36 protein-coding genes and 2 pseudogenes (1 of these 38 running past the window's edge) are annotated in these 57,671 nt (G+C 59.1%); 15 read left to right on the forward strand and 23 right to left on the reverse strand.

Annotated features, from left to right (window positions below; translation table 11 throughout):
- The 4 genes from AC1DPX_RS30235 to cydB all read left to right on the forward strand — a co-directional run.
- Positions 1-514: redoxin domain-containing protein (locus AC1DPX_RS30235; protein WP_477241322.1), on the forward strand; the 514-nt coding region annotated here is incomplete at its 5' end.
- Positions 515-554: 40 nt separating this feature from the next.
- The gene (metB, locus tag AC1DPX_RS30240; protein ID WP_137935314.1) at positions 555-1,715 is read left to right on the forward strand and encodes a cystathionine gamma-synthase; all 1,161 of its coding nucleotides are present in this window, start codon (positions 555-557) and stop codon (positions 1,713-1,715) included.
- 169 nt (positions 1,716-1,884) lie between these two features.
- The gene (locus tag AC1DPX_RS30245) at positions 1,885-3,288 is read left to right on the forward strand and encodes a cytochrome ubiquinol oxidase subunit I (protein WP_137935313.1); all 1,404 of its coding nucleotides are present in this window, start codon (positions 1,885-1,887) and stop codon (positions 3,286-3,288) included.
- Complete coding sequence (gene cydB, locus AC1DPX_RS30250) at positions 3,285-4,295, forward strand: cytochrome d ubiquinol oxidase subunit II (RefSeq protein WP_137935312.1); 1,011 nt, start codon at positions 3,285-3,287, stop codon at positions 4,293-4,295. The genes AC1DPX_RS30245 and cydB overlap by 4 nt, the downstream gene beginning before the upstream one ends.
- 118 nt (positions 4,296-4,413) lie before the next feature.
- On the opposite strand, the gene AC1DPX_RS30255 is transcribed toward cydB, so the two are convergent.
- A complete protein-coding gene (locus AC1DPX_RS30255; protein WP_245469079.1) occupies positions 4,414-4,842 on the reverse strand; it encodes a MarR family winged helix-turn-helix transcriptional regulator in 429 nt (142 codons plus the stop codon).
- A gap of 150 nt (positions 4,843-4,992) precedes the next feature.
- On the opposite strand from AC1DPX_RS30255, the gene AC1DPX_RS30260 reads away from it, so the two are divergent.
- Complete coding sequence (locus tag AC1DPX_RS30260; protein WP_477241324.1) at positions 4,993-6,801, forward strand: chloride channel protein; 1,809 nt, start codon at positions 4,993-4,995, stop codon at positions 6,799-6,801.
- Between the two features lie 186 nt (positions 6,802-6,987).
- Here the strand turns inward: AC1DPX_RS30260 and AC1DPX_RS30265 are convergent, their stop codons facing one another.
- Complete coding sequence (locus AC1DPX_RS30265) at positions 6,988-7,233, reverse strand: DUF982 domain-containing protein (protein WP_127266269.1); 246 nt, start codon at positions 7,231-7,233, stop codon at positions 6,988-6,990.
- A 573-nt stretch (positions 7,234-7,806) separates the two neighbouring features.
- Here AC1DPX_RS30265 and AC1DPX_RS30270 point away from each other — a divergent pair.
- Positions 7,807-8,214, forward strand: coding sequence for a hypothetical protein (locus AC1DPX_RS30270; protein ID WP_477241326.1), 408 nt, complete (start codon positions 7,807-7,809; stop codon positions 8,212-8,214).
- A 79-nt stretch (positions 8,215-8,293) separates the two neighbouring features.
- Here the strand turns inward: AC1DPX_RS30270 and AC1DPX_RS30275 are convergent.
- From AC1DPX_RS30275 to AC1DPX_RS30290, 4 genes and pseudogenes are all read right to left on the reverse strand, one after another.
- Positions 8,294-8,409 (reverse strand): annotated as a pseudogene (locus tag AC1DPX_RS30275) (IS110 family transposase); the annotation flags it as partial.
- A gap of 3 nt (positions 8,410-8,412) precedes the next feature.
- A complete protein-coding gene (locus AC1DPX_RS30280) occupies positions 8,413-8,853 on the reverse strand; it encodes a CBS domain-containing protein (RefSeq protein ID WP_441940321.1) in 441 nt (146 codons plus the stop codon).
- Positions 8,854-8,944: 91 nt separating this feature from the next.
- Positions 8,945-10,672 (reverse strand): molybdopterin-dependent oxidoreductase, encoded by a 1,728-nt coding sequence (locus AC1DPX_RS30285; protein WP_477241328.1) that lies wholly within the window; start codon positions 10,670-10,672, stop codon positions 8,945-8,947.
- A gap of 46 nt (positions 10,673-10,718) precedes the next feature.
- Positions 10,719-10,934 carry a hypervirulence associated TUDOR domain-containing protein gene (locus tag AC1DPX_RS30290; protein ID WP_127266171.1) on the reverse strand — a complete coding sequence of 72 codons (216 nt, stop codon included), beginning with the start codon at positions 10,932-10,934 and terminating at the stop codon, positions 10,719-10,721.
- A gap of 197 nt (positions 10,935-11,131) precedes the next feature.
- Here AC1DPX_RS30290 and AC1DPX_RS30295 point away from each other — a divergent pair, with 197 nt between their 5' ends.
- On the forward strand, positions 11,132-11,701 hold the full coding sequence (locus AC1DPX_RS30295; protein ID WP_477241330.1) for a DUF488 domain-containing protein: 570 nt from the start codon (positions 11,132-11,134) through the stop codon (positions 11,699-11,701).
- Positions 11,702-11,731: 30 nt separating this feature from the next.
- On the opposite strand, the gene pgm is transcribed toward AC1DPX_RS30295, so the two are convergent.
- From pgm to AC1DPX_RS30320, 5 genes are all read right to left on the reverse strand, one after another.
- On the reverse strand, positions 11,732-13,393 hold the full coding sequence (pgm, locus tag AC1DPX_RS30300) for a phosphoglucomutase (alpha-D-glucose-1,6-bisphosphate-dependent) (protein WP_477241332.1): 1,662 nt from the start codon (positions 13,391-13,393) through the stop codon (positions 11,732-11,734).
- A gap of 10 nt (positions 13,394-13,403) precedes the next feature.
- Positions 13,404-15,515, reverse strand: a complete 2,112-nt coding sequence (gene tkt / locus AC1DPX_RS30305) for a transketolase (protein WP_477241334.1) — start codon at positions 15,513-15,515, stop codon at positions 13,404-13,406.
- Between the two features lie 105 nt (positions 15,516-15,620).
- Positions 15,621-17,249 (reverse strand): glucose-6-phosphate isomerase, encoded by a 1,629-nt coding sequence (pgi, locus tag AC1DPX_RS30310; protein WP_477241336.1) that lies wholly within the window; start codon positions 17,247-17,249, stop codon positions 15,621-15,623.
- 26 nt (positions 17,250-17,275) lie between these two features.
- Positions 17,276-18,373 carry a transaldolase gene (tal, locus tag AC1DPX_RS30315; RefSeq protein ID WP_477241338.1) on the reverse strand — a complete coding sequence of 366 codons (1,098 nt, stop codon included), beginning with the start codon at positions 18,371-18,373 and terminating at the stop codon, positions 17,276-17,278.
- A gap of 63 nt (positions 18,374-18,436) precedes the next feature.
- Positions 18,437-18,682: a DUF982 domain-containing protein gene (locus tag AC1DPX_RS30320; RefSeq protein WP_256753457.1), complete on the reverse strand. Its 246-nt coding sequence runs from the start codon at positions 18,680-18,682 to the stop codon at positions 18,437-18,439.
- Positions 18,683-19,515: 833 nt separating this feature from the next.
- Between AC1DPX_RS30320 and AC1DPX_RS30325 the strand changes: the two genes are divergently transcribed.
- From AC1DPX_RS30325 to AC1DPX_RS30335, 3 genes are all read left to right on the forward strand, one after another.
- The gene (locus AC1DPX_RS30325) at positions 19,516-20,118 is read left to right on the forward strand and encodes a carbonic anhydrase (protein ID WP_477241340.1); all 603 of its coding nucleotides are present in this window, start codon (positions 19,516-19,518) and stop codon (positions 20,116-20,118) included.
- A 398-nt stretch (positions 20,119-20,516) separates the two neighbouring features.
- Positions 20,517-23,063 carry a glucose/quinate/shikimate family membrane-bound PQQ-dependent dehydrogenase gene (locus AC1DPX_RS30330; RefSeq protein WP_477241342.1) on the forward strand — a complete coding sequence of 849 codons (2,547 nt, stop codon included), beginning with the start codon at positions 20,517-20,519 and terminating at the stop codon, positions 23,061-23,063.
- 657 nt (positions 23,064-23,720) lie between these two features.
- The gene (locus tag AC1DPX_RS30335; RefSeq protein WP_477241344.1) at positions 23,721-25,268 is read left to right on the forward strand and encodes a Do family serine endopeptidase; all 1,548 of its coding nucleotides are present in this window, start codon (positions 23,721-23,723) and stop codon (positions 25,266-25,268) included.
- Positions 25,269-25,594: 326 nt separating this feature from the next.
- Here AC1DPX_RS30335 and AC1DPX_RS30340 read toward each other — a convergent pair.
- The 10 genes and pseudogenes from AC1DPX_RS30340 to AC1DPX_RS30385 form a co-directional block, all read right to left on the reverse strand.
- A pseudogene (locus AC1DPX_RS30340) lies at positions 25,595-28,569 on the reverse strand (Tn3 family transposase).
- 554 nt (positions 28,570-29,123) lie between these two features.
- Positions 29,124-30,710 (reverse strand): hypothetical protein, encoded by a 1,587-nt coding sequence (locus AC1DPX_RS30345; RefSeq protein ID WP_477241346.1) that lies wholly within the window; start codon positions 30,708-30,710, stop codon positions 29,124-29,126.
- The gene (locus AC1DPX_RS30350) at positions 30,701-33,526 is read right to left on the reverse strand and encodes an AAA family ATPase (RefSeq protein WP_477241348.1); all 2,826 of its coding nucleotides are present in this window, start codon (positions 33,524-33,526) and stop codon (positions 30,701-30,703) included. The genes AC1DPX_RS30345 and AC1DPX_RS30350 overlap by 10 nt, the downstream gene beginning before the upstream one ends.
- A 465-nt stretch (positions 33,527-33,991) precedes the next feature.
- Positions 33,992-36,967 carry a TrlF family AAA-like ATPase gene (locus tag AC1DPX_RS30355; protein ID WP_477241350.1) on the reverse strand — a complete coding sequence of 992 codons (2,976 nt, stop codon included), beginning with the start codon at positions 36,965-36,967 and terminating at the stop codon, positions 33,992-33,994.
- A gap of 124 nt (positions 36,968-37,091) precedes the next feature.
- Entirely contained in the window at positions 37,092-38,120 is a 1,029-nt protein-coding gene (locus AC1DPX_RS30360) for a hypothetical protein (RefSeq protein WP_477241352.1), read from the reverse strand.
- Positions 38,121-38,316: 196 nt separating this feature from the next.
- Positions 38,317-39,366, reverse strand: a complete 1,050-nt coding sequence (locus AC1DPX_RS30365; RefSeq protein ID WP_477241354.1) for an ATP-binding protein — start codon at positions 39,364-39,366, stop codon at positions 38,317-38,319.
- Positions 39,297-41,789, reverse strand: a complete 2,493-nt coding sequence (locus AC1DPX_RS30370; RefSeq protein ID WP_477241356.1) for an AAA family ATPase — start codon at positions 41,787-41,789, stop codon at positions 39,297-39,299. The genes AC1DPX_RS30365 and AC1DPX_RS30370 overlap by 70 nt, the downstream gene beginning before the upstream one ends.
- Complete coding sequence (locus tag AC1DPX_RS30375) at positions 41,786-42,967, reverse strand: metallophosphoesterase family protein (protein ID WP_477241358.1); 1,182 nt, start codon at positions 42,965-42,967, stop codon at positions 41,786-41,788. The genes AC1DPX_RS30370 and AC1DPX_RS30375 overlap by 4 nt, the downstream gene beginning before the upstream one ends.
- A 60-nt stretch (positions 42,968-43,027) precedes the next feature.
- The gene (locus AC1DPX_RS30380; protein WP_477241360.1) at positions 43,028-46,003 is read right to left on the reverse strand and encodes a Tn3 family transposase; all 2,976 of its coding nucleotides are present in this window, start codon (positions 46,001-46,003) and stop codon (positions 43,028-43,030) included.
- Between the two features lie 344 nt (positions 46,004-46,347).
- Positions 46,348-47,481, reverse strand: a complete 1,134-nt coding sequence (locus AC1DPX_RS30385; protein WP_477241362.1) for a helix-turn-helix transcriptional regulator — start codon at positions 47,479-47,481, stop codon at positions 46,348-46,350.
- Between the two features lie 1,230 nt (positions 47,482-48,711).
- Here AC1DPX_RS30385 and AC1DPX_RS30390 point away from each other — a divergent pair.
- The 4 genes from AC1DPX_RS30390 (at position 48,712) to AC1DPX_RS30405 (ending at position 53,718) form a co-directional block, all read left to right on the forward strand.
- Positions 48,712-49,829, forward strand: a protein-coding gene (locus AC1DPX_RS30390; RefSeq protein ID WP_477241364.1) for an IS3 family transposase whose coding sequence is annotated in 2 segments (ribosomal slippage) — positions 48,712-48,964 and positions 48,964-49,829 — 1,119 coding nt in all. Because the reading frame shifts where the segments join, the coding sequence is not laid out codon by codon here.
- Positions 49,830-50,549: 720 nt separating this feature from the next.
- Positions 50,550-51,407: a tyrosine-type recombinase/integrase gene (locus AC1DPX_RS30395; RefSeq protein ID WP_477241366.1), complete on the forward strand. Its 858-nt coding sequence runs from the start codon at positions 50,550-50,552 to the stop codon at positions 51,405-51,407.
- Positions 51,408-51,454: 47 nt separating this feature from the next.
- Positions 51,455-52,198 (forward strand): antitoxin Xre/MbcA/ParS-like domain-containing protein, encoded by a 744-nt coding sequence (locus AC1DPX_RS30400; RefSeq protein ID WP_477241368.1) that lies wholly within the window; start codon positions 51,455-51,457, stop codon positions 52,196-52,198.
- Between the two features lie 320 nt (positions 52,199-52,518).
- Positions 52,519-53,718, forward strand: coding sequence for a porin (locus AC1DPX_RS30405; RefSeq protein ID WP_477241545.1), 1,200 nt, complete (start codon positions 52,519-52,521; stop codon positions 53,716-53,718).
- A 119-nt stretch (positions 53,719-53,837) separates the two neighbouring features.
- Here the strand turns inward: AC1DPX_RS30405 and AC1DPX_RS30410 are convergent, their stop codons facing one another.
- Positions 53,838-55,517: a sulfotransferase gene (locus AC1DPX_RS30410; protein ID WP_477241370.1), complete on the reverse strand. Its 1,680-nt coding sequence runs from the start codon at positions 55,515-55,517 to the stop codon at positions 53,838-53,840.
- A gap of 768 nt (positions 55,518-56,285) precedes the next feature.
- Between AC1DPX_RS30410 and AC1DPX_RS30415 the strand changes: the two genes are divergently transcribed.
- Positions 56,286-56,483 carry a MucR family transcriptional regulator gene (locus AC1DPX_RS30415; protein WP_477241372.1) on the forward strand — a complete coding sequence of 66 codons (198 nt, stop codon included), beginning with the start codon at positions 56,286-56,288 and terminating at the stop codon, positions 56,481-56,483.
- A 764-nt stretch (positions 56,484-57,247) separates the two neighbouring features.
- Here the strand turns inward: AC1DPX_RS30415 and AC1DPX_RS30420 are convergent.
- Positions 57,248-57,671, reverse strand: the 3' portion of a protein-coding gene (locus AC1DPX_RS30420; protein WP_477241374.1) for a hypothetical protein. Its footprint extends 29 nt past the window's final position; the window shows 424 of its 453 coding nt (coding positions 30-453); its start codon lies beyond the right edge, outside the window — the gene reads right to left on this strand; the stop codon is at positions 57,248-57,250.

A 57,671-nucleotide genomic window follows, 5' to 3' on the forward strand; every position in this document is an offset into this window, starting at 1 on the left:
AAGTCGCCCGTCTCAAGCCGGAATGGGACAAACAGTCGCCCGTCTCAAGCCGGAATGGGACAAACGTGGCGTCAAGCCGCTCGGCCTCTCGGTCGACGACGTGGAGGCACACAATCTTTGGGAGAAGGACATCGAGGAAACGCAAGGGCACGCACTCAATTTTCCGATGCTTGCCGACACCGACAAGAAGGTCGCCAACCTCTACGGCATGATCCACGCCGAGACTGATCCGAATGTGACGGTGCGTGCGGTGTATTTCATCGACCCAAATAAGAAGATCCGCCTCAGCCTGACCTATCCACCAAGTGCGGGCCGCAATTTTTCCGAAATCCTGCGCGCTATCGACAGTCTGCAGCTCACGGATACCCAGAAGGTCTCGACTCCGGTGAACTGGGAGCCGGGCCAGCCGGTGATCATTTCGCCAAGTCTCACCAACGAGCAGGCGAAGGAGCGATTCCCCCAGGGTTGGAAGGAGCTGCGGCCTTATCTGCGCATGGTCCAACTGCTGAACTGATTCCCGACCACCTTGGCTCGTCTAGTGCGAGATAGTCGTCATGACAAAGCCCAAAGATCCACGGACCATTGCAGCGGCAAACGGCATTGCTGCCGACCGTGGCTTCGGTGCGGTCACGCCGCCGGTTTATCTTTCGAGCACCTTCGCTTTTCCGGGCTATGACGAGGCGGGGCGCTACGAATATACGCGAGCCGGCAATCCGAGCCGCGACATGCTGGCCGACACGCTGGCCAGGCTCGAAGGTGGCGCCGGCGCAGTCGTCACCTCCTCCGGCATGGCGGCGGTCGACCTGCTGCTTGGGCAATTGGGACGAGACGAACTCATCGTTGCGCCGCACGATTGCTATGGCGGCACCTACCGTCTGCTCTCGTTGCGTCGCGACAAGGGGCATTTCGACGTCCTCTTTGTTGATCAGGGCGACGCAGCAGCGTTGTCCGCAACGTTGTCAAAGAAGCCAGCTCTCGTCCTCATCGAGACACCGAGCAACCCATTGATGCGCGTCGTCGATATCCGCTCGATCGCTTCTCAGGCAAAAGCCGTCGGCGCGAAGGTTGCCGTAGACAATACCTTCCTGTCGCCGGCTCTACAGCGGCCGATCGCGCTGGGTGCGGATTTCGTCGTCCATTCGACCACCAAATACCTGAATGGCCATTCCGATGTGGTAGGGGGCGCCATTGTCGCGGCGCAAGCGGGCGATGTGGACGCACTCGCCGAGTGGGCCAAGATCACCGGCGTGTCAGGTGCGCCTTTCGATGCCTACCTGACACTCAGAGGCCTTCGCACGCTGTTCCCGCGCATCGAGCGGCAGCAAACCAACACAGCGGCGGTCGCCGCATTCCTGCAAAGACAGGCACAAGTCAGCGCGGTCCATTATCCGGGTCTCGAATCCCATCCAGGCCATGCGATCGCCAAGGCTCAGCAAGCCGGGTTCGGAGCGATGCTGAGCTTCGAACTGGCTGGAGGCGTTGAGGCGGTTCGGCGCTTCGTCGAAGCGGTCGAAGTCATCACGCTGGCCGAGTCTCTCGGTGGCGTCGAAAGCCTTGTTGCCCATCCGGCTACCATGACCCATGCGGGAATGGGCGCCGAGGCCCGAAAGGTCGCCGGAATAAGCGACAGCCTGCTGAGGCTATCGGTCGGCCTCGAGGCGGAGACTGATCTGATCGCCGACCTTGAGCTAGCGCTTTCCAAAGCCGCTGGTTAGGAGGGGGCCGATCTGATGGGAGCAGAGGTGGTCAAAAAAACGGCGCTATCGACATCGTCGCTGGTTACTATAGCGTGACGACGGCCTGAAGACGAGCCCTGTCCACTGTCGTGGCTACGGCGCAGTTGGATTCATGAGGCAAGCTCGTTTTCGTTTGGAGAGACGAGTGATGGACCTCGATCCTGCATTCCTGTCGCGACTGCAATTCGCCTGGGTCATCGGCTGGCACATCCTGTTGCCGGCCATCACCGTGGGATTGGCCGCGTATATCGCGATGCTGGAAGGCCTCAATTTTTTCACCGGGAAGGACATCTATCTCCGCATCTCGACGTTCTGGATCAAGATATTCTCGATTGCTTTTGGCATGGGCGTCGTCACCGGGGTCGTCATGCCCTTCCAGTTCGGTACGAACTGGAGCCGCTTTTCCGACGCGACCGCCAATGTGCTTTCCCCGCTTTTCGCCTATGAGGGCCTGACGGCGTTTTTCCTGGAGGCGGCCTTCCTCGGCGTCCTTCTTTTCGGACGGCAACTGGTGCCGCGCTGGGCGCATTTCGTTGCAGCGCTAATGGTGGCGCTCGGCACTTTGCTGTCTTCCTTCTGGATCCTGTCAGCCAACAGCTGGATGCAGACGCCGGCCGGCTACGAGATCATCGATGGCCGTTTCTTCCCGACGGACTGGTTCAAGGTGGTCTTCAATCCTTCCTTTCCCTATCGGCTGGCGCATACCGTCGTCGCGTTCTTCGTCACGACAGGCTTCGTCGTCATGGGCGTCGGCGCCTATTTGATGCGTCGCGGGCGGTCCGTTGAGGAAGGCCGAACGATGCTGTCGATGACGCTCTGGCTGCTGACCGTGCTGGTCCCGCTGCAGATGTTCATCGGCGACCAGCACGGTCTGAATACCCGCGACCACCAGCCGGCCAAGCTAGCCGCGATTGAAGCGCGCTGGGAAACTGCCCGACAGGTGCCGCTTACCCTTTTCGCCATTCCGGATGACAAAGCCGAGCGCAACCTCTTTGCCATAGATCTTCCGTGGCTTGGCAGCCTCGTTCTCACCCATGAGCTTGACGGCGAGGTTAAGGGCCTCAAGGACTTTCCGGCCGATCAGCGTCCGCCCGTCGCGATCCCCTTCTTCGCCTTCCGGGCCATGGTCGGCTGCGGCATCGTTATGCTTGGCCTCGTCCTTGTCGGCGGATGGCTTCGCTGGCGCGGCCGGCTGGACGCCTCGCCGGCCTTTCTCGCGATCACCCAGATCGCGGCGCCCATCGGCTTCGTGGCGGTCATCGCAGGTTGGATCACCACCGAGGTCGGACGTCAGCCCTGGACAGTATACGGCCTTCTGCGCACGGCGGACTCAGTGACACCTTCATTGACGGGCTTTGATGTGATGCTCTCGCTGATCGGCTACGCAGCGGTCTATCTCATCATCTATCCTGCAGGCCTCTTTCTCATGCTGCGTATTGTGCGCAAAGGCCCGGCAATTGCTGCCGAGATAGATGTGGAGATCGAGGGAGGACGGCCCGGGGCGCCGGTCCGCGCCGGAGCCGTCGAACTTCGAGAGGGAGAAGTGCGATGAGCCAGGTCCTCGATTTCGTGCCAATCTGGACGCTGATCCTCGGCATGGCGGTGTTCTTCTACGTGCTGCTGGATGGCTTCGATCTTGGCGTCGGCATGCTTTACGGCTTCGCGCCCGACACTGCATCCCGCAACACGATCATGAACTCGATCGCGCCGATCTGGGACGGCAACGAAACCTGGCTGGTGCTGGGCGGCCTCGGGCTTCTGGCGGCGTTTCCGCTTGCCTTCGCCATCATCATCCCGGCGGTGTATTTTCCGGTCCTGGTCATGCTGCTGGCGCTGGTGTTCCGCGGCGTGGCGTTCGAGTTCCGGTTCCGCGACGCTGAGCACAAGACCTTCTGGGATCATGGTTTCTGCTATGGCTCGGCTGTCGCCACCTTTGCTCAAGGGGTCGTGCTTGGCGCCTTCATCCAGGGTTTTGAGGTCACTGGCAGACAGTTTTCCGGCGGTTCCTTCGATTTTCTGACGCCATTCTCGCTATTGACAGGTTTCGCCCTTTTGTTCGGCTATAGCCTTCTGGGCGCCGGCTGGCTGATCCTCAAGACCGAGGGGGAGGTGCAGGCGGCGGCGCGCCGCCACGGCCGCATGTGTCTTGTCGGCGTCCTCGTCGGTATTGGCGTGGTCAGCATCTGGACCCCGTTCATGAGCCAGGCCATCGCCGCGCGCTGGTTCGCCTGGCCCAACATTCTGTATTTGGCACCGGTACCTGTCGCGACAGCGGCCGTCGCCTTCTTCACCTGGCGGGTACTGGGCAGTGCAAGTGAGACGAAGCCTTTCGTCGGCGCCATCGGCCTCTTTGTGCTTTCCTATGTCGGGATCGCCATCAGCCTCTTCCCGATGATCGTTCCCTACCATTTCACGCTTTGGGAATCGGCCTCTTCAGAACGCACCCAGGCTTTCCTGCTCGTCGGCACTCTTGTGTTGTTGCCCGTGATCCTGATGTACACCGGCTGGTCGTATTGGGTGTTCCGCGGCAAAGTTCGCGCTGACGTTGGTTACCATTGAATAGGTTTTCGAACGCTGACCGACACAGTTGCTCTCATATTTACATGGTATCTAACTGGCTCGTGCAAGAAGCTGCGTGTCGCGACGAGCCAATGCCAATGAAGTCGACTTGTTCGGATCACTCGTCGCCACGACGCAGCAAGCGTCTCAGCATCGGTTCTATCCGCGAAAGCTCGTCGAGATGCGCAACCGAAAGGTCGGCCAGGTGGTCGTCGGCACGCACCGTTAACTGCAGCAGAACACGACGGTGGTCGTCCTTGTCCTGATCCCGTGCGACCAGCCCTGCCTCGCCAAGGCGATTGACCAATTCGACGGCGCTGTGGTGGCGGATGCGCAGGCGCTCCGCGAGGTCGCCGACAGTCACCGGTCCACCACCCGGATATCCCTTGATCGCAAGCAGCGCCTGATGCTGGCGTGGGGTCAGCCCGGCATCATGTGCCTGGACCTGGCTGAATTCGAGGAAGCGGCGGATCAGGTAACGAAACTCCGACAGCCGCTGGTAGTCGGCCTGGCTGATGGCGGGGCGTGGTTTTTGCGGATGCGTCATTTTTGACACTTGTTCAATTCCGATCGGTTTTAGCAAGAACGGCCTTGTCTATTTATATCGTATTCCGATACATAGCGAACCGACAAGCATGCCGTGTCCGCCGACACAGTTACCCGGCACATGCGATGCGTCCGCAGAATGAGAGCAGCAATGAAACCTGATCACGCCAGCCCCGACCATCTCCGAGATTTCACGACCGATGCCAGGGTGCTGCTGGTTGCCGCGATAGCGGTGGTGGTAGCGACGGCGGGGCTGTTTGCCGGCATTGCGCTTTTGAAACTGATCCGGCTGGCCACCAACATTGCCTATTTTGGCCAGTTCACGCTCGCCGACCTGAAGCTCGAGGACACTCCGCTGGGCTATGCCTCCGTCATCGTCCCTGTGATCGGCGCGCTGATCATCGGCCTGATGGCGCGCTTCGGCAGCGAGAAGATTCGCGGCCACGGCATTCCCGAGGCCATCGAGGCGATCCTACTCGGGCGCTCCAGGCTCGATGCCAAGGTGGCGATCCTGAAGCCGCTGTCGTCAGCGATCTCCATCGGCTCCGGCGGACCATTTGGCGCCGAAGGACCGATCATCATGACCGGCGGCGCGATCGGCTCACTGATCGCGCAGATGCTGCCGGTCAGCGACAACGAACGCAAGACGCTGCTGGTGGCGGGTGCTGCGGCCGGCATGACCACCGTGTTCGGCACGCCGATCGCCGCCATCATGCTGGCGGTGGAACTGCTGCTGTTCGAATGGACGCCGCGCAGCTTCATTCCCGTGGCGGTTGCGGCGATCATTGCCGAGGTCGAGCGTACCGTGCTGCATCTGCCCGGGCCGATCTTTCCGTTTCAGGGCGGCATGGCGGTGTCGTTCGTCGGGCTTGGCGGCTGGGTTCTGGTCGGTATTTGCGCCGGCCTGCTGTCAGGGCTGCTCACCCAGATGGTCTATGCCTGCGAGGACGGCTTCCAGAAACTGCCCATTCACTGGATGTGGTGGCCGATGCTAGGCGGTTTGGTTGTCGGCATAGGCGGGTTGATCGAACCGCACGCGCTCGGCGTCGGGTATGACAACATCGCCAATATGCTTGACGGCCGCACGATCGCGACCGCGGCGCTGATCCTCCTGGTAGTGAAAGCCATCATATGGTCGGTTGCGCTAGGGTCGGGGACATCCGGCGGCGTGCTGGCGCCGCTGCTGATCATGGGTGGGGCGATGGGAGCAGTGCTCGCCGGCGTTCTGCCAGCGGCGGATCCGGGCTTCTGGGCATTGCTGGCCATGGCCGCCACCATGGGCGGCACGATGCGTGCACCGCTGACGGCCACTTTCTTCGCGGTCGAACTGACCGGCAACACCCATGTGCTGGTGCCGCTGATCGCGGCCTGCGCGACGGCGCACGCCGTCACCGTGCTTCTGATGAAGCGTTCGATCCTGACCGAGAAGATCGCCAGGCGCGGGCACCACCTCGTGCGCGAATACCGCGTCGACCCTTTCGCCCTGACGAGGGTGCGCGAGGTGATGACGTCGCAGGTCGAGAGCGTGCCGGCGACGATGACGCTGCATGGCGCGGCGGCGTTCCTGACCGCGCCGGAAACCCGGCATCCGAGCTTCCCGGTCACTGACGAGAACAGGCGGGTGCTCGGCCTTATTGATCCGCCGGCCATCCTGCGCTGGCGCCGCGCCGGCAAGCACAGGACGACCACGCTCGGCGACCTGCTTGCCGGAAGCAAGGTGACGCTTGCCTATCCCGACGAATATCTGGAAGGTCTGTCGGACAAGCTGTTGGTGGCCAATGTCTCGCATCTGCCGGTCGTCACCCGCGAGAGCCAGCAACTGGTCGGCTATGTCGGCTGGAAGGATCTGATGCGCGTGCGGTCGAGGAAGCAAGCCGAGGAGCGTGATCGTTCGGCATTGCTGGCCTTCGGCACCCGCCGTAGAAAACAGGATGGCGCTGAACAAGACCGCGTTGGTTGAACACCTAGTAGATGCGAGCTTTCTCCAAACGCGATCGATCTACCTCGCCAGCAATTACGCGGCTCTCAATCGCGATCTGGTATTGTAATCCTTGAGGGATTTTGGAATGGCCAACTGACCGGAAATCTTCCTGCCGACGAAAGGACGTTCGAGGTCGACAAGGAAACCGGCGCGCAAACTGTGATCTCATTCAACCAAAATATGCGCCTCTCGGGCGGCTTCGACAAAAACTTCTCTTGCAACATCGGCGGAAACGCCGCCGTTTATGGCCTGCTGGCAAGCTCTCAACGCGGACCGATGTTTTTGACTTCCTGCATCGCGCCAATTGCCTCCAAGCAAATCTAGCGCCTGTTGAGCATTCAAGAGGTTGCGAATATTTCCGCCAATGCCGGTGGTGACTGGCACCGGCTTGGAAAACCACGCTTCGTACATGATGGAACCTCAGATGGACCGCACCGGACAAAACGCGGTGTCGACGAACGGTTTCGTTGAACAGCTATCACCGTTGCGTGAGTAGGTATGTACTGCGTCGCCGCGAAAATTGCATTGTCAACCCAACGGGTCACGCCGATCATGTCGGGCCCGTTGCCAAACGGCGATCTCGGCCGCTCTCCCTAATGGTGCCAACGACTGTTGCTGTTTCATTCGGACAAACGTCAGGTAAAGCGTTTCGTTCTCGATACACCACGCGGACGTGACACCGATCACGCCCAGCCTACGGCAATACGTCGTTAGCCTGCTACGCAACCGACGGCCCGGGATCATGGAATCGGCTTGAATTCTTCACCGTCATCGGTCGCAATTGCGGTGTGCACCGGGGCGAAGGCGGAGCGAAAAGTGCCGACCGCAAAAAACCGAGCAAAACTGATCCGCAAGCCAAAGCCATAAACCCGTCACTGTGAGGCTCGGTCGGGGGTCTTATGGATGTGATTTTGATTGCATCGATCTTTTAGAAATCCATAATATAGGGCGCATTGAATTCGGCTTTTTTGGGGAGGAAGTGTCATGCCTAAGGTTTCGGATCTCTTTTTTAAGACGGCTATCGTGTGGCTCATTCTGGGGATTGGCGCCGGCCTACAAATGGCGATCTCGGGCGACCATGGTGCCTTTCCGGCACATGCTCACATCAATCTGCTCGGCTGGGTCACATCTGCAATCTTTGGCGGGTACTATGCGCTTAACCCGGCAAAGGCGGCGCGGAGAATCGCGATGGTCCACTACGGCGTGTATAACGTCGGGCTGGTAATCATGCTGCCAGCGCTTTATCTGATGCTGCAAGGTAATACGGCACTTGAGCCGGTCGTCGCCGGCGGATCGCTGATCGTCGCAGCCGCTGTGCTGCTTTTCGCGCTCGTGGTTTTCTCGAGCGGAAGCGTGCGCTCGATGTCCGAGTTATCGCCCGCAACACGCTGACTTGACCGCGGAAGTCATTGCGCCGGTGCGCCAGCAAAATCCGTGCCCGGCAGTTGCTTTCCGACTGGATGTAAGCCTAGCGGCCCCAGCCGGCGCGCATCACGTGGGCGATGCCAGCGCATCGGCCTTGTCGGTCTTGTTTCGCTGCGCCGACATCGAGACACGCACATGTTGAGTCTCCAGGCAGATAGCCGGTCCCTATCGGTAACCGACCCCCGATATGTAATCGCGGAGAAGTTTATCTTCGCTTTCAGATTCGCCTAATAATGCTTGCAGTGCATCTCGTGTGTAAATAATGCCGATTGGCCTTTGTGCCTCATCCAGGACCGGAATGCGCTGAAGACCACGTTCATTCATCACCGTCCACACATCAAGAAGCCCCTCATTCTCCCGGCAATAGGTAACATCGCGCGTCATGATGCTGTCTATACTGGCCGTACACCCGAATCCGAGGCACTGACTGATCTGGCCAACAATATCTGTCTTTGTAACGACGCCGACCATGTTCCCTCGCTCACACACCACAACGAGGTCGGTGTGCGGCTTGGACATCATCTTGGCCGCTTCTTTAATCTGAGCCTTTGCTTCGATTACCGCGAGTCGCTCGAACGCGCGTGGCAACATCTTCTCGACCAACATCGTTCGTACTCCTGTGAAATCGCTTTGGCGTGAAAATCCATGGGCGCTCAGGATCGTCCGTAGGGTAACAGCGCCCCGTTATTATCGGCAATCAAATCGGCATACGATAGCCGTAGAACTCATGATCCTCATTGTAACCGCCCTGACCCGCGCCGAGGTCGGCGAAATCGCGCACGAACTCGATCGCTGCGACCCATTTGACCATCTTAAAGCCCAACTCGTTTTCGCACCTGAGCCGCAAGGGCGCGCCATGTAAAACGCTAAGCGGGGCGCCGTTCATCTCGTAGGCGAGGATCGTCAGGTCATGGCTCATGTTTTCGATCTTGTGGACGTCGTAGTAGCGACCACCATCGGCACCATCGGCCAGCGAGTAGAACACGGCGTAGAGGGCCGCTGGTGTCGGCTTCACCAGGTCCAGAATATCGCGCATGGGGACGCCACCCCATTCGGCAACGCCGGACCAACCCTGGATGCAGAAATGCGTGGTGATCTGTTCCTGCTTTGGCATTGCCCTTAGATCGGCCAGGGAGAACTGGCTCGTCGTCTCGACAAGGCCACTGACGTTCAGCCTGTAGCTGGCGAAATTCTCGGCCACGAGATCGTCGAATTCCTTGGAATTCGGCATCGTGCCGTTCGGCCAAAAATATGGCGAGATATCCTTCTTCGTCAGTTGCGAGCGCGGATCCCAGCCTTCCGCCAGCCCCATCAGCCAGCCGATCATGAACGCGCCGGTGCGCTGCACCAATCGGGCGTGGCGGATGGTGAAGGGTGAGACGACTAGCCATGCTGCGAGGAGGATGGCCATCGCGACGAGAAACAGGGGGAAACCCGTCCATGAAGCGTCGTCGATGCCGGCGAACATATGGTTGGTATTCTGCCGGATGCCGGTGACGAAGACCATCGCGCCATGCGCCACGATGAAGCCGACGAACCAGGCGAACGAGATGAAATGAACCGATCGCATGGCCTGCCGGTTGAATAATCGGCCGAACCATCCTGCCGCATTGGAAATCGCGGGGCTCTGCATCAGCCCTGTGGCGATCGAGACAGGCGCAGCGATGAACACGGTGACGAAGTAGCTGAGTTGCTGGAGGCCGTTGTAGCGGGTCCAGCCCTCATCCACCGGGAAGTTCAGCGAGGCATACTGGATCGCCGTCGAGAGCGCGGCCGGGAAAACTTCCCACGTCATGGGCACCAGCCTGCGCCACTGATCGGTTGAAAAGAGTAGAACGTAGAAGGCTACTCCGTTGATCAGCCATAAGAGATTGATCGAGAAATGCCACCAGCGCGATAGGCCGAGCGTGTGCCGGAGCCCCGGAATGCCAAGCCATGTCGGCAGCGTGACGGAATCATCCTTCGCCGTCCAGACGCGGTCCTTCGGCACCGGCACCTGGAAACGAAACCAATCGGTTCCCGGCGTGCAGTCTCGCCCCCAATACAGTCGTGGATGGTCGGCCAGGATTTGCAGGCCGGACCGCATGATGAACAACATGAAGAACATGTTCAGGAAATGCTGTAGCTGCAGCCACCAGGGGAAACCGGAGTCCACCAATGGTGCCGATTGCGCGATGCCGGGGTGGTTGTGGATGAAGGCCTTAACCTCGGGAAGCTCGCGAAGGCTTTGCGCGAGCGCGATCAGGCATAGCAGCACCGCCGCTCCGATTGGGATTGCCCATAATGTATTGATCCACTTTCGCCCGATCCGTATGCGTGGGAAAATTCCTTGCTGTGGCGGCATCCAGTTATCGAGACGGATGCGATCATCTGCATCGCTGAGCTTTGCGCGGAGCGGTTCGGGTGAGGGCGGCTGGGAAGTCATAGGTATCGGCTATCTTTCTGGCATCGATCGCGCCCTGGCGGGAGCGTCAATCGTGAAGTTTGGTGAGCGCCGAACCCTTGTGAAAAGCGATGTGCTCGGTCTTGCCGCTTTTGATTTCGTATTGCGGCGCTTCCTCACTCGCATGGTGTGTGTAGCTGTGGACCTGGAAATCGCGTGTGTGGACACGGACGATCGTGCCGCTGACGCGCCCGGCTTCCGAATTCCAGCTCACGTGATCGCCGACTTTGAATCTATCCGCCATGAAGCTCGACCAGGGTAATAGGGATTCTCACGGAACCATGACGCCGTTTCGCACCTGGTTGGCGCGGTCGAACGGCGAGGATCCATCACTCAACCGTCGCGCTCGAATTCGGTTCCAGTGAATCGCTTCCCGATGGAAGGACTTTTTGATCTGTAGGATAAACCGGCTACGATCCGCACCGAGATGGCCCGTTCACCGTGCGCGCCCAGATTGGAGTCGAAACGAGTACCTTCTTCACCATAGGCCATTCCACGCGCACGATCGTCGAGTTCGCCGAACTGCTTCTGCAGTCTCGTGTCGATTTCGTCGTCGATGTGCGCTCGATGCCGCGTTCGCGCACCAATCCGCAGTTCAACGGCGAAAGCCTTCCAGGAGCGTTGGCGCCGTGGCGGATCGGCTATGAGCATATCGCTGCGCTTGGCGGCTTGCGGGGCAGGGCGCGTGGGGCGGAACCTTCCCCCAATAGCTATTGGCGCGTACGTGGTTTTCGCTACTACGCCGACTATGCGCTGACCGAGCCGTTCGCCAAAGGCTTGGCGCAACTGCGAGAGCTCGGCGGCCGGCATCGCTGCGCAATCATGTGCGCGGAAGCCGTCTGGTGGCGGTGCCACCGCCGCATTATTGCCGATTACCTGCTCGCAGAAGGCGAACGCGTCATGCATATCCTTGGGGCCGGTCATGTCGAGGAGGCCAGCCTGACGCCAGGCGCTGTCGTGCGCGATGATGGAACGATCGTTTATCGCGGGGAGCATCTCCTCGGGAGGTAAGCATTGATCATTACAAGCGGTGCAGCCGGTTCAGTTTCCTTTGGTTGCCCCGAGCGCATGGTCGACGATCGTCTGCGCCTCGGCCAGGATGGCGCGCAGATGGTCCTGTCCGCGAAAACTCTCAGCGTAGATCTTGTAGATATCCTCGGTGCCTGACGGGCGCGCGGCGAACCAGCCGTTTTCCGTGGCCACCTTGACGCCGCCGATTTCGGCATTGTTGCCCGGCGCCCGGCTAAGCACCGACTTGATCGGTTCGCCAGCCAGGGTCTTCGACGTGATCTCATGCGGTGAAAGCTTCGACAGTTTCTCTTTTTGTGCTGGGGTTGCGGTTGCCTGGAGCCGATCAGCGACCGGTTCGCCCAATGCCTTCGTCAGGCTGCGATAAACCTCGCCGGGATCGCGACCCATCCTTGCCATGATCTCGGCCGACAGCAACGTCGGAACGATGCCATCCTTGTCGGTCGTCCAGACGGCGCCGTTGCGGCGCATAAACGTCGCACCAGCGCTTTCCTCGCCGCAAAAACCCAGCGAGCCGTCCTGAAGGCCCTCGGCGAACCATTTGAACCCGACCGGCACTTCATACAGTCTGCGCTTCAGCCTGGCGCTGACGCGATCGATCATCTGGCTGCTCACCACCGTTTTTCCAACCGCGGCGTCCTTGCGCCATTCAGGGCGATGCTGGAACAGGTAGTCTATCGCCACCGACAAGTAATGATTGGGCGGCAGCAGTCCGGCACTGCGGGTGACGATGCCGTGCCGGTCGTGATCGGTGTCGCATGCGAAAGCGATGTCGAATTGATCCTTCAGGCTGATAAGGCCTTGCATGGCATAAGCTGAAGACGGGTCCATGCGGATCTGGCCATCCCAATCAACCGTCATGAAACGAAAAGTGGGATCGACCTGGCGATTGACGATGGTCAAGTCGAGCTTGTAGCGGTCGGCTATGGCGGGCCAGTAGTGGACTCCCGCGCCGCCGAGCGGGTCGACGCCCATGCGAACATGTGCTCCGCGAATGGCGTCCATGTCGATGACATTGCCGAGATCGTTCACGTAAGCATTCAGGAAATCGTGAGCATGGACTGTCGGCGCATGGAGGGCTTTCTCGAACGGCATCCGCCGCACGCCTTTCAGGCCGTTGCCAAGTAGCTCATTGGCCTGTCTTTCGATCCAGCCGGTGACATCGGTATCCGCCGGCCCGCCATTGGGCGGGTTGTACTTGAAGCCTCCGTCGCCCGGCGGGTTGTGCGACGGCGTGATGACGATCCCATCGGCAAGTCCGGTCTTGCGGCCTTTGTTGTGGATCACGATTGCGTGGGAGACGGCTGGGGTGGGCGTATACTCGCCACCGGCCGCCATCATCACCTGCGCTCCGTTCGCGGCCAGCACCTCAAGGGCGCTCGCAAAGGCTGGCTCCGACAGCGCATGTGTATCGATGCCGACGAATATGGGACCATTGATGCCTTGTCGCTCGCGGTATAGGCAAATGGCCTGGCTGATTGCCAGCACATGCGCCTCGTTGAACGTGTTCTCAAACGCCGAGCCTCTATGCCCGGATGTGCCGAACGCCACCCGCTGCAAGGAGTTGGCAGGGTCCGGTGCCTGGCTGTAATAGGCTGTGACGAGCTTGGCGACGTTGACCAGCAGGTCGGCCGGGGCCGGCTTTCCGGCCAATGCACTGATTTCCATCGTCATGCTGGTCGCCTCATTCGGTTCGGGCAATCCCGACTTGTTTGATTGACCGGCGGCCCGCTATTTGCGCCTTGGCAGCCGCAACGACGTGCTCTGGCTCGAATCCGAAGTGTTCTGCGACAACTTTCGATGGTGCGGACAGGCCGAAACTGTGCAGAGCGAGGATAGCCCCGTCGAAACCCGTATAACGCTCCCATCCGAAACCAGATGCTTCTTCTACCGCAACCCGGGCCGTTATAGCGGGCGGCAGGACCGTCTCGCGATATTCCTTCGGTTGGCTTTCGAACAATTCCCATGACGGCATGCTGACGACGCGTGCCTTGATGCCCTCGGCCTTTAGCTGTTCATAGGCCGTCACGCAGAGCGCGACTTCGCTGCCGGTCGCCAGCAGCAGGACAGCGGGTTTGCCGTCGGGCGCATCGGCCAGTACATAGGCGCCCCGTGCCACGCCGCCTGCGTTTGCATAGATCGAGCGATCGAGCGTCGGCACCGCCTGTCGCGTCAGCACGAGGCAGACAGGCCTGTCCTTGAGATGCATGATGACCTTCCATGCCTCCATGACTTCATTCGCATCCGCCGGGCGTAGCACGACCATGCCGGGCATGGCGCGGAACGAGGCAAGCTGCTCGATCGGCTGGTGGGTTGGCCCGTCCTCGCCGAGACTGATGGAATCATGGGTCCAGATGGAGATGAGCGGGAGTTCCATCATCGAGCTCAGCCGCAGCGCCGCGCGGCAGTAGTCGGTGAAGATCAGGAAGCTGGAGACGAACGGCCGCAGCTTCGACAGGCTCATGCCGTTGCCGATGGCGCACATGGCATGTTCGCGCAGGCCAAAGTGGAAATTCCGCCCGCGGTAGCTGACGGCCTGGTCACCCTCTGGGGTCTGAAAGTTGCCGGCGAAATCGAATTCGAGGTTCGTCTTGGTTGACGGCGACAGGTCTGCCGCGCCCCCCAGCAGCCATGGCAAATGTTCCGCAATAGCGTTCAACACCTGGCCCGACGAGTCGCGCGTCGCGAGGCCTTTCGCATCGGCTGAGAAGGCGGGCAACGTGGCGTCCCACCCGGAGGGAGCATCGCGTCGCTGCATCTGGTCGATCTGTTTGGCCAGGTCGGGATATTGTCTACGATAGGCCGCGAACAATTTTCGCCAGGCGGCATGAGCGGCGTCCCCACGCTTGCCCATATGTGCGCGGAAATGCGCCACGACCCCTTCCGGAACCTTGAAATCGGCGTCCGGATCCCAGCCGTAGAATTCCTTAGTCAGCCGAACTTCTTCGGCGCCCAGTGGCTCGCCGTGGGCTTTGTTTGTGTCATGCTTGTGCGGCGCGCCATAACCGATATGGCTTTGAACGATGATCAGCGTGGGGCGGTCATGCGTATCGATGAACGTCTGATAAGCCTTGTCCAGCAACATCAGATCGTTTGCATCGCTTACCCGCTCGACATGCCATCCGTACGCGAGGAAGCGGGTTGCCACGTCTTCGGTGAATGTAAGGCCAGTCGGCCCCTCGATGGTGATGTGATTGTCGTCATAAATCCAGCAGAGGTTCGACAATCTGAGGTGTCCAGCCAGCGATGCCGCCTCGTTGCTGAGCCCTTCCATCATGTCGCCGTCGCTGCACAGCGCATAGACGTTGTGCGAGAACAGATCATAATCGGGTCGATTGTAGGTGGCCGCCAGCCACCGTTCCGCAATTGCAATGCCGACGCTTGTTGCCGCACCTTGTCCGAGTGGACCCGTGGTGGTTTCCACGCCCGAGGTCCAGCCATATTCGGGATGTCCCGTGCAATGGCTGCCTGCCTGGCGAAAACTCTTGAGATCGTCCAGCGTCACGGCAAGCCGGTCGCCCGATGGATAGCTCGCGCCCTTTGCCTTGACGCCGCACAGGTGAAGCAGGCTGTAGAGCAGGGCGCAGGCATGGCCGGCCGACAGCACGAAGCGGTCGCGGTTCGGCCAAACGGGGTCGGCAGGGTCGTAGCGAAGGAAGCGTTGCCACAGGCAATAGGCCATCGGCGCTGCATCCAGCGGCGTTCCGGGATGACCGGATTTTGCTTTCTGGACCGCATCGATTGAAAGCATTCGCAGCGTGTTGATGCTGAGCTGGTCGAGTGGCACCTGTTTCATGGGGATCCTTTGATCGGATGTAGGCAACCCGATCGTCCAAGTGCTGGCTGGGTTGCGCCGCAGTATGTTGGTCGGGGCCGTAGGCGCGGCCGGACTTACCGCCCTTTACTTCTTTCGTTTTCGAAACCGGCGATAGCGCTCGATCAAAGCGTTGGTCGAGCTGTCATGTTGGAGATTTGGGGCCTGGGAGGTTTCCAGTTCAGGGGTTGTTTTCTCGGCCAGGGCCTTGCCCAGCTCAACGCCCCATTGGTCAAAAGAGTCGATGTTCCAGATGACGCCTTGCGTGAAGACGCTGTGCTCGTAGAGCGCGACCAGGCTGCCCAGCGTCCTTGGGGTCAGGCGCTCGGCAAGCAAGGTATTGGTGGGGCGGTTGCCTTCGAAGGTGCGGTGCGGAACTAGCCAGTCCGGGGTCCCTTCGGCCCTGACCTCCTCTTCCGTTTTGCCGAAGGCCAGAGCCTCGGTCTGCGCGAACAGATTTGCCATCAGCAGGTCGTGATGACGTCCCAGCGGATTCAATGCCTGACAAAACCCGAGGAAATCGCACGGAACCAGCTTGGTGCCTTGATGAATGAGTTGGTAGAATGAATGCTGCCCATTGGTGCCAGGTTCGCCCCAATAGATCGGCCCTGTCTGGTAATCGACTTTCGTACCGCCAAGCGTGACGTGCTTGCCGTTGCTTTCCATTGTCAGTTGCTGCAGATAGGCAGGAAAGCGCTTGAGATATTGCTCGTAGGGCAGAACCGCGACCGTCTGCGCCTCGAAAAAATTGTTGTACCAAACCGCGAGCAGGCCCATCAGCGCCGGCAGGTTCTCACCGAACGGCGCGGTGCGGAAGTGGTGATCCATGTCGTGGAAGCCCGACAGCATCGAGTGGAAATTCTCCGCGCCGATGGCGAGCATGGTGGACAGGCCAATCGCTGAATCCATGGAATAGCGGCCGCCGTCCCAATCCCACATGCCAAACATCTGATTTGTGTCGATGCCGAATTCCGCGACCCCTTCGGTATTGGTCGAGACGGCGACGAAATGCCGGGCCACCGCCTGCTGGTCGCCCAGCTTGTGCAGTATCCACTGACGTGCGGCGTGGGCGTTGGTCAGCGTTTCCAACGTCCGAAACGTCTTCGAGCAGATGATGAACAGCGTTTCCTCAGGATTCAGGTCCCGCGTCGCCTCCACGAAGTCGGTACCGTCGACGTTCGAGATGAAGCGGAAAATCATGTCGCGCCGGCTGTAGTGGCGCAGCGCTTCATAGGCCATGACCGGCCCGAGGTCCGAGCCGCCGATGCCGATATTGATGATGTTGCGTATCGCGAGGCCTGAATGGCCGCGCCAAGCGCCTCTGTGAATCTTGTCCGTGAAGTCGGCCATCTTGCCGAGCACCGCGTGGACTTCCGGCACAACGTCGATACCGTCGACTAAAATTCGCTCGCCAATAGGCGCGCGCAGGGCCGTATGAAGCACCGCGCGCCGCTCGGTCACATTAATCTTCTGACCGCTGAACATCGCTTCGAGGCGCTCACGCAACCTGCAGGCCTCGGCAAGTTGAATGAGTAGCTGGACCGTCTCGGCCGTGATGCGGTTTTTCGAATAGTCGAGATAAAGTCCGCAGGCGTCGATGGCGAAGCGCTTGCCCCGCTGGGGATCATCGGCGAAGAGCAGACGCAGATGCAAAAGGCGCACTTCCTGCCAATGCGCCAGCAACGCCTGCCATGCTGGAAGTTCCGCGAGTGGCAAYGTCCTGGCCACGAGAGGCGCGCTCATCATCCGCCGGCCGAACCGTGGCGGTGTAACTGCTCGCTCTTCGACGCAATCACCGCCATCAGATCAGTCCACGATTTGGTGAAGGATTGCGCGCCTTCCAACTGGAGCTGCGCGGCAAGCGCCTGAATGTCGACGCCGGCTTTTGCGAAGTCGGCAAGCACGGTCTCGCTGCCACCACCGTCCTCCGGCATCACGCCGTTAACCGCACCCTCTTTCGAAAACGCATGAAGCGTCTTCTCCGGAATGGTGTTGATGGTGTCCGGTGCGGCGAGCGCTTCAATGTAGTAGGATTGCGGAAGCTGCGGATCCTTGGTGCCGGTGCTCGCCCAAAGCAGACGCTGGGAAAGCGCGCCGGCATTGGCCAGCTTGCGCCACCCCACCGAGGCAAGCCGCTCCCGGTAGGCTTTATAGACTTGCCCGGATATGGCGATGCCGAGACGGTTCCGAAGTGCTGGGCTAACCTTGTCCATCACCGCCTTGTCCCAGCGGCTGACGAAGATCGAGGCGACCGAGGCGATCTTCGGGTCGAGCCCGGCGTTGATCCGGCGCTGAATGCCTCGGCAATACGCGTCGGCCGCCGCTATGTACTGCGCATGCGAAAACAGCAGGGTGACATTCACCGGCATGCCGGCGAAGATCGATTCTTCTATGGCCTCGACGCCTGCGGGCGTGCCCGGAATCTTGATAAACAGATTGGGACACTCCGCCTGCCCGTGCAACCGCTTGGCGGCCTCGACAGTGGCGCCGGCATCGTTAGCCAGCAAAGGCGATACCTCCAGCGAAACCCAGCCATCGATGCCGGCCGTCGCTTCGTGGACTGGGCGGAACAGTGCTGCGGCTTGCTTCAAATCTTCCAGCGCCAATTCGAAGAATAGCTGCTCRCCCGTTTTGCCCCCTCTGGCTTTTCGATGAAGGGCCTCGTCGTAAGCAGTGCTGTTTTTAATCGCCTCATCGAAAATCGTGGGGTTCGACGTCAATCCCGTCACCGAAAAGTCGGTGCAATAGCGCTGAAGGGTGCCGCTGCTCAGCAGATCGCGTGTGATGTTGTCCAGCCAGAGGCTTTGGCCGAGTTCATGCAATCGGGTTGTTGCGTTCATGGCGACCTCGCTCGTGGGCGAGAAAGTGATTCACCCTCGCCAGTCTCATATGCAGCGCGCAGTTCACTCGACCAATATGCGGGCTTCCCGCGCTGCGTCGATGAATGCGTCTCTCGCGACGTCAGCCGAAACACTGCCGTTCAAGGCCTGCTGGCATGCCCGTTTCGCGGATCGGTGTTTATCGCTACCTCCGTCACGCCAATGGTCGTTAAGCAGGTCAAAAGCTTGTCGAGCGTTGGTCAGGTTTCGGATGTCGCCGCTTATGCCGGTGGCGACGGATATTGGCTTGGAAAACCACGCATCATACATGGGGCGGCCCGCCTCGAACTGGCTGAACTCTCACAACGCGCCTCGCCAGGCGAAGTTTCATCGACAGGCATCACCCTTGCGTGAACCCCAGGTTTTTGAATAGCAGCGGTGCGTTGAGAGTGGTCGCGCAGGCAGCAAGTAGGCGCTGGTCTGGAAGAGCGGACCGAATGCGCTCATTTCTTGCAACTCTGATATGGAAGTAGTTATCTGCGGAACACAACGCAGTTTGTTAATCGATAGAAGAGTACCGAGCAATGTCGAGGGCCAAATCGCTATCAAGGGTGATATCCCCGCGAATAACCGTCTGTTGCCTTGATGCAAAGGGCGCACACTGGCTGCCGCACTTACCCTTGGGTTCGGAACGTCCGTAGGCGCAGTTGGCCGCGCAGCGCTGAACTTCGGCCTTAGTCGCGATGCATGCAATCGCGGATTGCGAACCCAGTGCATAGGAAAGGAGCCACCCATGTCCCAAGCACCGAACCAAGAAGACGCCACCAAAAGTCTATATGCAGTCCCGCCTGCTCAGAAACATTCAAAGATAATCAAGTTCACGAGTAAGGCGGCTAAGGGTGAGCCTGCAGAGGGAGACACCTCGGTGGAAATTTTCTGCGACAATGGCAGATGGTATTGCCAGGTTTGTCGAGGAGGTGAGAAGACCCGACCGATGGGTCCGTATACAAAACACCAAGCCGAACAGATCCAGGATGCGCGCTGGAAGTTGATAGCGAAAATGGGGTCCGCTAGGCTGATCTTCGAGGCGATACGGAAAGGTTAGGGCCGCCAACTTTTCGCACGCCGCTGCAAGCAAGCGCAAAGCCTAGCCGGACTTAATGATGATTGAAGACCTCTTTGTCCGCAACAAAATTTGGTCAGACGAACGTAAAGCCGAAAGGGTTGATTATTTTCAACGTCTTTCGAACTTGCAAAATCCTGAATATCTCTGGATCGGCTGCTCTGATAGTCGCGTACCAGCCAATGTGATTGCCGGATTGGAACCCGGCGAGGTTTTTGTGCATCGCAACGTCGCCAACCTCATCCATCCCACCGATCTCAATATGCTCTCCGTCGTCGAATATGCGGTAAATCAGCTCGGCGTGCGGCACATCATCGTTTGCGGACACTATGGCTGCGGTGGCATCCGTGCCGCTGTGAGCGGCAAAGGTCTGGGCCTTATCGATCATTGGCTGCAGCCAATCAGAGATGTTGCCGAGGCCGAATTCGAATGCCGGGAGTGTGGTACTTGGAGCGATACGGATCTTGACCGGCTCTGCGAGCGCTCAGTCGCTTCCCAAGTGAAACGTCTGGCGCGCACGCCGATCCTGCATGCGGCATGGAGGTCAAACAAGAACGTATCTATCCATGGTTGGATATATGGATTGAAGGACGGTTTGCTCTATGACTTGAACTGTACCATAGCCAGCAACCAGGATATCTAATCTCGTTAAGCTAGGGCACTGGCCCCTTCCTGGCGCGATCCTAGCGGGCAGACATCGCGAAATTTCAAAACCAACGGCAACCTGAAACCTGGGTGGCGCCTCCCCAGAAGGCCAGTTCCGACACCCCGGCCGGCGCGGTCGCTGAAAGTCTCCAGCGGCAATCAATAGACGGCGGCCGGTGCGGTCCTTTCTCAACGTCACACTCTGATCGATGAACGATCGCCGAGCCCGCCGCCTGCTTGCTGCTCAGGGTGAGTAAATAACTGATCACGAAATGTTGCGCGTTGGAACAGTGCGAGAAGTTCGACGTTCATCTGACAAGGCACCGAGTGGCCGCTCCCAGCATTTTCAAATGCTCGAGTATCGTGAGAGAGCTCCCAAAAGACAGGAACAGAGCAATGTATCGTACAATCCTTTCTTCGCTGACCGGATTGGTCGGCGGAATTATTTTGATCGGYGGTGCTTGGTTGGCATTTATTGGCGGGTCCTGGTTCTTCATCCTCCTCGGTCTTGGTCTCTGCGCTTCGGCATTGCTGCTGTTCAAACTGCGCTCCGAGGGTCTGGCGGTTTACGGCGCCACCGTCCTGGTGACATGCGCTTGGTCCATTTACGAGGTGGGCTTCGACTGGTGGGCGCTTTCCGCTCGAGGCAGCCTGCTGATTGTGATCGGTGCGCTTCTGCTGCTTCCGCCAATGGTTCGTTCCTTGCATCGGCCGGAGATCGGCTGGGCGCGCTATGATGCATCGAGCGGGATGCTTGCCGGCTCATTGACTGTTGCCTTGCTTGCCGGACTCTATTCGATGTTGCTGAGCCCGCACGACACGAGCGGCGCATTGTCAGCCACCCAGATGGCGGCAACCAGGAGTATCGAGAGCAATGTACCGGACGGCGAATGGCATGCTTATGGTCGCACCGACGCCGGCCGCCGTTACTCACCGCTCGACCAGATAACGCCAGAGAACGTCAGCAACCTCAAGGTTGCCTGGACCTACCACACCGGCGACATTCGCGGCCCGAACGACCCCGGAGAGGCGACCTACGAAGATACGCCCCTTATGATCGACGGGACCGTCTATATCTGCACCCCGCACAATTTGGTGATCGCGCTCGATGCGGTTACCGGCAAGGAGAAGTGGCGTTTCGACCCTCATCTGAAGCAGACTGCCAAGCAGACGACGCAGCATTTGACCTGCCGCGGCGTTTCCTATTTTGACGGGACATCGGCCAAGCCCGCCCCTAGTGACCAGCAACCGGCCGTCACGGCCGACAGCACAACGAAGACCGAGGAGCAGAGAGTCGAGGAAAGCGCCGCGGAAGTGACGACAGGCGCTGCCGGTGTGCCCCAGAACGTCGTCACGGGGCAGGCCAAGCGTGGCGATCCCAATCCGATCGTCGACCACAAGACGACCTCAGCGATAGCGAATCCCGATGCAACATGCATCAAGCGTCTCTTCGCACCGACGTCGGACGGGCGGCTCATTTCCATCAGTGCTGAGACTGGCAAGATTTGCCCGGGTTTTGGTGGGGATGACGGTACGATCAACCTGTGGGCAAACATGCCCAATATCACGCCTGGCTCCATCTATTCCACCTCGCCACCTGTCGTGACCGAACGGCTGGTGATAGTCGGCGGCTCCGTCAATGACAACGTCGCAACAACTTCACCGTCAGGTGTCATCCGTGCCTACGACGTAAACACCGGTGATCTCGTCTGGAATTTCGATTCCAAGAATCCCGATGCGACCGCGCCTATCGCGAATGGTCAGACCTATTCAGAGAACGCCCCAAACTCGTGGAGTGTGGCAAGTTATGACCCCAAACTCGGACTGATTTACCTGCCGATGGGCAACCAATCGCCTGACCAATACGGCGTCGGCCGCAGCGCCAGCGTCGAAAAATATTCATCCTCAATCCTCGCATTGGATGTCAACACCGGCAAACCAGCCTGGGTGTTCCAGACCGTCCATCATGATCTCTGGGACATGGATGTTCCGGCACAGCCGAGCCTTGTGGATCTCACTGTTGGCGGGGTAGAGGTCCCGGCACTGGTCGCACCGACCAAGCAGGGCGAGGTCTACGTCCTTAATCGCAAGACAGGACAGCCGGTGCTGCCCGTTAAAGAGGAACCCGCGCCGGCCGGCGCGGTCAAGGGTGACACCACGTCGCCCACGCAACCTGTCTCGACAATCTCATTTAAACCCGAGCCACTCCAGGAAAAGGACATGTGGGGGATTTCGCCGCTCGACGAACTCGTCTGCCGGATCGAATTCCGCAACCTTTATTACAAGGGAAGGTACACTCCGCCGACGGCGAGGGGCTCGATCGTCTATCCCGGCAACTTCGGCGCGTTCAACTGGGGCGCGGTGGCGGTCGATCCCAATCGGCAAGTCATGTTTGCCATGCCCGTATACCTTGCCTTTACGTCGAAGATGATCCCCCGTCCGGACAAGTATGCGCGGGTCGTTACCAAAGAGGGAGGGGACGTCTTCAACGAAAATTTCGGAGCGCCTTATGCGGCCAAGATGGGAGCGTTTCTCTCACCGCTTGGGCTGCCCTGCCAAGCGCCGCCATGGGGCTATGTCGCGGGTGTCGACCTGACGACCGGCAAGACCATCTACAAGCATGTCAACGGAACGGTGCGCGACCTGTCGCCGATCCCGCTGCCATTCAAAATGGGCGTGCCCGGCATCGGTGGGCCGATCATTACCAAGGGCGGCGTCGCCTTTCTCAGCGGCACCTTGGATTACTACGTACGCGGTTATGACCTGAAGACAGGCAAGGAGATCTGGCGCGATCGCCTTCCCGCTGGCGGGCAGGCCACCCCCTCCAGTTACCTTGGCTCCGATGGCCGACAGTATCTAATCGTGGTTGCCGGCGGGCATGGTTCGACCGGCACAGCGGCGGGCGATTCTATTATCGCCTATGCGTTGCCGAAAGCCGGGTGAGCAAAGGTGCGGAATGCGTGCGTATGACAATGGCGAACTAAGATCGTGAGGGCTCGGCTCCGAAAGTTCCTGGCCCAGGCTCCGTCAACACGGTGGCTGGCGCAGTCTCGGTGGATCCCAGCGTGGTTCTTCCCAGGGACCGCCCGCTTTGCGCTGGCGCGCCCTCATCTCCTCGGCTTAGCGGTTTTGCGTACGGACTGTCCAAGGTCTTGCAAGGATTTTGGAGCCTTGGTTTTAACGGCAGCCGAGCCGAAATGAAGCGCGCGCCTATTTTGCCTCGCTTCAAAGCGCTGGCATGCCGATGAGCATCCAGCCTGTCCGCGGTAGATCCTGGGTGGCTTCAACAAGAGGGTCACTGCCAAGATGTAGCGCTCTTTGACTGCACACCGGTCTGGAGGCCGACGTAGTATGCAGAAGCTTTGTTGCTGTTCTGATTCGAGCAAAGGAAGTTGCTGATCATTTGGCTTTGGTCAGGACTGACCTTCTGACCATGCCAGCAATGGTCAGCGCGATATGATCTCAAGGGGGTGCCTTGATAGATTATTCGCCAACATTACTAAAAGTTCATGCAATGGAAATGACGTCGTAATGTGCGCTTCTCTATTCTTTTCAGCACGACGCCCATCAGGGCGAAATTCGGAAAGAGGACACGAAATCATGAAAACTTACCCCAGTGTACATTCCAGCACGCACAAGCGAATCATGGCTGCTGCCGCGTCCGTGGCTATCGCCGGGGCGATCGGCTTCGGGGCCTACGCCACCGGCACAACACCCGTTCTGGCCGATGCCGTGCGCGTTCAAACAGCGCAGATGCCGGGCTTCGCCGATCTCGTTGAACGAGTGACGCCCGCGGTCGTTAGCGTCAAGGTCAAGGCCAAGGTCCAGTCGACGGCCGACGATGGCACCAACGATCAGAATGGTTTCGATAACTTGCCAGACAACCCGCAACTGCGCCGGTTTTTCAAGGAATTCCGCGGCTTTGGCGACCAGGGCGGCCAGTTCGGCATGCGCCGTTTCGGTCACCGGGACCACAACAACGACCGCCCGCGGCCGGTGGCGCAAGGATCCGGCTTCTTCATCTCCGATGACGGCTATCTGGTTACCAACAACCATGTCGTTTCGGAAGGCTCGGACTTCACAGTGGTGACCAATGACGGCAAGGAATTCGACGCCAAACTGGTCGGCACCGACCCGCGCACCGACCTCGCGGTGCTGAAGGTCGACGGCAGCGGCAACAAGTTCACATATGTCGACTTCGCCGACGATTCCAAGGTCCGCATCGGTGACTGGGTGGTGGCCGTCGGCAATCCGTTCGGTCTCGGTGGCACGGTTACCGCGGGCATCGTCTCGGCGCGTGGCCGTGACATCGGCGCGGGTCCGTATGACGATTTCATCCAGATCGACGCTCCGGTCAATCGGGGCAATTCGGGTGGCCCGACCTTCGACCTCGACGGTCAGGTCGTCGGCATCAACACCGCGATCTTCTCGCCTTCGGGCGGCAGCGTCGGCATTGCCTTCGACATCCCTGCCTCGACCGCCAAGCAGGTCGTTGAGGACCTGATGAAGAGCGGAACCGTGCAGCGCGGCTGGCTTGGCGTCGAAATCCAGCCCGTCACGTCCGATATCGCTGAATCTCTTGGGTTAAAGTCCGACAAGGGCGCGCTGGTGTCCAGCGCCGAGGACGCCAGTCCCGGCAAAAAGGCAGGTATCACCACCGGTGACGTCATCACCCAGGTTGACGGCAAGGATGTTGCTTCGCCCAAGGAACTTGCCCGCCTGATCGGTGCCTATTCGCCCGGCAAGTCCGTTGACGTCACCGTGTGGCGCGACGGCAAGAGCCAGACGATCAAGGTCGATCTCGGCAAGCTGCCGGCAAGCGACAAGCAGGCTTCGAACGACCAGCAACAACAGCCCGCCACTGAGGCAAAACCCGATACCCTCGCCGCGCTCGGCCTCACCGTCACCAAGGCCGAAAATGGCAAGGGGCTGGTGGTGACCGATGTCGATCCCGACAGCAATGCCGCAGACCGCGGCATCCAGGCTGGCGACATCATCAGGGCGGTCAACTCGATCCAGGTCAACGGGACTGGTGACGCCAATAAGGCGATGGCCGATGCGGTGAAGTCCGGCCGCAAGGCGGTGCTGATGCAGATCACCCGCGACGATTCGAACCGCTTCGTTGCACTGCCCGTCGACAGGGGCTGATCCCCACTCGACTTTCCCCGCGGTGTTCCAGACGCCTTAGGCCGCTGCGGGGGAAGCATGATTTTGCGGAAGTGGGAATGCTCGCGCGACGCGGGACGATCGAGGGCATTACGTTCGATCCAAATAAAGGCGGCGAAGATCTATCTGCTGTGAAGTTCTCTTGTCCCACTTATCGCCCTCGACGTTCCCCGCGGCGTTCACGCACGCGTGGAGCCACTGTGTCTGTTAGAGTGCTCCTTTCCCCTCGGATTTCCGAACTTACACTTGAGGGGGTCGGAACAAGAGCAGTGCGAAATCGTACGCTAAGGTCGAACAGAGCAGGAACGTTATGCGGCACGGCGTAGGCCTGCCGGGAGGCGAAGCGACCTGAAGCCTTCCGGGAGATGTTGCTCGCTATCCCAGGTGTAGATACCTGTCAGGTTGATATGCTCCCAACTCAGCGGCGAGATATGCTTCAACAGCATATCTGGGATGTTCCTTCCCGCTCGTTTGAGCTCTGTGACCGCGCGGTCGAGATAGACCGTGTTCCAGTGGACGATTGCGCTGACGACAAGATTGAGGCCCGATGCGCGGAATGCCTGACTTTCGAACGACCGGTCGCGGAGTTCCCCACGCTCATGAAAGAAGACTGCCCGTTTGAGTTTGTGCGCTGCCTCCCCCTTGTTGAGGCCGGCTTGGCAGCGCCGGCGCAGTGTCGGGCTCGAGTACCATTCAATCATGAAAAGCGATCGCTCGATGCGGCCGAGTTCCCGCAGCGCCCTGGCGAGCTGACCTTCTTTTGGCGATGCCGAGAGCTTCTTCAGGATCGTCGAGGGCACAACGGCACGGGTGGTGATCGATGCCGCCAGATGAAGCAGATCGTCCCAGTGATCGAGGATCAGGGTGGTGTTGATCGGCGCCCCGATGTGGTTCGACAGCGCCGGGTATGCATCGCCTTTCTCGAACGTGTGGAACTTCCGATCTTTAAGATTGCGCAGTCGCGGTGCGAACCGCTTGCCGATCAGAGCGAAGAGCCCAAAGACGTGATCGCTCGCGCCGCCGGTGTCGGTGAAGTGCTCCTGTATTTCGAGGATTGTGTCGTGATCGAATAGTCCGTCGAGCACATAGGCAGCCTCGCTTTCGGTCGGGCTGATGGGCAAGATGCTGAAGTAGCCGTACTGATCTGACAGGTGGCTGTAGAACTTCGATCCGGGCTCACTGCCGTAATGTAGATTGATATCTCCGCGCTTTGCGGCTCGGTCGCTTGCTCGGAAAAACTGGCCATCAGATGAGGACGTCGTGCCATTGCCCCAAACGCGAGAATGCGGATGGCCGGTGTGTGCGTCCGTCACGCAGGCCTGGGCTGCGCGGTAGGTCTCTGACCGGGCGTGGAAGGTGCGCATCCAACTGATCTGGTGAGCGCTGATGCCTTTGGACGCGCTCGCCATCCGTTTCGGACCGAGGTTGGTCGCATCGGCCAGTACGCCAGCCAGCATGGCCGAGATATTCCTCGGAGTGTCACCCGTGCGAACATGCGTGAAATGGTCGGCGAAGCCGGTCCATTCGTGCACTTCCCTCAAAAGGTCCGGTACCTCGACCAGTGGATACAGCTCGCTGATCTCGGCGTTCAGGTCCTCCGCTGCTGCGGGAACTTCGCCAGCTGCTGGCGTGACGATAAGCGTTCCACCTTCGAGACGAACACCGTCGAGCTTTCCGGATCGTGCTCTATGCGCCAGGCGCTTCAGGTTGAAGTCGAGCATCTGTTGCGCTTCGGTAAGCCACGCCGCGCCGTCTTCTTGGACGCCAAGTCCGAGGCGATCTTCATCTTTCAGGATGGTGAACGTTGACCGCGGCATCAGGTGCTCGTCGATCGGTCGGAAGGATCGGCTGCCATCGACCCAAATGTCCGCAGATCTAAGCCGGTCTCGCAAAGCCGCGAGCGTTGCAATCTCATAGAGACGGCGATCGGGCTTCTCCTGGCCGAGAATTAGCCGTCGATCAGCTTGACCGAGGTGGGTGACCGGAGGCGATCCGGAAGGGTGCGCCGCTTCTCGGCATAGAGCCGTTTCAGCAGCGAAATCGCCGCAAGAAGGGGATCGTGGCGGCGCGCTGAGCGGAACGTGAACGCCTCCAAGAACGCACCGGCGTACTTGTTGACGGTCGCATATTGCTCGGCCGCTAAGGTCAAAGGCGACGCCTCGTTGTCCTCGACCATCAACTCAAGCTCAGGCTTCATCCGAAGCAACCGGTGTCATCCAACTTCCTGATCTAGAACCTCCAATGCGTTCCCGCCATAATCGTTCGCGGACTGCAGGGCTGTGATCGTGTCCAGGAACATGCGTAGCGCTTTGGCGGTATCCGGCCTGCAGTCCATGTGGCGCTGCTTCTTGCGGTTATTGGCTTGCGAGAACAGCCGGCCTATCAGCTTGATGAACATCGACAATGCATCGTCCGTGAGCTTCTGGCCGAGCTTGATAATTTGCGCCACGATCAGCGCGTGTCGACGGCTGGCATTGAAATCGTTGGCCAGCCATGCCGGTGTGGCGTTGCCCTCACGGATCATCTGATCCCATCGTCCAGACGAGATGCGCATCTGCAATTTCGGATCGATTTCTAGCTTGCGCAGGAAGGCGATCCGTTCGGTCAGCCCGACCAGGTTTGACGCACCTGGCGCATCCGGCGCTGATCGCAGCCAATGAAAGCGCGTTTGGCCGATGGCCGGGTCAACCTCCAACAGCTTATCCAACGATTGCAGCGTATCGACCGAAATTTCTTCGATCAACGCTCTCTCCGCCCGCCGACGGGCAATGGCGCGGGCGGCAAGACCGATCCGTTCGATCGTGTCGATTGAAGGAAGAAGGGATCCGCGTTCACGAAACATGGCGACAATCGCATTCGCTATCGCGCCACCGTCGTCGGAGATCGCGGCCGCCTGAATTGCAGCCAACAGCGCAGCTCTACGGTCTTGTCCCGTCGCGCTCCGCGCGGCCAGATAAACCATCAACCGAGCAATGTGATCGCGACGCGTTTCTTCACGACGTGCATAGAGCGCAAACTTTCCAGCGTCGGCGCCAATTTGCTCGGCAACGTACTTTAGCATTGCGCGAGGCGGAGTTTCATCGGTCGCCAACACTCTTCCTGGATATCGCATCAGGCAGAGCTGAACGGCAAATCCGAGCTGATTGTGTTCTCGTCTGCGAAGTCCAATCTCGAGCCTGTCAGCCGACGACAACGAATAGTGTCGGATGAGGCCGTCCTCATCGGTTGGTATATCGAAAAGTCTCTGTCGATCCTGAACCTTGAGAAGCCTCCGTTTACCCATCGCCCAACTCCTTCCACGACCAATCTGCCGGGAGCGTTGTCGAGTCGGACGGGCGAAGAAATCAAAACTGGGTGCCCTGCGATGGCAATCCACAGGGATCGGATGCTGCACGGCCGCACTACGGCAGAGTTCATGATCCGTTCGCCCTTAGCGTACGATTTCGCACTGCTCTTGTTCCGACCCCAAGGATGAGATCGGGAAAGGTGCGCTCCGGCTTTCGGAGCCTCAATGATGGTCAGAAGATCAGTTACAAGTTGGTGCTGGACAAACGTTCCGGAAAGCCTCAGCCAGCGAGCTCAGGGTGATCTGATACGGACTGACCGGCTACGCGGCGTCAAGGTTTACGCCTTCCACATCGTTGAGCGGAGAAGAGCCCGCATGTGCGCTGGCAGGTCGAGTTCACCGCACGCCTCGATCTCTAATAGGTATCGGGCCTTGGCCAAGCGATCGTTTTTCCTGGCCGCCGGGTAGCCGCAGACAGCCATGAGAGCCCTTTCCTCTGCGCGGCAGGCACTTGCTGCACAGATCAGAAAAAAGCCGCTGGTCCCCGTTTGCTACTTACAAATCTCCGGCGCCACGGTCATGAGTAAGCTTTCCAACCGTCGGCTTGCTTCCGGGTCACCTTGCGGACTTGGGCAAAGGATGGTGCAGTCGCCCGCACCGGGTAGGCGCTCAATATCGACCCACGCGCCCGCGGGCGGCGGGAATATGACGAAACCGCCCATAGGGTGACACCGAACAATGTGAGCTTCGGTCGACCACCCCAACGTTCTCCTGTACATCTCGACCGTATGCGGCTTGACGTCGAGTTTGTTGTTCTTCCCGTGATGCTTTGGGCTTGCCAGGCATGCATCGCCAACCATCAGCAACTTTCCATTCGGTGTCGTGATCCTGATCAGATAATCAGGTGAGCAACGAAGCTCCAATCCAAGAAAGGGACGCTCAGCGTCGAGTTCCTGATTACGTGCCGCCCACTCGAGTGCAGGGATATCGCGTTCGTGCGCCGGCGGAAGTTTCTCGTAGTCGACGAACACAGGTTCCGCCTCGTAATCCAGTTCAAGAACAACATCATTTCGTTTCAGGCGCCAAGAGCAGGACTTGGCCAGATCAGTCGCATTCGTCGAATGGGCGCCAGAGAAGCCCAAACGTCGTAATTCCTTCACCAGCCAAACTGCTCCCCAGAGCTCCCACAAACTATTTAGAAACACAGGTGGATAGTGCGACTTCGCAGATTCAATCTCGGAAAGCGCCTCGGAATAAAGGGGAGCAAAGGCGCGAAGAAGTTGCCGAAGACGAAAGTCTCTCTGAAACAACGGACTAGGGTACACAAAAGTCGTCAGTTCCAAGTCGTTGCCGAGACGCGCCAGAATGCTCTTAAAATCCCCCAATCGTTGCTCAATTGAGGTGAACTGCCTGATCTCTTCGTCGATCTTCTCCTGTCGTTTTTCTGGGTTCCTGCGGCCACCTCTCAACCGAAGCGACTTCAGCTTGCTTGCAACGGCATCAGCCGAATCCCGCATCTGACTCCATCTGCGCATCGCCCAATGCGAGACGATTGCATTCTCCGCCAGCGGAACGCCACGTCTTGACTGGGGTCCCAGCTCGGTAAACGGATCACGGCGTATCGAGTGCGCCGCACGCAACTCCTCGTCAACCAGACGAATGAGTTCGGAGGGGATCGTCATGCCGCCGCTGTTGCTGCGGCGACCCCATGATCGCTCGGGGCGCTCGGCAATCACATCCCAGGCCGCCGCAAACCCAAGCTCGGCTTCGATATCTTCGACCATCGCTATTACATCGCGGTAGTTTAGCAGCGCCGTTGGAATGACGTAGCAACGCAACGTACAGCTTTTCGGAGTCTGCAGCGGAAGACTGATGTCGCCCAGACGACGCTGTCTTGCCAATTCACTTTCGAAGCTCCATCGCTGCCACTGGGTGCCGTCTTCGGCCGGCTCGGCAAGAGGGACTAGCTTCGTGTGGACGTCCTTCGCTCGCGCGACAATGCCGCGGGTCAAGATGTCGATATAGGGGGAGTCGTCGCGGACGAGATACCAGGTGTTCGGCTCCCATCGATGCTCAACACCGACACCATCCGCTCCCATCACGCGGATAACTTCAATGGTGGACCTGTCTACTGCCAAGGCGAAATGAATCCGAGACGCGCTTGCTGACGCGCCAGTTTCAGACGCCGACGTGTTCTGGGGAGTTCATCGACCCCATCAACGACCTTCTCTAGCGCGTCCAATGCTGGTTGCAGTTGATCGAACGCTCCCGACAACTTTACCAGGATACGGCTCGCGATTACACGGTCCACCAATTCATCCCGGTCCAACAATCCTTTGCCCTGAAGGTCCAGTCTGTGGTGCAGATTGAGCAGCGCTTTGATGTCCGAGAGCACCCGGCGAGAGGGAAGCAGGTCGTGTCGGAGTTCATGATCATGAACCGCTAGGTGCAGCGCTTGCAACACTGCATCGACCCGTGCGTCGGTGTTTGCGCCACCGACTGATATGGCCGGCAGGCCTGGAAGGGGAGGAATTGACGCCAGGTTAGAGAGCCCGGCTGGCCCCTCCATATCCCACGAGACTTGCTTGAGCTCAAGAAGGAAGCACCGGTCCAGGACCTTTGGTGAGGGTGGACGCGACGAGTCATCGATGTTCAACGTGCCAAAAACGCGGCACGGAGCAATCGTTGTGTCTTGCGTGATCACGCCGTTTCCGCCGTCCAATGCGTGAAAGAGCCGAGACAGATAGTACTCCGGCCGTGTGAGGTTGAACTCATCAAAGAGGATCAGATGCGACAGCGTTCTTTCTTTGAGGAGGTGGCTCAAGAGGCCCGTTTCGCCGAAGAGAACGCTGTCGTTTTCCCAATGCGCCTGCACGGCGACTTCGTGAAAAGTCTCGCCAATTTTCTTGCCAAGCATGCGCGCAATAAGCCGGACAAGTGTCGACTTTCCACACCCCGGAGGCCCCGCAAGGAGCACGAATGGCCGCACAGCGAGCGCAAGCAGAGCCACGACAACGTCGTCGAAGTGCAGATGGGGTTCTGCGGATTTGACAGTATCCTTGAGTGATGCGAGGGCTTGCGAAAACTCGGAGTCTGTAACGCGTTCCCCCCAATCGAAGCGGTCTTCCTCATCGGGCGTAGCTTGCGTTGAGGGTGGTAAGCCGGGCACTACAGCCGGTTCACTCGGCGCGAACGATCCGGATTTGTCTTTTTTCTCTTTGCTGTTCTTCCCGATATCGCCATTGTCAGGCACGAGGTTTCGCGTGAGGCTCTGCCCGTTCGCGACCTCGGCCGCCTTGGCCTGAGAAACCCGTTGCTGAGGGCTGCGATCAAGAGCATCTGGGCGCTCTGTCTCCCGATCGTCTTTCTTGTCCGCAGTCGTGCCGGGCACGCGACCGTCAACGTTTACCCCCTCGCGCACAACACGCTCAAGTTCTTGGGCTGACGTCCAACCGCGGTTCGCAGTCACCGCAACGATTTTGGACATGCCCAAGTCCAGAATAATGTCATTCGCACCGTCTACGGCCAATGCCTCCGAGTCCAACAGTTCATCAAAGGGATCTAGAGCTGGTTCCTGACGCTTGCGGAGCATATTGGCATCGATCCAGAGATGACCCGTTTCGTCGACTTGGTTCGAACGGATTGTTGCGCGCTCGCGAACCGGATCCCATTCGAGCTCCATCTTGCCAGGCGACTCACGTACCTTCATCGCGCGAAACTGACGTCCCTGCCGAGCGGACATACCCGCCGCGGGTCCTGGCACCAGCCGTGTTTTTGGCTGCGATCCTTTTGCAAGTGCGGGTAGATCTTCAATCTGACGCTTTCCGCCGTCGTCGACAAACGGATCGTTTGGATCAAGCACGATAATTTGTTGTTCGCGGTCTGCGGACTGCTTCATCCCCAGCAACAGCGGATAGGGAAGTGTCGATTCGAGCGGAGCGGTAAAAACGTCCCTGCCCTGCTCGTTCGGCTCGCGAAGGCGCGGCGGATCGTAGTTGTGCAGAATGTGGGCGAGCCCACCGACCGCTGCAGCAATTGCGAAAGAGCTCCCAACCCGAAGGACCTCTGGCTGATCGCCATCAGGAAAGAGCGTCTCCATCATCGCATCCTGGAAGCCAGGGAGCAGACTTGTTCCGCCAGCCAACAAAATTGTGTCGATCAAACGATGGGCATCACTTGGACCGGTCACGCCACGCTGTTCGAAAAGCTCCTTGCTCTTGCGCTTCGCGTCCGCCGAGGACGTCTGGTTGTCGTAAAGCCGCTCACAAAGTCGTTCGAAGAGAGGGCGCAGGCCGCTCCAAAGTTCGCCAGACACAGGCACAAGCGTCTGTCGATCGATCGTGAGCTGCTTTTCCGACAATGGCACTTTGAAGGTAATCGCCGTTTCACCCAAGCTTGATCGAACTTTCGCGTCTTCGATTGCGCGCAACGCCGCATCGGTGACGTCGACACCAAGGAGCTCGCAAAGGCGCTGATCGACCCAACGGCCCGCGTGACCGACGCTGTCGCCTCGAAGGGCACGAAGCCGCAGGTCACGCTGTGCCCCCTTTGAATCGGGGCTGACAATACTTTGATCGCGCCGGCTGAGAACCAAAGTCATATTGGTGGTCGCAGCGCCCACATCCACCACCAGAAGGACGTTGTTTCGTCCAGCTTCGAGTTCCATGGTTCGCTTTAGGAGGCGGAAATACTCAGCAACCATTTCCGGCTCTGGTACAACAGCTATCCCGGGGATGGCGGCCTCCACGGCACGCTTATAGCGAGTTCGCGTTTTTTCGTCTGCGATCGACGGCATCAAGGCGTATTTTCGACGGGATTGATATTCCGGCGGTAGTTTTTCCAATATTTTTCTAAGGTATTCCCGAAACACCTCGTCCCGCTCCAAGTCTCGATAGGGGGTGCGTGGATCCTTTCGATCGTATATGATCTGCCGCACCGCCTTGCTGCCGTGCAACATCCAATCCTTTATGTCATCCAGTTGGTAAACCCAGGGGGCGTCTTGGGGTGAATCCAGTTGGAGGGTCCACTGATTGCGATCTTTAATCTTCGGGTCAGCTATTATAAAGCATCGAGACGGGTAGAAGGGCTGACCTTCATATTGCAATAGGAATTGAAACGCAGTTTCGGACATATTCTTATTGCACTTTCGTGAGCATCAGATTCGACGCTGCAGGACTTAGCAGAAAACCCTACGCCAAGCCAAACCCTGAGAAGTTCTATCAACCTGAATCGAGAATGATCGCGGTTTCGTTTCGATAGGCAACCTAAACTGCAATGGATCTGGCAAAGAAATGTACGAAGGCGGGTGCTTATGTTGCCAAGGGCACAGATCATAGATTTCGTCCTGGTCTTCAGAGGGCTCAGAACGCGTAGCCTTTCCTCGGAGGCGAGACAGCGGCTCGGCGGTAGGGGCATTTCCTTAGCGATCTAATCTGACCCGCAGCCTCCGTGCGCGCTCCCGGAAGGCTTCCTCGCCGCCTTCGAGGATGTCGCATACCGCCTTGCGGATTTCAGCGTTTTCCAGGCCGCCAGCCCTGTAGGTGATCGGCGGAAGTCCGCCTGCCGGATGCGGTCCGGCATCGGCGACGATGATCTGATCCGCATCCGTGTTGATGACGAGGTTGGCGTTGTGAGTAACTATGATCACCTGACGCTTGGCCTTGGCGGCCACGAACAGGGCAACGAGTTCATCGAACACCGACTTGGGGTCCAAATTCTCCTCGGGCTGATCGATGACAAGGGGGCGGTCGTCTGCGTCGTCCAATGCCAGATAGAGCAGGAGAAGCACGATGCCTCGTGTCCCCGGCGACAGCTTACGAATGTCGATCCCGTCATAGACGATCTCGTAGCGGACCGAGATGTGGTCCGTGTCGAAAAGCCAGTGTGCGAACTGCTTCAGCCACGTACGAAATTCTACCTGCTGGTTTTGCGCATAGGGCGCGTGGCCAATCAGATCTCTCATATACAGCGCGAGGAAGCTGGCCATCGCCGCCTGCACATCTGCGGCCGACCCTGTTTCCCACGCGGGCCGTAGGGTGGTGTCGGCCAGCGCGATCAGCGCGCCGCGACCCTGGAACGGTCCCGCCTTGCGCCGGTCGAGAAGATCTTCTTCGGCGACCGTTCCCCAGGCGGCGACATCGACGACGCGGCACACGGAGAAGCCGAGCTTGCGCAGCGTGCCTGTCGATGCTGTGAGGCGAGCCATTAACGGCGCGTAGAGGTCAGCAAGTGCGTCCTGCTCATTGATGATCGCCTGAAAGACCCGGGCGTAGGCCGCATCCCGCTCACCTTGTAGCTCTCTCCGACGTGTGGCGGCGCCGTGGGCGTCGGCCAGTCGCGTTTGCAGGTTTTGAAGCGCCGCGTTCTCGACCGCGATGCGCTGGGAGAGGGTGGCGTACTGATTTCGGACGATATTGTCGGCACTGACCAAGGCCTCTAGGCGGACCATCTCGGCCAGAAGCGTGTTGAGGGTCAGCTTGGATAGATCGGCATTGTCCGGGAAAAGTGGCGTGCTCGGGGCTGCGGGCGGGATCGGCGGACCCGTCAGTGCTGCGACCTGCTGGTCGGCCCAAGCCACGTAGCCCGCGAGGCTCGTGTCGACGTTACCTTTGTAGATGAGCAGGAATTCATCCCACTGCTGCGCACTCAGGCCGCTGTGCTGGTGCCGTTCCTTGGCCTGGCGCAAAAGTTCTGGCGCCTTGGTGGCGCGGGTGCTGGCCACCTCGTCCTGCAGGGCGACAAAAGTACGGCGCTGGTTGCCATAGGCCAGGATCGTTCCGCGAAGTGCCTGAACCGCCTGCCCAAGCTGCGAGTGGCGGCTTGCCTGCGCTTCGCTGCCCTTGACAACGAGCTTGGCTAGATCCTGGTTGTAGCTCTTGATCTGACCGTCCTTCTGAGTGACCTGCAGCGACAGGCCGGCCACCGAAGCCTCTTTCTCGATTTCGGTGGCGATGCGTTCGGAAATGTCGGCGATCGCGTCTGCCTCCCTTTCCCGAGCCTGCTGGAAACGAGCGGTGCGGAAGTCGCGCAGTTCGGCGAAATCGATAGCGCCGTCGCGGTCGTCCTGGGGATGGGCCTCGAAGATCACACGTTCGATCTCCGCGATCAGGCCGTCAGAAACACCAGCGGAGGAGCAAAGCTCCTCGACGAACTGCTGAGATAGATAACGCGCGCGGGGAAACGCTAGATGGCTGTTAGCGTCTCGGCCGTCCAGGAAACGCGTGACCGAGGCGCCGCCGCCCCAATCCAGTGTCGCGGTCGCGTTGCCGAGAAGCGTGCGGGCGCGCACGAGGAAGGACGGGCTGATATTCTCGTTGGCTCCCCATGCTGCTGGCGCGATCGCATCGCAGCCGGCGGCGATAACGTCAGCGAGTGCGGTCTTGCCGGACCCGCGCGCGCCAATGATCGCGACGAGGCCCGGGTTGAGCGGGATCGCGGGTGTGGCGGCCCAACCGGCGTCGGCGATCGAGACGTGGGAGATTACCTGGGAAGGCATTGCCGTGCGCGGCGGCTCGGCGCCGACATGGGCGCGGCCCTCGGGGTCGATGCAGGCCTGACGCAGGGCGTCGAATTCCAGCCCGCCCTTGATCCACGAGTATCGCTCCTCCACCGGCTGGCCGACGGTCTGCTGGTCATGGGCGTCGCTGCCGTGCAGGCATGGTTTGCAGCCATCGTACCGTTCGCGAAGCTGATCGAGTGTCACCCCCCGGCGTCCGGACCAAAACTCGCGCTGCGCCGGGCTGCTCGAGAAGATGATGTGCGCGAACTTTTCGATCTCCTGGCGCACGGTCGCGTCGGCGGCCTGGCGCAGGCCTGACGTCCCGTCGCCAGCCGCGCCCGCGACGGCGACGAGGATGTTGGCTTTCGCCCAATCGCTTTCGCGCATGACCCGCCGAAGGTGGTCGAAATTGACCTTAAACTGCGTTGCGCCATGGGCGAGCGCTGCCCGATCATCGATAATGCTGGTGTCAGCCTTCTTGCCGAGAGAGATCAGATCCTGGCGGGTGCAGTTGAAGGTATCGCCGTGAGCCTGGAACTGAAGGCGCTGAAGGATGCGGTGCAATTCCTCGACGTGCTTCGGGTCTTCGGGGCTGACAAGAAGGTGGAGGTTGACGAAACCGCTCTTGGCGGCGACGTCGAGGCGCAGCTCGACGTTCGGGAAAATGAGCTGGACGCCAGGCAGGCGCCCCGCCGCCTTGCATCTCAGGACCTCCTGATAGCTGTCCGTCAGATAGTAATCCGTCACCGCGATCGCCTCGATCTTCGGCGTGACAGTCTCAAGCGTGTTGAGATAGGTCTCCCAAGGCGTGCCACCGCCGAACTGGTTGTTCAGGACGGTGCCTGGTGCATGAATATGCGGTTCCCAGCGCCGCCACTCAGATCCACGACCGATCATGTTACCTCCTTCAATGCCGGTCGCTGTCAGTCCTGACGGTCGTTCCCCGGTCGATCTGATCGAGGACAACATAAGGTCGTCCGAACCGACAGTTGAGAGGTTCGGGCACAGTAATGTTAGGGGTTCAGCGGCTTACGCGATATTCCCAGCCCAGCTCGTTTCGCTGATCGTTCAGGCCATCGGAATAATCATGAAGGACCGTCTCGATCTCGTGCTCGCTCAGGGTGCAAGGGTTCTCCAGAGCTGTCTGATCCCAGCCGATGTTCCAGATGGTCAGTAATTCGGGTTTGTCGCTCCAGCGCGGCAGGAGGAACGTGATCGCCATCAGAGTGGGGAACTGTCGCAGGATGCCCGTCTGGGTCTGGTGGCCTGCAAGATTGCTTTTGCCGTCGAACTCAGGGAGCGAGAGAATCTGTTCGCCCGGCAATCCGAGCGCCACCTGCCAAAGCTCGCCGCTCACGCAGCTTTCAGCTGGCGGCGCTTCATGGAAGAACACCGGCAACAAGCCAGAAGGACCCTGCGCGATGCTGCTGAGACGTCCCAGATCAACGACAAGCACGGTGGGACCATATTTGATCTGACCAGGCTTGATGTTGTTGCTGATCTTCTGGATCGTGTCGTCAATCCGGGCGACCGAGCCGGCATTTGGCAGGAGTCCGGAAATTTCGTGTGGTTCGCCAAAATGGATGCCGGGTTTGTGAGCGCGCTCTTCCAGCTCGGCCGCGATCTCCAGCGCTTCGTGACCGATCTCCTTGTGGCGCCGCAACGGCTCGGCGATTTCGAGCGCCTTGACCTCGAAATAGAGGTGCCCGGACGCATGCGAATATCGGAAGTCCGGCCGCTTCGCTTTGTGGCCGCCGGTCCCAGGAGTGCGCTCCAGGACAACACCGCGGTCCTTCATCGCCAGATAGAATGACGCTTCCGAATAGGCCTCATAGGCCTGCGCCATCTGGACATGATCTTCCGGTGCGGCCACCGCCTTGAACTTTGTGCGCAGCTCGCGATCAAGCGCTGCGAGCGTGGTGTCTGTGCTCGCGTCTTGCGTGATCCGCTCGACCTGCTCCCGCGTCATCATCATGATGGGAACCGACACGGTCAGGCCGGACAGCAACTGCGATACGCGGATGAATTCGTCGGTTGATGTCGTCACCATCGTTGACCTTACTGCGCCGCAGCCAATTGGGATGGCACCGCAGCTGGGTTGCGTCTCTCAGGGCCGGTTCGCTCCGCTCCGAGTCATGGGCGCTCCGTTCCGCTCACCGGACGTCGAGACGCAACACAAGGGCCACGTCTGGCATGTCGGGTCGACGTACGCAACGGCCTGTGTCTGAATGGCGGCGAGAAATCGACTATCCAAGCTCATGGATTGTTACGCCCGGCACAACCGTCTTGGCGATCTCGCATAGGTGCTGGTGATGCGTGAGGTAGATTACCTGTCCGGCACCCGCCATATCGCCAGACAAGCGGAAAACCTCCTCAGACCGGACATGGTCGAACGTTTCCATGATGTCGTCGGCGATGAACGGGACTGAGGGTCGAAACTGGGCGAATTCGTAATATCCCGCAAGCCTCAGGGCCAAATAGAGTTGGAACCGCGCACCCTTTGACAGCGCGTCGGCGACCTTGGATTGCCCGTCGTGTTGCAATGCGATCAGTACTTCACCGCCTTTGATCGGTTGGGTTGTCAGGCCTGAGTATTGGCCACGCGTCATCAACGCGAAAGCATCGGATGCGCGCGCCATCATGCCGGAGCGATGGCGCTCTCGATAGACGCGCAGCGCATTGCCGGCAGCCATAACACCCAGCTTCAGCTCGACGTAGCGGACGGCCTTGTCTTCGATGTCCAGAAGGACGGTGCGCCGTTCGGCATCAATGCGGGCAACGGCGCTGTCGCCGCCAATTGCATCCAGCTTGTCGGCTGCGCGCGTTCGTCGAATGAGCTGTTGTTGGATCGCTTCGTCAAGATCCTGAAGCCGCTGATCGGCTTCGGCCCTCTCGATGGCAAGCTTGTCGAGATCGAGAGCGTCCAGGATCGAGCGCGCCTGCTCGGACCCTTCCACCGCGAGTTCGGCCGCCGCCTGCTCTTCGAGTTCGGCCACGGCAGTGCGCAGGCGATCCCTGTTGCGCAGCTGCTCGTCGCGTTCCACGACCTCTGACAGGGTAGTCACGCCAAATACGCTCAGGACGTCGGTCTTGTCGCGCTCATGTGCAAAAATCTCAGCATCGAGGAACTCGCGGGCATCCTGCAGGCGCTGCAAATCGGTGACGAGGTTTGCTTCCGCCTCGCGGGTACGATCGGCGCGCTCGAGGCGCTCGGCAAGACGGATCGCTATCTGTTCCGGCTCGTCGCCGTTCGCCGGCTCGCCCACTTCCGCTGCAACGGCGGTGACTTCGGCCAAAAAAATGTTCCTGTCCGCCACCATCTTGTCGACGCGGAGCTGCATGGCGTCGCGGTCTTGAAGGCTCTTGGACAAATCGGCCAATTGATCGAGCACGGTGTGCCGACGCCAGGCGCCGAAAGCCCATTTTCGAGCCAGGTGCCCTTGAGCGCGTCGACAATACCGGCCAACCACTCTTCCTCACCGCGCTCCGCCGCGTCGACGGCTCGGCGTCTGGCTGCCAGATCCTCCTGCCTTGCGCTGACTGTTTTGAGCGCCTCGCTGCGCTCGGCGTCGATCTTGAACTGTCGGTCGAGGAACAGCTCTGTGACAGCCATGACCGTCTCCAGACTGTCGCAGGTATCCGAACCGATGCCGACGCTCAAAAGCGCCCCGCTCAGCTCCAGGCGTATCCGGTCTGCCTCGTCAGCCGCCCGCCCGGCTTTCTTGCGGGCAAGCTCGATTTCCTCCCAGGCGGCGAGCGCATCGATGCGGGCAGAAATTCCCTCCTCGATTCGTTCGATCAGACGTTCAGGCGACGGTTCCGGGCACTCTGCGAGCAGGTCTCTTGCGGCCGTGCGAACGTCAATGAGCGCGGCCTCCCGTTCTGAAGCGTTTTGTGCAAGTTGGTCACGCATATGCGTGATGGCTGCTGCGGCTTCGGCGAGACTGCGGTTTGTCGTTCGTATCTCGACCAGCTCGCGTGCGTTGGCGAGACGGCCTGTGCCGACACTGTCGTCTCGCGCCAACGCTGCCGCGAATTCATCCGCCGTGTCCCCGGTAAGCAAACCGCGATGCCGTGCCCAGCTCTGGTCCCGTACGCGCCGAATGGCGGCAGCCGCGTCATCGTCGGTGACATCGACCGAGGCACGCAGCGCATCAAGGCGTGCCGAAAGCACGTCGTGATCGCCATGGTATTCGACAAGACGTGCTGAAAGGACGCCCCTGCTCTTCGCGAGATCGGCGGCAAGCGATTTCCATGCACCAAGCTGCCCAGCATTCGGTATGGCGATCCTGGCCAGGGCCCGCGCATCACCCGACCATGGGTGCAAGCGTCCCAATGCAGCCTCCCATCGAATAGCCCCCGCATCCTCAGCCTCGCGTGCCGCCTTGATGTCGCCGAAATGCTCGCCGGCGCGTGCCGTCGACAAAGCCGAGACCAGTCTTGCCCTGGCAGGCTCGGGCACGGCCCGTTCTTCGCCGACCCGTTCGCGGGCTGCTTGAAGCGCATCAACGGCTGCCGCGGCTTCATCGCGCGCGACGCGCACACTGGTGGCCATACCAGATCGCTGCTCGAGCATGGCGCGGACAGCGCCAACGGTTGCTGCCGGCAAAAGCAGTTTGGCTGGTTCTGACTCGGAGGATCTTCCCAATGCGGCAAGGCAGCTTGCCACGGCGTTGTTGAGGATTTGCAGTTCCGTCCTGCGGCTTGGCAGGTCCAGGCCCGCTGAAACATAACGAACCTTACGGTCGGCCAGGCCACGAATGCGCTCGGAGATTGCAAGGATCACGTCGTCGACATCGACCGCAGCGCTTTTCATCGTCACCCTTTCGAGATCGTCGGCGCTCGCGGACAGCCGCGTTCTCAAGCTGGCGTCGGTCTCGATCATGTCGGCGACACTACCGGTCCAGGTCCGTGCCGGTGATACGATGTCTGGCAGCTCGGCCAGCTGGGCCGCCTTGCGTCGGATATCGGCAAGAACCGGCACGGCGCGCAGATATTTCGCAATGGTATCGAGCCGCGCCTTCAGCACCGATCGTTCGGCGATGCTGCGGTCATATTTTTCCGTCGCATCAAGACGCTCTGTCTCGAGGGTTTCGAAGGTCGACGCCAAGGTGTCGATCGCGTCCTTCCCAGACTTCAGCTCGGCAAGCCGCTTCTTGAGCAGTGCAAGCTCGGTTCCATGTGCCTGCTTGCGATAAAGCCCCTCGGCTTCGGCCTCGAGCGCGCTCAACGTGTCACTGGCATGCCCAAGACCGGCGCTGGCCGTGAACAGCAGTTTGCCGAGGTCGCCGCGCGACTCCAGGATTGATTTTCCACCTGCTTCCAGGGTCTCGTCATCGAGCGAGAACATGGTCGCGTAGGCATCTCGGGACAGGCCGGCAAGGTGTGCCGTTATCGACACCTCGCTGACCGGCTGGCCCATCGCGTTCAACAGCGAGTTGTTGCGCTGTTTCGTGCGCGTGAAGACATGCTCCGCGCCACCGAGTTCGAGCACGCCGCCGATGCGCATCGCGCTGTACTCGTGCAGGAAATTGTAGCGGCTGCGCTCTTCGATGCCGAACAGCAGATCGAGATAGCCAGAAAGTGCCGTCGACTTGCCGGCCTCGTTCAGCCCGAACACGATGTGCAGGTCGGGCCCGGATTCCGGCTTGGGACCGAAGTCGATCGTCCGGTCGGTGAACTTGCCATAGCGGATCAGGTCGAGGCGCCGCAACCTCATTGCGATCCACCTGCCTTGAGGCGGGCGGTGACCAGGTCGGCGCCGCTCTCAAGCACCCTGTCGAGAAAGGCTTCCAACCCGGCCTCGTCCTTGCCGGCGAAGTCGCGCCCGTCGGGCGGCAGGTCGGCAATCATCTTCTGGACGAGCGCCCTCGCTTCGGCACGGAAGGCTTCCGAGCCGGCGTCAGCGCGCATGGATTGAGCGAGTTCGAAAATCGGGTCTGCGATGCCCTCTGATGTTTCCGCTGTGGGTAGAACGAGGTTGAGCTCGAGCTTCTCCACCCATGTGTCACCCGTCTGTTCCGCAACCTGTTCAGCTTCTGCGAGCAGCAGGTCACGGTCGCGGATCAGCGCCCACGACAAAGGCGACGCCCCGGTCAGGCCGAGACGCACCACAACATGACGGGACCTGATGGCAGCCCTGACATCTTGAAGCGCTGAGCGAACATGCCCGACCACTTCAGACCATTCCATCATCCCGGACACGTCGACGCTCAGCCGCTCGAACTGTGCGACACTGGTCAGCCTTTCCTCGATCTCGATGGAGCGGTCGTTCCGTATCGTCACCAGCGTGACGGATTTCTCGCCGGCCTCGTTGATGTCCCTACCCTGCGGTATCCCTGGCATGATGACTGTGCTTGCACCGGGATGGACCTGGCGAGAATGGATGTGCCCGAGCGCCCAGTAATCAAAACCATGAGCATGCAGGTCAGCTACACTGCAAGGCGCATAGACATCATGACCGGGCGATCCGGCCAGGCTGGTGTGCATCATGCCGACATTGACCGCCCCTTCGCGGGCGGCCGGATATTTGGGCAGCAGGCTGTCCGGCGCCTTGGGGCTGGCAAAACTCAAGCCATGAAACATGACGTCCAGACCGCCGGCCGTCTGCAGCACCGATTGGGGACGGCCACTGAAGATGGTGACCGTGTCGGGAAACACCAGCTGCTTCGAAATCCGCGACAAGGCGTCATGATTGCCGTGGATCTTGAAAACCCGGATACCGGCTTGGTCCAGCCGCGTCATCTGTGAGGCCAGGAATCGTGCCGTTTTCATCGACGTCTGGTCGCCATCGTAAAGATCGCCGGCGATGACCAGCGCATCGACACGCTCCGCAAGGCAGAGATCGACAATGGCGACAAACGCCTGGCGGCTGGCGTCACCGACAAGTTCGGCCAAGTCGGGGTCGGAACAAGATCTGCTTTCCCAGACACGCTAAGATCGAACGAAGCATGAACATCAAGCTGCGCGAAGTCGGCGCGCTGGCAATCTGAGCAAACGGAAGCCTTCGGGCATTTGATGCTCGGTATCCCAGGCATAGATGCCTGTAAGATTGATGTGTTCCCAACTGAGCGGCGAGATGTGCTTCAGCAGCGTGTCGGGAATGTTTTTGCCCGCTTGCTTCAGATGCGCGACAGCGCGGTCGAGATAGACCGTATTCCAATGCACGATCGCGCTGACGACGAGATTGAGGCCGGATGCGCGGAAGGCCTGGCTTTCGAACGATCGGTCACGGATTTCGCCTCGCTCATGGAAGAACACGGCGCGCTTGAGTTTGTGCGCAGCCTCGCCCTTGTTGAGGCCAGCCTGACAGCGCCGTCGCAATGCCGGGCTCGAGTACCACTCGATCATGAACAACGATCGCTCGATGCGGCCCAGTTCCCGCAGGGCCCTCGCGAGTTGGCTTTCCTTCGGAGACGCCGAGAGCTTCTTCAGAATTGTCGAGGGCACAACGGCGCAGGTGGTGATCGAGGCCGCAAGGTGAAGCAGATCATCCCAGTGATCGAGGATCAATGCCGTGTTGATCGGCGCACCGATGTGATTGGTTAGCGCAGGATAGGCGTCGCCTTTCTCGAATGTATGGAACTTCCGATCCTTCAGATTGCGTAGCCGAGGCGCGAACCGCTTGCCGATCAGAGCGAACAACCCGAACACGTGATCGCTTGCGCCGCCTGTGTCGGTGAAATGCTCCTGGATATCGAGGGTCGTGTCCTGATCGAAGAGGCCGTCGAGCACATAGGCAGCCTCGCTTTCCGTCGGGCTGATGGGCAAGATGCTAAAGTAGCCATACTGGTCAGACAGGTGGCTGTAGAACTTCGATCCCGGCTCGCTGCCGTAATGTAGATTGACGTCACCGCGTTTGGCGGCGCGATCACTTGCCCGGAAGAACTGCCCGTCGGATGAAGCTGTCGTCCCGTTGCCCCACAGACGAGAGTACGGATGGCGGCTGTGTGTATCTGTCACGCAGGCTTGCGCCGCGCGATACGTCTCTGATCGAGCGTGGAAGGTGCGCATCCAGCCGATCTGATGAGCGCTGATGCCCTTTGAAGCACTGGCCATCCGCTTCGGACCGAGGTTGGTCGCGTCAGCCAGAACGCCGGCCAGCATGGCGGATACGTTCTGCGGCGCATCCCCAGTTCGGACGTGGGTGAAATGGTCGGCGAACCCGGTCCATTCGTGCACTTCTCTTAGCAGATCGGGCACCTCGATTTGCGGAAACATGTCACTTATTTCGGCGTTCAAATCTTCTGCAGCGGAAGGAACCTCGCCGACGGTCGGCGAAACGACCAGCGTCCCGCCTTCAAGACGAACCCCTTCGAGCTTTCCGGCTCGTGCCCGATAGGCAAGGCGTTTGAGGTTGAAGTCCAGCATTTGGCGAGCTTCAGCCAACCAGGCCGCTCCATCAGCTTGTACGCCAAGGCCGAGTCGGTCTTCTTCCTTCATCGCCATGAAAATTGGTCGAGGCATGAGGTGCTCATCCATCGGGCGGAACGAGCGGCTGCCGTCGACCCAGACATCGACCGAACAAAGCCTGTCTCGCAATGCGGCGAGTGTTGCAATTTCATAAAGACGGCGATCGGGCTTTTCCTGTCCGAAGATGAGTTTCCGATCGGCTTGGCGGAGGTGCGTGATCGGGACGCGCTCCGGGAGTGTCCGGCGCCTCTCCGAGTAGAGGCGTTTCAGCACACCGACCGCCGCAAGAAGTGGATCGTGTCGGCGGGCCGAGCGGAACGTCAACGCCTGCAGGAACGCACCCGCATATTTGTGGACGGTTGCATACTGCTCGGCTGCTAACGCCAGAGGTGAAGCCTCGTTGTCTTCGACCATAGCGGCAAGCTCGGGCTTCATCCGAAGCAGTCGAGGCCAGCCAACTTCGCGGTCGAGTGTCTCGATCGCATCATCGCCATTATCATTCGCCGCCTGGAGGGCGGATATCGTATCGAGGAACATCCGCAGAATCTTTGAGGTCTCGGGCCGAGCATCCATGTGCCGCTGTTTCTTGCGATTGTTGGCTTGCGAGAACAACCGACCCATCAGCTTGATGAACATCGTTACGGCATCGTCGGTGAGTTTCTTACCGAGCTTGATGATCTGCGCCACGATCGTCGAACGCCGCCGATTTGCACCGAAATCTGTGGCGAGCCACGCAGGAGTGGCGTCGCCCTCCCGAATGAGCTGGTCCCAGCGTCCAGATGAAATACGTGCCTGCAATTGAGGATCGATTTCGAGCGTGTGCAGGAAGGCAATTCGTTCGGTCAGTCCAATTAGGTTCGAAGCACCGGGCGCGTCTGGCGCTGATCGCAGCCAATGGAATCGCGTTTGACCAATAGCCAGATCGACGTGGAGCAGAGCGTCGAGCGCTTCCAACTTCTCGGCGGCGATACCTTCCAGGAGTGTGATTTCTGCGCGTCGGCGTGCAATGGCGCGACCGGCCAATCCGATTGTCTCGATCGCCGCCTGAGAAGGGAGTAGCGCCCGGCGCTGCCGAAACGCAGATATCACCGCCGTGACGATCGGGTGCCCCTTATCCCCGGCAGCCGCTGCGTCGATAGCAGCCAGAAGTGCTGCACGCCGGTCGTTCTTGTTGGCTATGTGCAGGCTGAGATGTTCGGTCAGGAAACGGCTGTGCTCGAAACGTGTCTGCACCCGACGCGCATAGATGGCGTAATCACGCGAGTCTACGCCGAGCTGGTCGGCCAAGTAGCGGATGACCGTCGCATGAGGCTGCTCGTCCTCTCCCAAGAGACGCCCAGTATGCCGCATGACGCAAAGCTGGATGGCGAAGCCCAGTTTATTATGCGCGCGGCGACGCACCTCACATTCCAACCTGTCAATTGGATCGAGAGTATAGTGCCGGAGCAGATTATCCTCGTCAGCCGGGAAGCCAAAAAGAACCTTTGCCTCCGCCGCATTGACCAGCCTTCTTCGGCCCATTCGTTCGCTCCTCGCTATGAAGGAGCCGAGCTTATGGTTGCTGCAAGATCGATCGCAATCGGTTGGTAATCTTATCCAGGGGACAAACAGCTGTTCGTGCTTCGTTCGACCTTAGCGTGTCTGGGAAAGCAAATCTTGTTCCGGCCCCTACAAGGAGCGCCAGTGCCGTGAGGCATGATATTGGCGGCCGCAACATCTTCGGCGGGTCCGGTCGAATGTTCCGGCCAAACGATCTTGCCATCCCGCACTGCCCCCGGCGCCACAGGCGCGATCTCCGCGATTTGAGGGGGAACTGTGAATCGGCAAGCGGCCGCGCGCTTCACCCGATTGGGTGAGGGCGCAACTCAGTGACGTGAAGGCAAGCGCGATAAGAGTGCCGTGAGTTCGGCCTGTCGATGTGTTCCCGTTTTGGCGAGGATCGCCCGGAGTTGGGTACGCGCGGTCTCACGGCCAATCGCCAATCGGGCGCTCGCTGCATCGATTCCATCGCCGGAGCTCAGACTTGACGCCAGCCGCGCTTCGGCCGCCGTGAGTCGGAATGTTTGACCGAGCAACCGTTCCGACGGCGCCCGTTCCCTCACAAGATCGGTGAAGCAAAGCAGAAAGTCGCCGCCATTGAAAAGGTCGCGCACGAAAGAGGTCATCGGCACGACTTCTGCTACAAGCCAGAATGATCCCTCTCGGGTGATGATTTCAGGCTCAACCGGACAGGCCCCATCCAGTGCACTTACGACGGCAGTCCCGATCATCCGCTGCAGACGGGTATCGCTCTCCCGATCCGCTGCGTGGATGCGGCCGTGACGGACCACAAGGCCGGAGCCGAACAAAGCATCCGCATGCTCGTTGCAGCGCATCAGGCAACCATAACGATCAAGAAGCGCGGCGCCAAAATTGAACTGATCAAGAACCGCCAGCGTCGGGTCGAGCGAGGTTTCCCAGATCTTCTCGGCAAGGCTGATAATCCGTCTCAGATCCGGCACCACGCGCAGGAAATGGTCCGCCTCGGACAAATCGAAGGCCCCGTTGCGGGCATCGCGGAACATCGACAGGAACCACTTGTGCTTCTTCACCACAAAATAGACGGCTGCCCACCACTCGCGGTGCCCAGGGCGCGCTATTTCCTGATAGTAGGGGAGAAACCTTCTCTCCTCGGGGGTCGTGACTTCGTCCTCGATAGTGAAGCAGGTGGCGGGTTTCGCCAGCAGCCTCAACCTCTCGGAACGAGGATCGGGAGCACTTTCGATGTTTTTGAGCCAGAGTTCCGAAAATTCGGCATGTTCCGTCGAGTCCGGCGTCGGTGTGGTCCGGTTGCTCTGGTCGCACCGGAAAGGGTGGGTGTCGTCACAGACGCGGATGACGCAACTCGTAGCGCCCAGGGCATCGGCAAGGTTCTGAAGCGCCTCCGGCCACCGCCCGAATTCGAAAGCGGCATCGTAGCAATCCTCGATTGCGGACGCGATTGCCTCATTAGCGGCCATACGGTCTTACCGTGGTAACGGGTAGGCGACGATACGCTTCAAAGTACCACGGATCGGGCTTTCCCCACTAGTTAGTTATCGCTAATATGCTGACCTCTTCTCGGTCGAGAGGGTCGCCACCATGTCAGATCAATCTGCTTTAGCGCTGCTACAAACGACCCAACCACGCTGCCCATCCCCATTTGCTTTGGCTTCCCGTGACGGGCTCTGGACAGAAACGTTCCAAACCGATCAGGATATTCGTCAGTATTGGCGAGGCTATGCCCATGGGGGCGCGGTGTGCGCTGTTTTGCTGATCATCGGCTTTTGGCAATTCACCTACTGATCTAAGGACAGCAAGCATCCTCGGCGGGCACCGGTACTCAACTATGCGCTCGGCTATGAGTTGGTGTACACGGAAAGCAAAATCCTTTGCCGGGTTTTGGAAAGGACCTTGGATGACTGCGCCGCTCTTCCCATCCTCGATGCTGTTTTGTCCTCAGCCATCGGACGCCGAGCGTGTATTCCGAACCCGTCCCCAAAGCCCGGCCATTAGATGTTGCATCCATTAGGTTGTATATTGGAGGAGGGCGGGATGTCTTCCTCACCCCTAAAAATCTTTCACTCAACCAACCTACCTTCCACCGTGGACCGGTAACACGTCCCCTTATGTACTGTGTTCATTTGCCGGCGGATCCCTTTTGGATTGAACTGGTTCCACGCGGCGCGAAGAAGCAAGACCACCGCATTCTATATCTGCCAACACGAAAAGTCGGATAGAGCGTCTCGCAAATATGGTACTGGTCGTCTGGGGCGGCTTGGACACGATCCCTTGGAATGAACCACTCCCCGCTTGGAGGATCATTGCGGGAATAGGGCTGAGGTTGTTGGACGTAATAGCCTTCTATGCTCGATCTGACACTGCCGGGATCGACAGGGTGGCAATCTAGATCGCCGCAACATCTCCAATGAAGAAGCGGGTCAGTCTTGCCCGTGTACCAACCGTGGGCGTCGGCATCGCCGGCCAAGCTAACGGCAATCAAAGCTAGATGCAGTCGCAACCACTCCATGAGATCGAGCCCCACAACTCTCCATATATATGACATATTAGAGAAAGCTAATCCAGTCTGGCAGGGGCCGCATTGGCAGACGTAGTGGTCCCGTTGGTCGCTTGACGTGCTCCCAGTAATTCGGACCGTTTTGGGCTGGGATTTTCCAGTTATGATCCTCGACCGGGATATGGAGAATCCGATGAAGGCATCGAAGTTTTCGGAGGCGCAGATCGCCTTTGTTCTGAAACAGGCTGAGGACGGAACGGCGATCGGTGAGGTGTGCCGTAAGGTCGGGATATCCGAGGCGACGTTCTACAACTGGCGCAAGCGCTATGCCGGTTTGATGCCATCCGAGGTGAGGCGGCTGCGGCAGCTCGAGGAGGAGAACGCCAAGCTCAAACGGATCGTCGCGGATCTGTCGCTGGACAAGGCGATGTTGCAGGACGTCCTGGCAAAAAAGCTCTGAGGCCTGCCCGCCGGCGCGAGCTTGTCGATGAGTTAAGGGACGTCTGGAAGGTCTCGATCCGCAAAGCCTGCAATGCCTTGCGGATCGACCGGTCCCTTTACACCTACAAGCCGAAGCGCGGTGAGCAGGCCTATCTCAAGCATCGGATCAAGGAGATTTGCGAGACGCGGGTTCGCTATGGCTACAGGCGGGTGCATGTCTTGCTGTTGCGCGAAGGATGGCCAATCAACATGAAGCGAACGCGCAGGCTTTACAACGAGTTGGGACTGCAACTGCGCAACAAGACGCCCAAGCGCCGTGTAAAGGCCAAGCTGCGGGAGGATAGAACCGATGCCACCTACTCCAACCAGGTCTGGGCAATGGACTTCGTCCATGACCAGTTGGCCACCGGCCGGAAGCTGCGCGTCCTCACCATCGTCGACACCCATTCGCGCTACGCGCCGGCGACGGATCCGCGGTTCAGCTACCGGGGTGAAGACGTTGTGCAGACGCTCGAGCGGGTCTGCCGCCAGGTTGGCTATCCCAAGATGATCAGGGTGGACAATGGAAGCGAGTTCATCTCCAGAGACCTCGATCTGTGGGCTTATCAGCGAGACGTGACCTTGGACTTCTCCCGGCCCGGTAAACCCACGGATCCCGGTAAACCCACGGATAATGCGTATATCGAGTCGTTCAACGGCAAGTTCCGCGCTGAGTGCTTGAACCAGCACTGGTTCCTAACCCTTGACGACGCCCGTCAGAAAATGGAGGAATGGCGTCGAGACTACAACGAGGTTCGTCCTCACAGCGCCATCGGTAATAAGCCGCCGATATCGCTCATCAATGCCTCAGGCGCATCTGGTCCGCCGTGAGAGCTACCCCCGGGAAATTCCTCAGCCGGGCGGTCCAAAATCGGGGCTCACGTCAAACCCCCGGGAAATTCCTCGGCCGGGCGGTCCAAAATCGGGGCTCACGTCAGTTAGCGCGCCGTCGGGATCGACGCCGATTAGTGGCATGTGGCCGTAGGTGCTGCCCCGGGCCGAAAGTCTATCGCAAAGGCACAATTTGGGGGTCTTCGCGTGCTTGCGCTTCTGGAGCCAGTGGCCGCCCCCGAATGGACTGGTGCGGCGATGCGCGGTACGCTTTCCTTTTCGCGTGAGGAAATCAGCGATTATCCGGTGACAAGCTGTGAATTCGGAACAGTATCTGACGGCGGGCGCTTTTGTTACGCTTGAAAGCCGCCGAGCCTGAAAGTATATTGAATTGGGGTGTTTCCCTCCAGGGTGTAGCTGCGTCGAATCGCCACCGATTTTCGATTTTCCACCTCGACGCACTACGTTCGCGCCCGGGCCGCGAGACAATACGCGGCCTAAGGGATCAAACACCGGAGGCAGCACGGTTGGGGGTGCGTCTCAGGCGGGTCACACGTCGCCGTTTGTCGCTCCGCCGGATGTTTGATCGATGGTGTGCGAAATTTCGTTTCCAAGGGTTGATCAAAGCTTCTGCTCAGCGTTCAATGACGGGAAGTTCGCTCAAAATGGGGCAATGTTGATCGGCCTTATCATTTTCTATTGTGACTCGCAGTGAGAGCAATGTCAGAATCAAACTTGGAAACGTCTTTAGGGCAGCTTTTGGAGCAATACGGGGACATTCTATGGAAGAAGGGTAGCCACAGAATTAATGTTTTCTCGTTCATTCTAGAAGCCAACGAGATTTTGCTCAACCGCGCCTTCAGTTCGTTCGAATATTCTGACCTGGAAAAAATCCAGGAAACTCTAAGCGCGCGTGGGAACAGCGTCGCCACAATAAACCGCAAGACGATGGCCCTCAGTAAATTATTGCGGGCTGCGTTCAAAGCGGGCGTAGTAAAGACCATTCCCGAATTTCGAAAGCTGGAAGAGCCAGCCGAGCGAATACGTTTTCTCAACGGCCATGAAGAACTGGCAATTTACAACCACATCCGGGGTCATTCAGAAGAATATTCTGATCTTTTCATTGTACTCGTAGATACCGGTGCCAAAATCGGCGAGATAATCGACTTGAAATGGATGGATATTTCACTTGATGGTAAGGAAATTTGCCTTTCGCACGGCCGAGGCAACTATGAGCGGACGATCCCGACGACGATGCGTGTTTCCGATATCCTGACGTCGATGGACCGTTCAGCGGGCGACGGTCCATTTTCCAAGATTGAGCAATACAAATTTAGAGGCGCATGGAACGAAGCGAAAGTGAGAGCAGGCTTGGGAGATGACAAAAGTGTCGTTCCTTACGTCCTTCGTCATACCTGTGCATCGCGGCTGGTCCAAGGTGGCGTCGATCTTCGGCGCGTCCAACTATGGCTTGGCCATCGAACGTTGAAAATGACAATGCGGTATGATTACCTCTCCACGAACAAATTGGAAATCTGCGCCTCCGTTCTCGATGCAAGAGATAAAGGGGCTGGATGAATCCTCTAAAGCATATTGTGACCTTCAGTGATTTTTGGGTCTAGTCTATGACGGCAGACGAGCGAAGGAAGGCTCAGGCGCGACTGGCCAGCTTCGTAGCGGCAGAAGTTGAAGCCGTGCTAGCCCAACACACCGACGTAATGCGAAGGCAGACGAGGATATCCGCTGGGCAGCTAAGCGGCCACGTGGCTGCAGCCATGACTGTCCTTTCGAGGAGGCAGCATCAGGCCATAGACACGATGCAGGACGAGTTGGCGGATTTGGCTAGGGGGTTTGTCGCTAATCTTGCCGCAATCGCGACGAAGCGTTTCCGCGAGGACGGCAGTAAATCCGAGGTCCGTGCCCTCCAGGAAGAAGTTCCGATCGGCGCCGATGCGAATCTGCGAGGTGAGGAGTTCGAACACGGTGGCCAGGGGAACGGCCTCGGTTCAATGATCATCGAAGACTGGGCCGGGCCGGTGGCAGGCCCGACCTATTTAGAAGCAACTTTTGGGATTCCACGGTCCACTCTTTATAGGTGGCAGCAACGGAACGAGGTTGTGGCCTTGCTCAAGGGGGGGCGCAAATTCGTATTTCCGATAGCTCAGTTTGTCGATGGGAGACCGGCGGCGGGTGTAAGCGCGGTGCTTTCTATTTTAGGACACCCGCGACTTACCTGGTTCTGGCTGACTCAACCCTGCTCTCCTCTCGCCAATCGCAAGCCGATCGAGCTGCTGCGCATCGATAGGGTCGACGAGGTTATTGAAGCTGCACATTCCCATCAGGCAAGCGAACACGGGAAGCCTGAGTGAACTGGGTACGCCCCGACCTTCCAACAGCGATTCGATCTCTCACGGTCGGCCAGGCACACCGTCAAACCGGATTTGGTTAACCAGACATTACTGAGATGGCTCATTTCGTGTCATTTCTGCCACAACTCGTCGGATACGGTCCCGATAGCCCCTTTGGCCGTTCGTTCGTTGTTGAACGCCGCCGCCTCATGAGTAATGTCGAGTTCGAAGGAGCGGCGCGGTGCGCATCTTTTTCGGTAGTGGGGATGGGGCAGGGAACGCTGTCCTTCAGCAAAGAATACCCAGACCCTTTTTTTAACACCCTTTCTGGAGGTCAGAAAATGAACATTAAGAGCCTTCTTCTCGGCTCCGCTGCGGCCCTGATCGCAGTTTCCGGTGCGCGCGCCGCCGACGCCGTTGTCGTCGCCGAGCCGGAACCCGCTGAATACGTCAAGATCTGTGACGTCTACGGCGCTGGCTACTTCTACATCCCCGGCACCGAAACCTGCCTGCGCATCGGCGGCTATGTCCGTTATGATGCTTCCGTTGGCGATCCGATCATGCATGGGTTCGATGGTGCTGACGCGAACGACGTGAGGACGGGCAAGGTCCAAGACACCTGGGCTAAGAACACCCGCTTCACGCTGAAGACTTGGACCGGTCAGGAAACCGAACTCGGCACCCTGAAGACATACACCGAAACACGCTTCAACTATGGCAACGGTGCTCACACGGGTCGCTTGGGCTATAACGGCGTAGGAGACATTGAGAGCAGCGGCGGCGCTGGCACCAGCATCTCACTGAACTTCGCTTGGATTCAGCTCGGTGGTCTGCGCGTCGGTAAGGACGAATCGGCCTTCGACACGTTCAGCGGCTACGCTGGCAATGTCATTAACGACACGCTGGTTCCGTATGGCGGCTTCGACACCAACGTCATCCAGTATTACTTCGACGCAGGCAACGGTTTCTCGGCGGTAGTCTCCCTCGAAGAAGGCAGCGACAATAGGTTCACTGTCGACTCCAACAACGATGGCCGTTATCTTGAGCACGTGACCGATTACATCGGCGTTATCGACAGCTATGTTCCGCATGTCGTTCTCGGCGCGAAGTACACGCAGGGGTGGGGTGGGATCAACGGTGTTCTCGCCTACGACAGCAATTATGAGACATTTGCTGGCAAGGTCCGAGTCGACGTGAACGCCACGAGCCAACTGTCGCTGTTCCTCATGGGCGGCTACGGCTCTGAAAACTTCGATGGCCCGACGAATCCGACTGGTCACTCCTTCTATAAGCCATGGGATGGCAAGTGGGCTGTGTGGGGCGGCGGCACCTATAAGTTCGACGACAAGACCTCGTTCAACCTCCAAGCGTCGTATGACGCAGGCAAGACTGTCGGCGTTGCGGCGAATGTCGCTTATGCAATTGTCCCTGGCTTCACCATCACCGGCGAGGTTGACTATCTGAACCATACCAAGACCAACTTCTACGAGACGAAGGGTAGTGGTGTCGGCGGTATTATCCGCTTCCAGCGCGACTTCTAAGGCGCACCATCAATCACACGTTGAAAACCCGGCGGGCAACTGCCGGGTTTTTGCTATTGGACCCGCTCACAGGGGAGAAGAAGCCACTTTGCGGCTGCTTCTCTGGCAAGTGCCCCAAATCAAACGTCAGCCAAGTCGCCCAGTGACTCAATCAAGGGCTGGATCATTGCTTCATAGTTTTTCCATCGCTTGACAGAGGAATTGTAAATAGGTTGCCGAACCTGCCAACGGCTGGGCGTCGCGATTACACCATCTCGGTCGAAAAAGCGTAGACAGGCATCATGCCAAGGCAGGCCAAGATAGTCGATGAGTTGGCGAGACCGCTCTTCCTGGTCTTCAATTAGCGCCTCGTAATGGCTTTCGAAAATGAGGCCTGGAAAAACCTCAGCCCAATGACGCATAAGGCGGTCGTATTCGCGATAATATAGCCCGAGTGTCTCCAGATCAGCATTGTAGTCATGGGACTTGCTGAAATTTAGAACGAAGCAAGAAAGACAATTGTCGATAGGATTGCGGCGGCAGTGGACGATCCGTGCATTGGGGAACAGAATACCGATGAGCCCTATTAGTTCGAAATTGTGAGGCATCTTGTCGACGATGCGAAGAGCATCCGGCGCGCGTTGTCGAAGGTAGGACAGGTGCTCGTCGGCCAAGGTCTTCGAGAGTTCGGCGGATAAGGAGGCGACGGCCTGTCTCACGTTTCCCGCCGAGCCACTTTTGAATCCTATCGCATTGGCGACTCGCCGCAATTTGCTGAGCTCGCCCGCGCCATGAACACCAGGATGGCTCGCGCAAATCTGCTCGGTGAGTGTGGTGCCCGAACGAGGCATTCCAACTATAAACACCGGTACTTCGGAGGGGTTTCCATAGCCGCGCCTAGCGGCCAACATTTCCGGAGTGAAGAGTTCGATGATCGAATCGACCCACCGACGGTGCGCTTCGATATTAAACTCCTGACCCGCAAACTCTTTGGCTTTCTTGAAGTGGTCGAATGCCTCTTCATAGCGTTTGAGATCGTTTAGTATTTTTCCGGCAGCGTAATGGAGGTGCTGGGCGCTTCCTTGATTAGGATCCAGACCTTCAATCTCACGGAGGATGGATTGAAGCTCCATTGGCTCCTCAGTGAAACTGCGTATCTGTGCCCACTCTTTGTACGCGACGGGCATCACGACTGGGCTTTTTTCGATCGCCTCCTTCAAGCAGGAAGCCGCTTCCGCCATGCGACCTAGAGCCGTAAGAGCACTCGCCAGACCCACACGTGCCAGCGGATGATTGCGGTTGACTTTCAACGCCCTTTCATAAAGCGGCAAGGCCAGGTCGGGTTTGYCAAAGGCAACATAGGCGCGACCCAATGAGCACAGTGCCTCGACAAGATCCGGTTTCAATTCGAGCGCATGTTGGATGTGGTGGATCGCAGGCGCAAACTCACTGACCTTTAGATATGCTTCGCCCAGGCTCAGGTGGTAGTAAGCGTTGTTAGGCTCTTCTCCGGTCGCCCGTGCGAAATAGCGCAACGCCATTTCGTCATCGTACCCCAGCAGCAACGTCCCCAGCAAGTATAGGGAGAGTGGATGGTCGGGCGTCCGATCGAGAACTCTGTGGCAAAGCTCCTGGGCCTCCTGCAACCGGTTAGCTTGTTGCAACTCGACCGCCTGCCTCAACAGCATGTCGCCCACGTGCTCATGCCGCGGGGTGGGCTTCGGCGGAGCATTTGGCAGCGCGCCTTTTGGCGGGCTAGCCTTGGGGGCGAGTTTGGTTTTGAGGTGCTTGGCCCAAGCGGGTGGCAATTGGTTGCTCATCATTCTTGGCTAGCAAGAAAAGTCAGCCGAATCCAGTAACGACCGTCCACCGCCCCACCTTCGGCAGATTTTATTGGGTTCTCCTCAAGTCGCTCGCGCGTCAACTCCTCGCGGAAGCGCCTAGTGTCGAATGGTCAGGCATCCGGTCCGAGAAGCTGAAGTCGACGAAGCGCGTAACCCGCCGGTCACAGGTCCGAGCTTCAGGCGTCGGATCGCTCAGCCCGTGCCAAAAGGCAGCGAACCAGGAGCATCGCCCGGCAAGCTGCCGCTGCCCAGGCCGCTGCAAGCTCCTCGCAACCATGTCGAAGATCGTCTCATCCGACGCCCCAAGACCGTGCGTCACTGATCCAGAAAACGATCCACTATCGCGAATCTCCCCGATCCAACCTTCACAACAGAACCACTGTTTAGCTTCAGGGCGAAAGTCCCGACGTGGGACCTGGGCCATCTTGGATCACCTACTTGCATGCGGTCCCGGTAGTTTTCGTTGTGGCGTGCTTCTTACTGGGCTTCGGGCAGGGTACTTGGCCGGTTGCGCCGTCATGGTGGCCGCCATGGCCACCCCCACCCCCACCCCTAGCTACAGCGATGCCAGCCACGGCGGAGTATGCGATGGCACCGCCCAAGATCGAAAAACATGCGCGGCGTGATAGCGACATTTCACCCTCCCGTTGGATTTCGCTGACGAATGTACTCCAGAGTGCCACGGCCCGCTACGGTTAAGTAGATGCTAGCTAGCAGAGATAACCGCAGAAATCGTATCCGCATATGTCTGCAACAACCACAGCCAGCGGCCGGCTTGCCGGACGTGATAGCATCGGTTCATGCTTCGCTATCTGGACTTCGCCCGCCGATCGTGCAGTCGTTGAACCGCAAACCCCTGTGTTTCCGGACCGCATCATCAGTCTAGAAGATGGACGAAAATTCAAGTCTATGAAGCGCCATATCGGCTTGCTCGGTGCATGACCTCCGGTCAACACCGGGCCAAGTGGAACTGCCGCACGATTACCCGATGGCTGCGCCAAACCACGAAAGACTCAGATATGTCTCGAGCGCGGCGGCCTGATAGGACCGTCCCCTGCTTCGGCGCCTCGCGGTCTTCCGAAGCAAGTCGGTCTCGTCCCGATTTGGCACGATTGGATTGGCATCTGAATTGCTCATTCAGTCTCGCCAGACTTAGGGCCGGCAATCGTTTCCGGTAACATTTGTAGGCGATAGGCGCGCCGATTGCGAGGCTGCGAGCAGCGTGCGCCAATGCGGCTTCTCGAACATGCTCATCATGTAGGTTGGGCCGGCTTGTCGGTCGTCGCCAGGGCCTTACGTCCTTCGTTCGCATGTTTCGCCTATATTAGCCGGAGCGCATATCTTGCCATGCGGCGCCTTGAACGGAGGCCCAAATGCGCGGCTATAAGCCCTGGCATGATGCTATTCACGACCATCAGGTCGAATGTTTCGCTTCGGAGAACGGTTTGACTGCGGACTTGGTCTGGGAGTTGATCCTAAAACATGGTAACAGCCGCAGGGCCGTGATCAAAGCTGCGCAGGGTCTAAAAGGTGATGTCATGCAACACGGCCGATCAGCACCCTACTCCCCTGTGAAGCCGACGCCGCCCCTGACGATGAGCGTAGGCCGACGAAAGCAATAGCCGACGTAGACGGTTTCGCGAGCGGCAAGGAGCTTCGTCAGTTCAGCTTCCAGCCATAACAGACTGTCAGTGAACAACGAAATGTCAGACCTTCGCGAGTTGCGAGACCACGATGCCCTTCTTGTTCACTTCATAAATGTCCTTGCCGTCGACATAGACGAAGTCGCATTCTTGCGGATTGTCGCCTGCCTTGTAGCATAGTGTGTCGCCCTTAACTTTGGCCGTGCCCTTGAAGTCACCTTTTTTTCCGTCCATTTCCCAAGTGCCAGTCTGTTTTCCATGCGCCAAATCGAAGGTCACTGTGCCCATGGCACCTGTTTTCATGCTGAAATTCGTCCATTTCATTGTTGCACCCTGGTATAGGGCCGCAATATCCTTGCCAGTCAGTTTCTTGGACGACGCCGGCAGCTTCGGCGCATCGCCGGCGGTGAGTTTCTTTGCAGCGGCAGGAAGAACTGACGCGGCCACCTTAGCATACGTTGGCGCAACGGCCAGAACGGGGACAAGC

The sequence above is a fragment of the Mesorhizobium sp. 01N446 genome (assembly GCF_056399285.1).

Excerpts from the sequence above, each read along its gene's own strand:
- metB (WP_137935314.1), top strand. The coding sequence starts at position 555 with ATGACAAAGCCCAAAGATCCACGGACCATTGCAGCGGCAAACGGCATT.
- AC1DPX_RS30245 (WP_137935313.1), top strand. The coding sequence starts at position 1,885 with ATGGACCTCGATCCTGCATTCCTGTCGCGACTGCAATTCGCCTGGGTC.
- cydB (WP_137935312.1), top strand. The coding sequence starts at position 3,285 with ATGAGCCAGGTCCTCGATTTCGTGCCAATCTGGACGCTGATCCTCGGC.
- AC1DPX_RS30255 (WP_245469079.1), bottom strand. The coding sequence starts at position 4,842 with ATGACGCATCCGCAAAAACCACGCCCCGCCATCAGCCAGGCCGACTAC.
- AC1DPX_RS30260 (WP_477241324.1), top strand. The coding sequence starts at position 4,993 with ATGAAACCTGATCACGCCAGCCCCGACCATCTCCGAGATTTCACGACC.
- AC1DPX_RS30265 (WP_127266269.1), bottom strand. The coding sequence starts at position 7,233 with ATGTACGAAGCGTGGTTTTCCAAGCCGGTGCCAGTCACCACCGGCATT.
- AC1DPX_RS30270 (WP_477241326.1), top strand. The coding sequence starts at position 7,807 with ATGCCTAAGGTTTCGGATCTCTTTTTTAAGACGGCTATCGTGTGGCTC.
- AC1DPX_RS30280 (WP_441940321.1), bottom strand. The coding sequence starts at position 8,853 with ATGTTGGTCGAGAAGATGTTGCCACGCGCGTTCGAGCGACTCGCGGTA.
- AC1DPX_RS30285 (WP_477241328.1), bottom strand. The coding sequence starts at position 10,672 with ATGACTTCCCAGCCGCCCTCACCCGAACCGCTCCGCGCAAAGCTCAGC.
- AC1DPX_RS30290 (WP_127266171.1), bottom strand. The coding sequence starts at position 10,934 with ATGGCGGATAGATTCAAAGTCGGCGATCACGTGAGCTGGAATTCGGAA.
- pgm (WP_477241332.1), bottom strand. The coding sequence starts at position 13,393 with ATGACGATGGAAATCAGTGCATTGGCCGGAAAGCCGGCCCCGGCCGAC.
- tkt (WP_477241334.1), bottom strand. The coding sequence starts at position 15,515 with ATGAAACAGGTGCCACTCGACCAGCTCAGCATCAACACGCTGCGAATG.
- AC1DPX_RS30320 (WP_256753457.1), bottom strand. The coding sequence starts at position 18,682 with ATGTATGATGCGTGGTTTTCCAAGCCAATATCCGTCGCCACCGGCATA.
- AC1DPX_RS30325 (WP_477241340.1), top strand. The coding sequence starts at position 19,516 with ATGATTGAAGACCTCTTTGTCCGCAACAAAATTTGGTCAGACGAACGT.
- AC1DPX_RS30335 (WP_477241344.1), top strand. The coding sequence starts at position 23,721 with ATGAAAACTTACCCCAGTGTACATTCCAGCACGCACAAGCGAATCATG.
- AC1DPX_RS30355 (WP_477241350.1), bottom strand. The coding sequence starts at position 36,967 with ATGATCGGTCGTGGATCTGAGTGGCGGCGCTGGGAACCGCATATTCAT.
- AC1DPX_RS30360 (WP_477241352.1), bottom strand. The coding sequence starts at position 38,120 with ATGGTGACGACATCAACCGACGAATTCATCCGCGTATCGCAGTTGCTG.
- AC1DPX_RS30370 (WP_477241356.1), bottom strand. The coding sequence starts at position 41,789 with ATGAGGTTGCGGCGCCTCGACCTGATCCGCTATGGCAAGTTCACCGAC.
- AC1DPX_RS30380 (WP_477241360.1), bottom strand. The coding sequence starts at position 46,003 with ATGGGCCGAAGAAGGCTGGTCAATGCGGCGGAGGCAAAGGTTCTTTTT.
- AC1DPX_RS30385 (WP_477241362.1), bottom strand. The coding sequence starts at position 47,481 with ATGGCCGCTAATGAGGCAATCGCGTCCGCAATCGAGGATTGCTACGAT.
- AC1DPX_RS30395 (WP_477241366.1), top strand. The coding sequence starts at position 50,550 with ATGTCAGAATCAAACTTGGAAACGTCTTTAGGGCAGCTTTTGGAGCAA.
- AC1DPX_RS30400 (WP_477241368.1), top strand. The coding sequence starts at position 51,455 with ATGACGGCAGACGAGCGAAGGAAGGCTCAGGCGCGACTGGCCAGCTTC.
- AC1DPX_RS30405 (WP_477241545.1), top strand. The coding sequence starts at position 52,519 with ATGAACATTAAGAGCCTTCTTCTCGGCTCCGCTGCGGCCCTGATCGCA.
- AC1DPX_RS30415 (WP_477241372.1), top strand. The coding sequence starts at position 56,286 with ATGTCTGCAACAACCACAGCCAGCGGCCGGCTTGCCGGACGTGATAGC.